Origin of the sequence: Martelella alba (assembly GCF_006516955.1) — a bacterium.
Lineage (GTDB): Bacteria > Pseudomonadota > Alphaproteobacteria > Rhizobiales > Rhizobiaceae > Martelella > Martelella alba.
Map to the genome: position 1 here is coordinate 284,573 of NZ_VHLG01000001.1, position 57,671 is coordinate 342,243.

At 58.3% G+C, this 57,671-nt stretch carries 50 protein-coding genes and 1 tRNA gene (2 of these 51 running past the window's edge); 24 read left to right on the forward strand and 27 right to left on the reverse strand.

All coding sequences use genetic code 11. From position 1 onward, the window contains the following. Both FJU08_RS01375 and FJU08_RS01380 read left to right on the forward strand, forming a co-directional pair. Positions 1-901, forward strand: partial view of a M15 family metallopeptidase gene (locus FJU08_RS01375; RefSeq protein WP_181409711.1) — the end only. 1,931 nt of this gene lie to the left of the window's left edge; 901 of the gene's 2,832 nt are visible here — the last part of the coding sequence; the start codon falls outside the window, past its left edge; it ends in the stop codon at positions 899-901. 14 nt (positions 902-915) lie between these two features. Next, positions 916-4,539 (forward strand): hypothetical protein, encoded by a 3,624-nt coding sequence (locus FJU08_RS01380; RefSeq protein WP_141147182.1) that lies wholly within the window; start codon positions 916-918, stop codon positions 4,537-4,539. Positions 4,540-4,541: 2 nt separating this feature from the next. On the opposite strand, the gene FJU08_RS01385 is transcribed toward FJU08_RS01380, so the two are convergent. After that, positions 4,542-4,817, reverse strand: a complete 276-nt coding sequence (locus FJU08_RS01385; protein ID WP_141147183.1) for a hypothetical protein — start codon at positions 4,815-4,817, stop codon at positions 4,542-4,544. Positions 4,818-4,972: 155 nt separating this feature from the next. Here FJU08_RS01385 and FJU08_RS01390 point away from each other — a divergent pair, with 155 nt between their 5' ends. The 10 genes from FJU08_RS01390 to FJU08_RS23290 all read left to right on the forward strand — a co-directional run bounded on the left by FJU08_RS01390 (position 4,973) and on the right by FJU08_RS23290 (position 11,120). Beyond that, a complete protein-coding gene (locus FJU08_RS01390; RefSeq protein WP_141147184.1) occupies positions 4,973-7,135 on the forward strand; it encodes a right-handed parallel beta-helix repeat-containing protein in 2,163 nt (720 codons plus the stop codon). A gap of 12 nt (positions 7,136-7,147) precedes the next feature. Continuing rightward, a complete protein-coding gene (locus tag FJU08_RS01395) occupies positions 7,148-7,828 on the forward strand; it encodes a glycoside hydrolase family 108 protein (RefSeq protein ID WP_235890536.1) in 681 nt (226 codons plus the stop codon). Continuing rightward, entirely contained in the window at positions 7,825-8,025 is a 201-nt protein-coding gene (locus FJU08_RS01400; RefSeq protein ID WP_235890537.1) for a hypothetical protein, read from the forward strand. The genes FJU08_RS01395 and FJU08_RS01400 overlap by 4 nt, the downstream gene beginning before the upstream one ends. Further along, positions 8,022-8,300 (forward strand): hypothetical protein, encoded by a 279-nt coding sequence (locus FJU08_RS01405; RefSeq protein WP_141147186.1) that lies wholly within the window; start codon positions 8,022-8,024, stop codon positions 8,298-8,300. Before FJU08_RS01400 ends, FJU08_RS01405 begins: the two co-directional genes overlap by 4 nt. Positions 8,301-8,401: 101 nt before the next feature. After that, entirely contained in the window at positions 8,402-8,701 is a 300-nt protein-coding gene (locus FJU08_RS01410; protein WP_141147187.1) for a hypothetical protein, read from the forward strand. Continuing rightward, entirely contained in the window at positions 8,698-9,006 is a 309-nt protein-coding gene (locus tag FJU08_RS01415) for a hypothetical protein (protein WP_141147188.1), read from the forward strand. The genes FJU08_RS01410 and FJU08_RS01415 overlap by 4 nt, the downstream gene beginning before the upstream one ends. 9 nt (positions 9,007-9,015) lie before the next feature. Next, positions 9,016-10,203, forward strand: coding sequence for a hypothetical protein (locus FJU08_RS01420; protein ID WP_141147189.1), 1,188 nt, complete (start codon positions 9,016-9,018; stop codon positions 10,201-10,203). Beyond that, entirely contained in the window at positions 10,200-10,547 is a 348-nt protein-coding gene (locus FJU08_RS01425) for a glycerate kinase (protein WP_141147190.1), read from the forward strand. The genes FJU08_RS01420 and FJU08_RS01425 overlap by 4 nt, the downstream gene beginning before the upstream one ends. Positions 10,548-10,555: 8 nt before the next feature. Continuing rightward, on the forward strand, positions 10,556-10,930 hold the full coding sequence (locus FJU08_RS01430) for a hypothetical protein (protein ID WP_141147191.1): 375 nt from the start codon (positions 10,556-10,558) through the stop codon (positions 10,928-10,930). 1 nt (position 10,931) lies between these two features. Continuing rightward, positions 10,932-11,120 (forward strand): primase-helicase zinc-binding domain-containing protein, encoded by a 189-nt coding sequence (locus FJU08_RS23290; protein WP_141147192.1) that lies wholly within the window; start codon positions 10,932-10,934, stop codon positions 11,118-11,120. Between the two features lie 171 nt (positions 11,121-11,291). On the opposite strand, the gene FJU08_RS23180 is transcribed toward FJU08_RS23290, so the two are convergent. The 6 genes from FJU08_RS23180 to FJU08_RS01460 form a co-directional block, all read right to left on the reverse strand. Further along, positions 11,292-11,423: a hypothetical protein gene (locus FJU08_RS23180; protein ID WP_268932101.1), complete on the reverse strand. Its 132-nt coding sequence runs from the start codon at positions 11,421-11,423 to the stop codon at positions 11,292-11,294. A 224-nt stretch (positions 11,424-11,647) separates the two neighbouring features. Next, a complete protein-coding gene (gene arsH / locus FJU08_RS01440) occupies positions 11,648-12,391 on the reverse strand; it encodes an arsenical resistance protein ArsH (RefSeq protein ID WP_141147193.1) in 744 nt (247 codons plus the stop codon). Continuing rightward, positions 12,348-12,779 (reverse strand): arsenate reductase (glutaredoxin), encoded by a 432-nt coding sequence (gene arsC / locus FJU08_RS01445; protein ID WP_181409712.1) that lies wholly within the window; start codon positions 12,777-12,779, stop codon positions 12,348-12,350. Before arsC ends, arsH begins: the two co-directional genes overlap by 44 nt. Further along, positions 12,776-13,846 carry an ACR3 family arsenite efflux transporter gene (gene arsB / locus FJU08_RS01450; protein ID WP_141147194.1) on the reverse strand — a complete coding sequence of 357 codons (1,071 nt, stop codon included), beginning with the start codon at positions 13,844-13,846 and terminating at the stop codon, positions 12,776-12,778. The genes arsC and arsB overlap by 4 nt, the downstream gene beginning before the upstream one ends. Continuing rightward, complete coding sequence (locus FJU08_RS01455; RefSeq protein ID WP_141147195.1) at positions 13,847-14,374, reverse strand: arsenate reductase ArsC; 528 nt, start codon at positions 14,372-14,374, stop codon at positions 13,847-13,849. After that, complete coding sequence (locus tag FJU08_RS01460; RefSeq protein WP_141147196.1) at positions 14,367-14,753, reverse strand: ArsR/SmtB family transcription factor; 387 nt, start codon at positions 14,751-14,753, stop codon at positions 14,367-14,369. The genes FJU08_RS01455 and FJU08_RS01460 overlap by 8 nt, the downstream gene beginning before the upstream one ends. A 150-nt stretch (positions 14,754-14,903) precedes the next feature. Between FJU08_RS01460 and FJU08_RS01465 the strand changes: the two genes are divergently transcribed. Continuing rightward, positions 14,904-15,473: a glycoside hydrolase family 108 protein gene (locus tag FJU08_RS01465; RefSeq protein ID WP_181409713.1), complete on the forward strand. Its 570-nt coding sequence runs from the start codon at positions 14,904-14,906 to the stop codon at positions 15,471-15,473. A 160-nt stretch (positions 15,474-15,633) separates the two neighbouring features. Then, positions 15,634-17,100, forward strand: a complete 1,467-nt coding sequence (locus tag FJU08_RS01470; RefSeq protein WP_235890538.1) for an MFS transporter — start codon at positions 15,634-15,636, stop codon at positions 17,098-17,100. 53 nt (positions 17,101-17,153) lie between these two features. Here FJU08_RS01470 and FJU08_RS01475 read toward each other — a convergent pair whose 3' ends face one another. From FJU08_RS01475 to FJU08_RS01490, 4 genes are read right to left on the reverse strand one after another with little or no spacing between them, the layout of a single operon-like run. Then, positions 17,154-17,762, reverse strand: coding sequence for an IMPACT family protein (locus tag FJU08_RS01475; RefSeq protein ID WP_141147199.1), 609 nt, complete (start codon positions 17,760-17,762; stop codon positions 17,154-17,156). A gap of 50 nt (positions 17,763-17,812) precedes the next feature. Beyond that, complete coding sequence (locus FJU08_RS01480; RefSeq protein WP_235890539.1) at positions 17,813-18,235, reverse strand: DUF2177 family protein; 423 nt, start codon at positions 18,233-18,235, stop codon at positions 17,813-17,815. A 2-nt stretch (positions 18,236-18,237) separates the two neighbouring features. Next, the gene (locus FJU08_RS01485) at positions 18,238-18,918 is read right to left on the reverse strand and encodes a ChrR family anti-sigma-E factor (RefSeq protein ID WP_141147200.1); all 681 of its coding nucleotides are present in this window, start codon (positions 18,916-18,918) and stop codon (positions 18,238-18,240) included. After that, positions 18,915-19,472 carry a sigma-70 family RNA polymerase sigma factor gene (locus FJU08_RS01490; protein ID WP_235890540.1) on the reverse strand — a complete coding sequence of 186 codons (558 nt, stop codon included), beginning with the start codon at positions 19,470-19,472 and terminating at the stop codon, positions 18,915-18,917. Before FJU08_RS01490 ends, FJU08_RS01485 begins: the two co-directional genes overlap by 4 nt. Before the next feature lie 238 nt (positions 19,473-19,710). Here FJU08_RS01490 and FJU08_RS01495 point away from each other — a divergent pair, with 238 nt between their 5' ends. The 3 genes from FJU08_RS01495 to FJU08_RS01505 are packed head-to-tail and all read left to right on the forward strand — an operon-like array spanning position 19,711 to position 23,067. After that, on the forward strand, positions 19,711-21,066 hold the full coding sequence (locus FJU08_RS01495) for an NAD(P)/FAD-dependent oxidoreductase (RefSeq protein WP_141147201.1): 1,356 nt from the start codon (positions 19,711-19,713) through the stop codon (positions 21,064-21,066). Next, complete coding sequence (locus FJU08_RS01500; protein ID WP_141147202.1) at positions 21,063-21,962, forward strand: DUF1365 domain-containing protein; 900 nt, start codon at positions 21,063-21,065, stop codon at positions 21,960-21,962. Before FJU08_RS01495 ends, FJU08_RS01500 begins: the two co-directional genes overlap by 4 nt. Next, positions 21,856-23,067 (forward strand): SAM-dependent methyltransferase, encoded by a 1,212-nt coding sequence (locus FJU08_RS01505; RefSeq protein WP_141147203.1) that lies wholly within the window; start codon positions 21,856-21,858, stop codon positions 23,065-23,067. Before FJU08_RS01500 ends, FJU08_RS01505 begins: the two co-directional genes overlap by 107 nt. Before the next feature lie 6 nt (positions 23,068-23,073). Here FJU08_RS01505 and FJU08_RS01510 read toward each other — a convergent pair whose 3' ends face one another. The 12 genes from FJU08_RS01510 to FJU08_RS01565 all read right to left on the reverse strand — a co-directional run bounded on the left by FJU08_RS01510 (position 23,074) and on the right by FJU08_RS01565 (position 35,647). Next, on the reverse strand, positions 23,074-23,877 hold the full coding sequence (locus tag FJU08_RS01510; protein ID WP_141147204.1) for a DUF1295 domain-containing protein: 804 nt from the start codon (positions 23,875-23,877) through the stop codon (positions 23,074-23,076). 78 nt (positions 23,878-23,955) lie between these two features. Continuing rightward, positions 23,956-24,807: an ABC transporter permease gene (locus FJU08_RS01515; protein WP_141147205.1), complete on the reverse strand. Its 852-nt coding sequence runs from the start codon at positions 24,805-24,807 to the stop codon at positions 23,956-23,958. An 11-nt stretch (positions 24,808-24,818) separates the two neighbouring features. Continuing rightward, on the reverse strand, positions 24,819-26,069 hold the full coding sequence (locus tag FJU08_RS01520) for an ABC transporter permease (protein WP_235890541.1): 1,251 nt from the start codon (positions 26,067-26,069) through the stop codon (positions 24,819-24,821). 145 nt (positions 26,070-26,214) lie between these two features. Beyond that, positions 26,215-27,297, reverse strand: coding sequence for an extracellular solute-binding protein (locus FJU08_RS01525; protein WP_141147206.1), 1,083 nt, complete (start codon positions 27,295-27,297; stop codon positions 26,215-26,217). A 73-nt stretch (positions 27,298-27,370) separates the two neighbouring features. Continuing rightward, positions 27,371-28,465 (reverse strand): ABC transporter ATP-binding protein, encoded by a 1,095-nt coding sequence (locus FJU08_RS01530; RefSeq protein ID WP_141147207.1) that lies wholly within the window; start codon positions 28,463-28,465, stop codon positions 27,371-27,373. 553 nt (positions 28,466-29,018) lie between these two features. Then, positions 29,019-29,504 (reverse strand): YbaK/EbsC family protein, encoded by a 486-nt coding sequence (locus tag FJU08_RS01535; protein WP_141147208.1) that lies wholly within the window; start codon positions 29,502-29,504, stop codon positions 29,019-29,021. Further along, positions 29,501-30,328: an MBL fold metallo-hydrolase gene (locus FJU08_RS01540; RefSeq protein WP_141147209.1), complete on the reverse strand. Its 828-nt coding sequence runs from the start codon at positions 30,326-30,328 to the stop codon at positions 29,501-29,503. The genes FJU08_RS01535 and FJU08_RS01540 overlap by 4 nt, the downstream gene beginning before the upstream one ends. Positions 30,329-30,331: 3 nt before the next feature. Beyond that, positions 30,332-31,114 (reverse strand): TatD family hydrolase, encoded by a 783-nt coding sequence (locus FJU08_RS01545; RefSeq protein WP_141147210.1) that lies wholly within the window; start codon positions 31,112-31,114, stop codon positions 30,332-30,334. Position 31,115: 1 nt separating this feature from the next. Continuing rightward, entirely contained in the window at positions 31,116-32,672 is a 1,557-nt protein-coding gene (metG, locus tag FJU08_RS01550) for a methionine--tRNA ligase (protein WP_141147211.1), read from the reverse strand. Positions 32,673-32,861: 189 nt separating this feature from the next. Next, positions 32,862-33,887 carry a DNA polymerase III subunit delta' gene (locus FJU08_RS01555; protein ID WP_141147212.1) on the reverse strand — a complete coding sequence of 342 codons (1,026 nt, stop codon included), beginning with the start codon at positions 33,885-33,887 and terminating at the stop codon, positions 32,862-32,864. Then, a complete protein-coding gene (gene tmk, locus FJU08_RS01560) occupies positions 33,880-34,524 on the reverse strand; it encodes a dTMP kinase (protein WP_141147213.1) in 645 nt (214 codons plus the stop codon). Before tmk ends, FJU08_RS01555 begins: the two co-directional genes overlap by 8 nt. A gap of 118 nt (positions 34,525-34,642) precedes the next feature. After that, a complete protein-coding gene (locus tag FJU08_RS01565; protein ID WP_141147214.1) occupies positions 34,643-35,647 on the reverse strand; it encodes a septal ring lytic transglycosylase RlpA family protein in 1,005 nt (334 codons plus the stop codon). A gap of 284 nt (positions 35,648-35,931) precedes the next feature. Between FJU08_RS01565 and FJU08_RS01570 the strand changes: the two genes are divergently transcribed. Further along, positions 35,932-36,021, forward strand: a tRNA-Ser gene (locus FJU08_RS01570). A gap of 265 nt (positions 36,022-36,286) precedes the next feature. On the opposite strand, the gene FJU08_RS01575 is transcribed toward FJU08_RS01570, so the two are convergent. From FJU08_RS01575 to FJU08_RS01585, 3 genes are all read right to left on the reverse strand, one after another. Next, complete coding sequence (locus FJU08_RS01575) at positions 36,287-37,222, reverse strand: isoaspartyl peptidase/L-asparaginase family protein (RefSeq protein ID WP_141147215.1); 936 nt, start codon at positions 37,220-37,222, stop codon at positions 36,287-36,289. Between the two features lie 51 nt (positions 37,223-37,273). Further along, positions 37,274-37,975, reverse strand: coding sequence for a creatininase family protein (locus tag FJU08_RS01580; RefSeq protein ID WP_141147216.1), 702 nt, complete (start codon positions 37,973-37,975; stop codon positions 37,274-37,276). An 89-nt stretch (positions 37,976-38,064) separates the two neighbouring features. After that, a complete protein-coding gene (locus FJU08_RS01585) occupies positions 38,065-39,066 on the reverse strand; it encodes a GntR family transcriptional regulator (protein ID WP_141147217.1) in 1,002 nt (333 codons plus the stop codon). A gap of 191 nt (positions 39,067-39,257) precedes the next feature. On the opposite strand from FJU08_RS01585, the gene FJU08_RS01590 reads away from it, so the two are divergent. From FJU08_RS01590 to FJU08_RS01615, 6 genes are all read left to right on the forward strand, one after another. Continuing rightward, positions 39,258-40,844 carry an ABC transporter substrate-binding protein gene (locus FJU08_RS01590; RefSeq protein ID WP_141147218.1) on the forward strand — a complete coding sequence of 529 codons (1,587 nt, stop codon included), beginning with the start codon at positions 39,258-39,260 and terminating at the stop codon, positions 40,842-40,844. A 104-nt stretch (positions 40,845-40,948) separates the two neighbouring features. After that, positions 40,949-41,887, forward strand: a complete 939-nt coding sequence (locus FJU08_RS01595) for an ABC transporter permease (RefSeq protein WP_141147219.1) — start codon at positions 40,949-40,951, stop codon at positions 41,885-41,887. Next, complete coding sequence (locus FJU08_RS01600; RefSeq protein ID WP_141147220.1) at positions 41,884-42,729, forward strand: ABC transporter permease; 846 nt, start codon at positions 41,884-41,886, stop codon at positions 42,727-42,729. The genes FJU08_RS01595 and FJU08_RS01600 overlap by 4 nt, the downstream gene beginning before the upstream one ends. Further along, positions 42,726-43,724 carry an ABC transporter ATP-binding protein gene (locus FJU08_RS01605; RefSeq protein ID WP_141147221.1) on the forward strand — a complete coding sequence of 333 codons (999 nt, stop codon included), beginning with the start codon at positions 42,726-42,728 and terminating at the stop codon, positions 43,722-43,724. Before FJU08_RS01600 ends, FJU08_RS01605 begins: the two co-directional genes overlap by 4 nt. Continuing rightward, entirely contained in the window at positions 43,721-44,707 is a 987-nt protein-coding gene (locus tag FJU08_RS01610) for an ABC transporter ATP-binding protein (protein ID WP_141147222.1), read from the forward strand. The genes FJU08_RS01605 and FJU08_RS01610 overlap by 4 nt, the downstream gene beginning before the upstream one ends. A gap of 362 nt (positions 44,708-45,069) precedes the next feature. Then, on the forward strand, positions 45,070-45,771 hold the full coding sequence (locus FJU08_RS01615) for an outer membrane protein (protein WP_210245169.1): 702 nt from the start codon (positions 45,070-45,072) through the stop codon (positions 45,769-45,771). Between the two features lie 617 nt (positions 45,772-46,388). Here the strand turns inward: FJU08_RS01615 and FJU08_RS01620 are convergent. Next, positions 46,389-57,671 carry the 3' portion of an autotransporter outer membrane beta-barrel domain-containing protein gene (locus tag FJU08_RS01620; protein ID WP_141147224.1) on the reverse strand. The gene runs 2,640 nt beyond the window's last position, so only the last 11,283 of its 13,923 coding nucleotides appear in the window; its start codon lies off the right edge, out of view — the gene reads right to left on this strand; its stop codon occupies positions 46,389-46,391.

Below are 57,671 nucleotides of genomic sequence, written 5' to 3' on the forward strand. Positions count from 1 at the left end.
TGCGGTAATGCAGCAAATGGATTTTCTTGCCAATTCGGACGGGCTGCTATCCGTCAAGCAAACTTTCGGCGCGCCGATGATGGAGGATCTTCAGGTGTGGCAAAGCAAGATGCGCTATGCAACACAGGCTGAAGCGCAGGACTGGCTCAAACAGCATGCAGATCCTCAATGGCAGGAACGGGTCAAGCCACTGGTTTCCAGCGGCGAAGCCAAGGCGCGCGAGGTGCCATTTCAAGATATTGTTTCCGAGCTGGATCCGAACTGGATCGCCGATATCGGCGCGCCGATCGACGATGCCAGCAAGCGGGCAATGCAGAACGACTACACGATGCTTGTCGGCCAGTTTTATTCGCGGATCGGCGATATCGACGCGGCGCAGAAACAGGCTATTGAGGCAATGAAAACCGTGTGGGGGCGTACCGACGCGCTTGGTGGACGTGGAGGAAGGCTCATGGCTTATCCGCCTGAAAAATTCTACCCCGCTGTCGCCAGCAACCAGCGATACCTGAAGACTGAAATGCAGGATCTGGCGAAGGCGGCTGGTGTCGAGATAGATCAGCTTTCGCTGGTTTCCGATGCAAAGACGGAAGCTGCAGCAGATCGGCATGAAGCGCCAGGCTATCTGATTTCGATCGTGGATCCGCAAACCGGTTTTGATGAACTCCTGACGGATGATGCCGGCAGGCCCTTGCGGCATTTCTTTGATCCTGAGGCGGCACGCAAAGATGCCATGGCCAAGGCCGAACAGGACCGCTCTGACGCAAACGGCATGGCGCCGATGACACCGGCAGAACGGAAGGCGGCACGGCAACAGGGCGGAACGGCAGCGCCTCTTGAAATCAATATTCCGGACAATAAGCCGAAACCCAGTTTTGGCCGTTCCCGCTCTCCGGGCCACTAAACAGGACAGAACATATGCCGCAGGTTCCAGACGAATATATTCCCGCGCGGCCGACGCTTTCAGCCGGTCCCGCGATGCCGGATGAAACACCATCACTTGTGCAAACAATCGGTGCAGCCGGAACCATCGCTAACTGGCCGTATCGTGGCTGGCGTTATGTTCAGAACCGGGCCGAAGGGCTTTATGACCCGAACTATAATCCGTTCGATGATATTCGCGGCACGAAATATGAGAGCGATCCCGGCCGGTTTGCCTATGCACGCAACGCTGACGAAACACAGGCCATCAAACAGGAGTGGGATCAGGACGAACATGCGCGTTCCGTTCTCGCCCGTTCCGGCTGGACCGGAACTGTGGCAACGCTTGGAATGGGGTTGGTCGATCCGACGATCTTTGTTCCGATCCTGCCGATTTTCCGCGGTGCGGCTGCAGGGGCGTCCACATTGCGGATCGCCGCCGATGTTGGCCTTACGGCAGGCGCGACCGCAGCGCTTGGCGAGGCTGTGATGAATGCCACGACGCCGGACTATTCGGCGCAAGAAATGGCAATGAATATCGGCTCGGCGACAATTCTCGGCGGCTTGCTCGGCGCCGGCGCCGGGGCGTTGATTAACCGCAGCGAGCGATCGGCTATAGCTGCCAAGCTCACGGCAGACCGTGAGGCATTCGGGGCCGACGTGGCTGGATCTGCGCCGCAGCCGCAGGGCGCAGGCGCGGCCGCTTCCGATACAAGGCAGCTGGATATGCGAACAGTTCCGGGTCTCGATAAGCTGCCCGATCCGACCGCAAAGATTTCGCCATCCCGGCGTGTCCTTACCTCGCCGTTTGTTTCGGCCAGGCGTGCAACAGCAGACCTGGTGGAGACGCCCTATATCTTTGACGAAAATGTTGCGGGCATTGCGACGACGCAGGGACCGGCGCTGGATCGAAGCGTCAAGATCGCGGTTTCCAAGGCGCGTGTTGGCATGAGCCGCATGTTTGAAGATGCCTATAGCCGTTATCGCTATGGTGAAAGCGTGCCAAACACGATCATGCGGACGAAGGACAAGGTCTCGGATCTGATGCGTCCGCCGGAAAACGGCAAGCTCACATTTGAGGCCTTCAAGGCCGAGGTATCGAATGCCATGATCAATGGCGACAAATCGGCTATTCCGGAAGCGCAGGAGGCGGCGCAGTGGCTGCGCAGCAACGTATTCGACCCCTGGAAAGAGCGTGCGGCAAAGGCAGGATTGCTGCCGGAAGACGTTGGCGTTGCGACTGCCGACAGCTACTTCATGCGCATCTGGAACAAAGACCGACTTATTGCCAGACGGCCAGAAGCCGTGCGGATCTTCTCGGACTGGCTTGCGGGCGAGGAAGCGAAAAAGGCAAAGCTACAGGCGCAGATTACCGATGATGCGGGATTGCTCGAGACCTATAGCGAGACGGTGGACAAGCTTCAGCGTGATCTGGCAACGGCGCAACGCAAGCTGCAAAAGGCTGGTGTTCAGGCTGGTGAGGCAACCAGTATCAACAGTTTCGCTTTCCGCAGATCCGGCCAGATGCGCGAAACCCTGCCGGATGCAGGATCCCGCATAAAATCAATCAAGAGCAATGCACGCGGCGGCGCTGTCTTCGAAAGCAGGGTCAGAAATCGTGGCAACGTGCTGGGTGACCGCATGAGCGGGCTTTCAGCCGAGATCGATGATCTGACGCGCCGCCTGAATGAGGCTGTAACAAGACGGGACAATCTCCGGAGCCGTATCGAGGATACTGTCAGCCAGTGGGATGGCAAAAGCACGGCTGAGGCAAAAGCCGCATTGAAGGCAAGAGCTTCAGCCGAAGCCGAGCGGACAGCAAAGATCGACGCAGGTGAATTCAAGGGAACGCCAAAACGCATGACCTCGGCCGACAGTGCGGTCGATCTTGCCGTCAAGCGCATCCTAAGCGGAGAACGCATTCTCGATCGGCAGGAGCTTGATGCGCTCGCAAATGAGATCGTCGATCGTATCGTCGGCGGTCCTGATGGCCGGCTGCCTTATGATGCGCACAAGGGAAGCGGCGGCACGGTTCCTGGAACCAATGCGCGCGGCCCGCTGGCGGCGCGAAATTTCATGATCCCTGATAACCTTGTACGCGATTTCCTTGAGCAGGATGCACATCACGTTGGCGACCGCTATCTGAACACGATGGTGCCGGATGTGCTGCTGACAGAGCGCTTCGGTGATGCCGACATGACGGAGGTTTTCAAGCGGCTGAATGAGGAAGCGGCAGCGCTTGAAAAGGCCGCGCCCGACGAAAAGGCACGGCGCGCGATCGGCCGAAAGAAAGACAGTGTCGAGGCCGATATCGCAGCAATGCGCGACCGTATTCGGCATACCTATGGCTATACGAGTGACCCGCGCTCTCGCCTTATCGGACGCGTTGCGGCGACGGCCGCACGCTATGATGTGATCACCAATCTTGGCGGCGCCGCGCTTTCAGCGCTTTCCGATATGGCGGGGCTGCAATGGCGCTATGGCTTTACCGGCGCTTTCCGCCACGCCTGGCTTCCATTCATCAAGGCTATGGGAAGCAGGGAAACCAGAGCAGGCGTGCTGAAATATCGTGAGCAGCTGCAGACACTCGGCATTGCCGCAGAAACATATCTGGCGACCCGGATGCGCAGCGCCTATGACGTGCTTGATATCTACCGGCCAACAACGCGGTTTGAGCGCGGAATGGAGTTTGCGGCGGATAAATTCGGCATCGCCAACGGGCTAACGATCTGGACTGATTTCGGCAAGTGGGCTGCGGGCATGATTTCATCCGGTGAAACCCTGCGCGCGGCCGAGGCGCTCGCCAACGGAAAGGCATCTGGCCGTCAGATCCGGGATCTCGCGGAAGGCGGTATCGATGCGGTGATGGCTGACAGGATTTTGCAGGCTGCCCAGGCGCCCGGCGGCATGGATGAAATCGGCGGAATACGGTTGCCGAACACCGGAAACTGGGCGGATAGAAAGGCAGCGGAAGCCTTTGAGGGAATTGTTGCTCGTGATGTTGATATTATGATCATCACGCCAGGTGCTGAAAAGCCGCTGATGATGAGCAAGCCGATCGCTGCCTTGGTGCTTCAATATAAGACATTCGTGACGGCTGCGAATGAGCGTCTGCTTGTGCGAAGCCTGCAGGCCCGCGATATGCAGGCTTTGCAGGGTGTCGTTTCCGCGATCGGCCTCGGGATCTTGTCTGACATGGCTTATCGCTGGATCACCGGACGCGAAGCACCAGAGAATACGGCCGACTGGATCAAGGCAGGTGTGACAAAGAGCGGCATTCTCGGCTGGTATCAGGAAGGCAATGCGGTGCTCGAAAAATGGACTGGAGGCACAGCCGATGCGTTTCGCCTGATTGGCGCCGGTCAGCCTGACACCCGCTATATCAGCCGTTCACCAGGTGCGGCGCTGATGGGTCCCGTCTATGGCAAGATGGAAACAGCCGTGACCAGGCTGTCAAAACTCGCGGCAAAAGGGCTTGGTGAAGATGTGGAATGGACTGCCGGCGATACACGCCAGATGCGCCGGCTACTACCATTCCAGAACCTTTTCTATATTCGCAAGCTTCTCGACAGCCTTGAAGGCGGCTTCAATCAGGCAATTGGCGTGGAGCCGGCGAAGTAAATTTATGGCTTTCTTGTATATCCGCGCTCATTCAGGCAACCATCGAATATAAGGTTTATGAGCCTGTCGTTATAACCTGAAACGTTCACGCTCCGGTCGATAGCGGCCTGCGCTGCTTTTCCATCGCAAATCGCGCGATCCTTGTTAAATGCAGCCATGGTAGTTTCGTTGGCATCGACGCGAAGGCCATCACTATCACGATACCAATATCCCGCAGGCGCTGTCGTTGTTGAGCATCCTGCAAGAGCAATGCAGATGGAAAATAGCAATCGCTTCATGATTTCCCCTCAGGCACATCAAATTTGTGAGATCATACATAATCACTGTTCCAACAACTAGAAAACCCTATCGCATTCTCACGGCACCAGCATATTGCGGTTGACGCCACGCCGCTCATGAAAAACTGACCCTGGAGCAAAAACCGGGGTTTTGAATGAGCACTGTCCTGCCAATCGAGGAGGATCCTCGTTACGAGATCTATACCGCCAGCAGCGGGCAGGTATCCTTCGCCATTCCCTTCCCTTTTCAGGCGGAAGAAGATGTTTCGGTTTCCTCATATGCGACTGGCGAATGGATCTCGATCGACAGCGGCTTTACTATAACCGGCGCCGGCGCTGCAGCTGGCGGAACAGTGACTTTCGATGCTGGCCGCACATCCGGTGAGAAAATCCTTGTGGCTGGATCGGCAGTAATCGAACGGCTGGCCTCGATTGTCAGGGATGGAAAGTTCGCATCAAAGCTTATCGACGATGATCTCGATCGCCTCACGATCATTGCCCAGGAGCTGGCGCGTGATCTAGATCTGGCAATCAAGGTTGAGCCTGGCGGCCAAGGCCTCACGCTCGATCCAGCGCTGGAAGACGGCCAGACGCTGATGAAAATGGGCGACAGGCTGATCCCCGGACCTGATGCTGCACAGATCGCATCCGCTGAAGGTTACGCTGATGAGGCCAATAAGGCCGCTCAGCTAGCGAAACTGTTTGAAGGGATCTGGTTTGATGACCCCGCAGCACTGCTGGCAGACACCCGCCTGTCCTATACGGAAGGCGATGAAAACACGATTGTCGTGGATGTTGGCGACATTGTCGGACTGCGAAACAGTATCTACAGTTACGTCGTCGTAGCGGCAGATGCGGTGCTGCATAGCGGATACCATATTGCCACCACAGGCGGCGTAAGGCTTCGCGTTGAGAAGACCAAAAATGGTTATGAAGTTGATGCATTCGGCCCGCCGCGTGATGGAGTATCATCTGACTGGAATTACATCCGGGCAGCAGTGAATGCATGTTCGGCTGATGGCGGCGGAACAGTGCAACTGAGTGACGGGCTCTACATGCTTGAGCCCGGTGTGATCGATGTTTATTCGAACGTCAAGATTGCCGGTAATGGCAAAAATCGCACAACACTGAAGGCTCTTGCTGGCACTTACACGGTTGCGCCATTCGTCGGCAATACCATTGATAAGTTTACCCTGGCAGACCTCACCATTGATATGGGCGATGCATCCTATGAGTCGACCTATCCAACTGTTTCACTGGTGTCTTCGACCGAGTGTGTGATTGCTGACTGCCTCTTTGAGAACTGCACGCCCTACACCGTGCTGATGCAAGGCGTTAATCGCTGTGAGGTGAAAGACAGTACTTTCCGCGCAGCAACAGCGCGAACTGCCAATTCTGAAGGTGTCATCATCCAGTCTTCGGCCGGGCAGGAAAGCCGAAATAATCGCATCATCAATAGCAGGTTTCTCAATATCGGCATTAATGTCAACCAGTACTACGGCGCAATTCTGGGCAATCAGTTTGACGGCTGGGCCTACGGCGGAGGCATCACGCTGGAAAATTCGGAGTATTCTGGCGCCGTTACCGTGGAACACAACACACTAACGTCGTCTGGTGTTGAGCTTGATGAGGCTGGTATTGCCTGCATCGGCATCGAAGTTTGGGGAAATTATCACCAGGTTCTCGGAAACCATATCGCATTCGCGGCTGGACCTGGAATTATGTTTGGTGGTCAGTACACCCTCGTTGCGAACAACACGATCGATAGTTGCTGCCAGTATTTCATTGATGGTGTTCAGGATGCCGGGCTGATTTTCAACGGCGGTATTGTTGCGCGTTACATCGATGAAGACACATGTGCCTCCTATTCCAAGATAATCGGGAACCATATGTTCGATCGTCAAGGGACTAAGACGCAGGGCTATGGATACCTCGAAGAAAGCTCTAACCTTAACTACATCGCCTATCATGATAACACCTGTCTGGGGAACCGCATTGCGCCGGTATACTTTCAGGCTGGCCGTTCCGATCGCTCTCTGCCGAAGATCTTTGGAAACAGCACATGGGAGCCTGGAACGCTTGCAGCAGGGGCTTCAACGGGACTTTCGTTTAGCGTCCCAGGTGCACGGCTTGGCGACATTGTCACGGTTGACTTCAGCCTCGATGCCCTCGGCGTATTGCTGAGTGGTTACGTGCAGTCAACGGACACCGTTACGGTCTATGCCTTCAACCAACAGACTGACAGCCGGACACTTGGTTCAGGCACTGTGTCTGTCACCGTGCAGAAAACCCCACAAAGCTACACCGCCGACTATTAAGGGAGATCAATGATGACCCAATTTTCTGCATGCCTTGCCTTGGTGCTCTCGGAGGAAGGCGGCTATGTGAACCACCCTTCCGACCCCGGCGGTGCGACGATGAAAGGCGTGATCCAGACCGTCTACAACACCTATCGCCGCTCCAGAAAGCTTGCGGCCCGTGATGTGCGGCAAATCACCGATAATGAGCTGCAGGCGATCTATCGCAGTCGCTATTGGGATCTGGTGAAGGCCGACCAGCTGCCGTTCGGTGTTGACCTGGTCGTGTTTGATGCGGCTGTGAATTCCGGACCCGGCCAGTCAATGAAATGGCTGCAGCGCGGGCTGAATGCGCTCAAGGCCTCTGAGGTGCCGCTGAAGGATGACGGGCTGATTGGCCCTGCCACGCTGGAAGCACTCTCCAGCTGTAGTGACCATGCCGCTTTGATCAACGACGTCTGCGATCGCCGGCTTGCGATGCTGCGGAAGCTGAAAACCTATCCGACCTTTGGCAAGGGCTGGCGCGCCCGTGTCGGCCGGATGCGCGCGAATGGTCTTGTCATGGCGGCAGACCCAGCTTCAGCACCTTCCAAGCCTGAAGCCGCAGCATCTGAAACGGATGCCGCAGCAGACCCAGAACCGGCCGCCGCTGGCGGTTTTGGCGCAGTCATTGCGGCATTCATCAAGGCAATCTTCGCCAGGAGGACGGCATGAATATGGGTATCAATGGCGCTGTTGCGCGGATCTTGTTGCGCTACGTCGCCGGTGCGCTGACCACCTGGGGACTTGGCGATCAGCTTTCGCATGATCCGGATCTCGTCAATGTCACCGCAACCTTTATTGGCGTGGTGGCCGCTTCAGGCACCGAGATTTTCTACCGCCTTGCCAAGGCGAAAGGCTGGAAGCTGTGATCGCCTGGCTGAAAGCGGGCCTCCCCGCGCTCGCTGGCGGCCTTGTAGGCGTCGCGCTGATGGTGGTGATCGGTGAACTGATCTTTCTGCCGAAAGCGCGTGAGACGGGCAAGGCGGCCGAAAGAGCCGCCATTGCGCAGCAGGCGCTTGAAGAATGGAACCAGAGGACGAAGGACGATGCGAAAATTCAGGCCATGTCTGCTTACGATCTTTGCGTTTCTTACCTTGGCCGGGTGCCAGAGTGCGACGGGCTGCGCACCGTTCGTGAAGAATAATCTTTCGGCCGCTGCCACGGTGGCGCTGATCAAGGTCGACCGGCCAGCTGCCGATCGCGTCATTGGCAACGATCTCGCCGGGGAAAAGAAAGGATGCTGGGATGGTAACGAAAACACTGACCGCTGATGGCGAAACCAATTTCGGGATCGAGGCGGCCTGCGACAAGGGCTATCGCGTGCTCTCCTATTCCGGCTCGCTCGGCGGCGGCACGCTGCGCATCTACACCAAGCTGCAGGATGACGACGCCGTTGCCGTGCCGGTGGCTGACGCCAAGCTTTCGGCCGCGAATGTCGATGACAATGGCGACGTGATCCAGCAGGTGGTGTTCATCTCGGTAGGGAATGTGCTTGTTACGCTTTCCGGCTCCACCTCGCCGAATGCCGTGGTGAGCGTGGCATGACAACCTCGCTCGGCAAGCTGCGCGCAACATCGCTTTCTGGCGGCACGCCCGGCGCCGGACTGCTGGCGCTTTCTCCCTGGCGGCGCTGCAATGCTGGGTCGGAATGGTGGCTGGATGATGAGTATCTGGCCGAGATGACTGATGGCAACAGCTACTCGCCGTTGCTGATCGCAAACCACAATACCGCACGGTATGCGCTCTATGAGACAGACGCTGAGTTTCGCGAATACCGGATCGAGATCAACGGCAAAATGACCGCACCAGTCCTGCTTGCTGACCACAATAACGACATTTACGCGATCTGAAGGGCCGATATGGAAGACGTCACAAACACTGAAATCTCCCCGATCACGCGGCTAGGGGCAAAGCTCAATCTCGACAGCGATGTGTTGCCTCGCATCATCACGGCCGATGTGCCAGGGTTCACCTGGCTGAATGACATACGGCAGCTGTCGATCGAGGGGCCGGAGAGCGGGTTGCTTGGCTCCGAAACAAACCCGCAGAATTATTCCAATACGGCAGCGACTTTTACAAACCTCGCAACGACAATCGGTGACCTCGACCATGGCCTTCGTATTGCATCAACTGGCGCGACATACAACCGTGGAACCTTAAATTCAGCCGTTGCCCGCCTTGCTGGTGATACGATCTTCGGTCATTGCCTTATTGTGCAAGGCACAAGCGCCACTGCCGCTTTGACGTTCCGTAACAAGACAACGCTGAACGCATCTACAGCACAACTCACTTTTTCGACTGGCGTTGTAACTGCACCAACAACCTATGCAGGGACGATCACCAATACGTTTGCGAGGGAGCTTGGCGGAGGACTTTGGTGGCTCGGTGCCTGCTGGACAATGGCAGCGGATGCTGCTGACGGTTTTGAGCTTGGCGCTGGTCCATACAGTGCCACAACAGGGGAGTATGTTGATCTTTGGGCCATGCAGGCTGAGCTTAGTACTCGGCCGTCGGGCATTATCCCAAACATCACCACAAGCGCAGGCGTCCGCGCTGAAGATCAGTGCCTGCTCAACGACAAGGATATCGCTCTGTTCAACCGTGACCAGTGGACGATGGTTCTGGACTTTGTGCCGTATAAAACTGAAACTGGTGTATATACGCGTGCAATAGATATTGTTGGGTCTACTCAATACAACTCTAACAGGTTCAGCCTGACCAGAAATGGCGCAAATGGACGTTGGTTGGCTGAAGTATTTATTGATGGAGCCTCCCAAGGTAATGTCGCCGCTTTAGATGCAACGTATGCCTTTGCTCAAAGGGCTCGTGTAGCCGTCAGTAAGACGCCAACAGAGCTAAAAATCTGCGGTAATGGGGGTACAGTTTACACCAATAGCGCAATTACTGGATTTCCTGCATTCTACACTGGAAGAATTGGTTCTGCTGTTTCCGGCGGTGCCTATATCAACCTCCTTTGCAACGAATTCGCTATCTATGATGGGGCCGCGACCGACGCGGCGCTCCAAACTTTGAGCGCAACATCATGAACGACGTATTTCTGAAATTCACCGATGAAACGGCCGCACTCGCTGCACTTGCAGTAGAGGATATCGTCCCGGATGCTGAAAGCGAAAAGCTCCCGACCATGGGGGCACTCGCCAATAGCACGGCTTTTGTTCTTCACGTTTGCGGTCAGGGCACCGGTACCGTCTATGAGCCTACTGGTGAAACCATCACCGCCACGGACGCGGAAACCGGCGAAGATCTGAGCTATGCCGAGATGGCAGCTGTGTCCGGCTATCACATCAACATGCGCTTTAACGGTGATGTGCCGGCGAGCCTTGCAGCTTTCGACATTGCACCGGCAACACCGGCCGAACGTTTCGCATAGGTGATATCATGACCGCAACGAACGGATGGATCGACAAGAAGTTGAGTGTTGGGAACATCATCACGATCCTGGTCGTGCTGTTCGGTGTGGTTGCTGCCTGGTTCGATCAGGAGGCAAAGACGGAACAGAGCCGCCATGACATTGCCGAGATCAAGCAGAGCCTGAAAGACCTCAACGACAAAGCAGCAACAAAGGTAGAGATGCAGGCTGTGGCCGGCCGCGTTACAAGGGTCGAAGCCTATCGCGACGACACGATCGACCGGCTTGCCAGGATCGAAGAAGGCATGAAATCACAATCCAGATCCATCGAGACCCAAGCGAAATCCATCGACACGCAAAACATCCTCATTGAACGCGTGCTGAAGGCTGTCGAGAACAACTGACATGCAAAACCCGCCCATAACGCGAGCCTCCCCCTGCCCCGTCTGCCATGGCCGAGGAAAGCTGCACTGGCACCCTTATTGGGACAATGGATATACTGTTTGCGAAGCCTGTCTTGGCACTGGACAAGCTTCATCAAACAGTGACAATCGGCGCATCATATCAAACAACGTTAACCATGTAAGTGATTGATTTTAAACGATATGTCATTGCCTTTTAATCAGTAGGTCCAGGGTTCGAACCCCTGCGCGCTCACCATTTTATTTAATTAAATCAGCTACTTGCAGATTTCGTGTGACTTATTTGTGACCAAATTTGTGACTTTGTGACTTCAAAAAGTCACACGATGTCACACGGTGTTTTTCATTCGTTCTCATCGTGTTTTTCTGCTGCATCGAAAACAGCGTTTGCAATCGCGATTCCTTGATCGACGCTGCCATCATCAACGCCATCCATGCCCTGCTCAATTACCTCGATAGCGACGTCATCCAGCATTTTATGAACTGGCGCAGTCAGGTCATCTTCCTCAAATTCCAGGCATAGCACTGTGGATTGGGCGACTTGCCTGACCCGGTTCGGCTTTGCACCATCCCCGGGATCGGTCCTAGGGCGACAAACGCCGTTTTGACGTCTGCGCCACACCGGTCGACCTCGGCCGCAACAGTTCGAATTCAGAATGCAAGCGGCGGCAAGTCATGCCGCCGCACAAAAAGATCAGATCAAACGGAATTGAGTTTCACCCGTTCTTCCAGCTTTGCCGCCTCCTCCTTGCGTTCGCTGTAGCGATCCGTCAGGTAATGGGCCGTATCGCGCGTCAGCAGGGTGAATTTCACCAGTTCCTCGCAAACATCGACCACACGGTCGTAGTAGGAAGAAGGTTTCATCCGGCCATCGGCATCAAATTCCGTATAGGCCTTCGGGACACTGCTCTGATTGGGGATCGTGATCATCCGCATCCAGCGCCCCAGGAGCCGCAACGTATTGACGGCGTTGAAGCTTTGCGAGCCGCCCGACACCTGCATAACGGCCAGTGTCTTGCCCTGTGTCGGACGGATGGCACCGATTGCAAGCGGGATCCAGTCGATCTGCGCCTTCATGATGCCGGTGATGGCGCCGTGCCGCTCGGGGCTGACCCAGACCTGCCCCTCCGACCATTCCGACAGGCCTCGAAGTTCCTGAACCTTAGGATGGCTCGCAGGCGCATCGTCGGGCAACGGCATGCCGGACGGATCGAAAAAACGCACCTCGGCGCCGAAATATTCAAGCAGCCGACCCGCCTCCTCGGCCAGTAACCGGGAATAGGACACCTGCCGCAGCGAACCGTAAAGGATGAGGATGCGGGGCGGATGTGTTGAAAAGGCGGGACGAAGTGCATCAGGATCGGGACGTTCGAGCACATTTATCTCGGCTGCAGGCAAATCAACCAATCCGCTGCCCCTTCTCGTCCAGAACCTTTTCACCATCCTCCTTGGAGAAAGCAGTGGTCAGACCTTCCTGCGGCAGAATTTCGAGGACCACCTCCGAGGGCCGTGACAAACGCGTGCCAAGCGGTGTGATGACAAATGGCCGATTGATGAGAATGGGGTGTTCCATCATGGCATCAATCAGCTGATCATCGCTGAGCCCGGCATCATCAAGGCCAAGCTCGGCATAGGGGGTCCCCTTCTGACGGAGCGTGGCACGCACGGTCAGTCCGGCATCGGCGATCATCTTTTCAAGCGCCTCGCGGCTTGGCGGGTTCTTGAGATATTCGATCACGGTCGGCTCGATGCCGGCATGCCGGATCAGCGCAAGTGTATTGCGGGAAGTACCGCAGGCGGGGTTGTGATAGATGGTGACGTCCATGGTCATGCCTTTTCGCTGGCGGATAAAGTGGAAATTGTTCGGGTGACAGCGGGACCGCGCTCGTACCAGCCCTTCGAGCGGTTCACGATCCAGACGACCGAAAGCATGACCGGAACCTCAATCAGAACGCCGACCACTGTTGCCAGCGCCGCACCCGAATTGAAACCGAAAAGGCTGATCGCCGCCGCAACGGCCAGCTCGAAGAAGTTGGAAGCGCCAATCAGCGCCGACGGCCCTGCCACACAATGCTGCTCGCCACTCAGCCTGTTAAGCAGATAGGCAAGGCCGGAATTGAAATAGACCTGAATCAGAATAGGCACGGCCAGAAGCGCAATCACGGCAGGCTGGGCGATGATCTGCTCACCCTGAAAGCCGAACAAGAGCACCAGCGTCGCCAGCAGCGCGACCAGAGAAACCGGCTGGATCTTCTGCAGCAGGGCGTTGAGCCGCGCGGCATCGCCGTCGGTGATCAGGACATGCCGGATAATCTGAGAAATGATGACCGGAATGACGATATAGAGAACCACCGACAGCACCAGCGTATCCCACGGCACTGTAATCGCCGAAAGGCCGAGCAGAAGCGCGACGATCGGCGCGAAGGCGACCACCATGATCGTATCATTCAGCGCCACCTGCGACAGCGTGAAATGCGGCTCGCCCCTGGTCAGGTTCGACCAAACGAAGACCATGGCCGTGCAGGGTGCTGCGGCCAGAATGATCAGGCCGGCAATATAGGAATCAATCTGGTCTGCGGGCAGCAAGGGCCGGAAAAGCCAGCCGATAAACAGCCAGCCGAGCAGCGCCATCGAAAAGGGCTTGATGGCCCAGTTGACCAGCAACGTCACGCCAATGCCGCGCCAGTGGCGACCAACCTGACCGAGGGCGGAAAAATCGATTTTCAGCAGCATCGGAATGATCATCAGCCAGATCAGGACAGCAACCGGAAGATTGACCTGCGCAAGCTCCAACCCGCCGACGGCGTGGAACACGGCCGGAAACAAATGCCCGAGAGCAACCCCGACGACGATACAAAGGGCCACCCACAGGGTGAGGTAACGTTCAAACAGAGACATTTACGCCCCCTTTCCAGCAAGCTCAGTGGCGCCATCCATGCCGCCGATCTGCTTCAATTTGCTTTCCAGAGCCATCGCCTCGATGGTCTCCAAAGGTAGGTTCGTAAATGCCAATATCCGGCTCTTGAGAAACTGTGCCGCCTGGTGGAATGCCAACTCTTTTTGAGCTTGCGTCCCTTCAAAGGCCGCAGGATCTTCGATCCCCCAATGGGCACGCTTGGCAGTACCCCGTGCGATCGGACAGGCCTCACCTGCAGCGCTGTCGCAAAGCGTGATAATAAAATCGAAATGCAGCGCCCCGGACGTTGAGAACTCATCCCAGCTCTTCGAGCGAAAGCCTTCGCTGCGATATCCAAGTTCCTTCAGCGTTTTAAGCGCGAGCGGATGAACCTCACCCTTGGGATGACTGCCCGCCGACCAGGCTCTGAAACGGCCGTTTGCTTCAGAATTGAGAATGGATTCTGCCATGATAGACCGTGCAGAATTGCCCGTGCATAAAAACAGTACATTAAAGACTTTCTCAGTCATGTTCGTCCCTTTCAGAACCACTAGCTTGAGACTTTGGCGGGCATGACCGGCATTCCATTGCCAGATCGGCGATCAAGGGTGCACACAGACCTTCATTTCCGCCGCAGCAATCCTGCAACAAATGTAAGACAATACGGCGAAAGGCTTCGAGATCGACCCGGTAGAAAATTGACCGCCCCTGCCGCTCTGCCACCAGCAGGCCGGCATTCGTCATGGTCGCCAGATGAGCCGACATCGTGTTCTGCGGAACCCCCAACTGACGCGCCAGATCCCCAGCGGGGACGCCTTCCGGTTCACGCGCGATCAGATAGCGAAAGCAGCCAAGCCGGGTATTCTGAGCCAGGGCAGCAAGAGCTGTGATTACATCTTTATCATCCATATATCCAGAATAATGGATATATCAAGAAAGTCAATGCCAGTTTCAACCACCACGGCAAGGACTGGCTTCACCTCAACGGCGGACATAGTTTTGCCGAAACAGTCAACTAGATTGACATCGATATCTCAAACGCCCGGAAAAGGAAACATCATGGACGCGTTCGCGGCCTGTCTTCAGGCCACGCTTCGGGAAGAAGGCGGCTATAGCGACGATCCGAAAGACCCGGGCGGTGCGACCATGCACGGCATCACCCAAGAGACCTATGATCGCTATCGCAGCGAAGAGGGATTGCCGGTCTGTAACGTCAAGACTATCGGCGCTGACGAGGTTGGAGCTATCTATCGCCATGGCTATTGGGATCCCATCGGCGGCAGCCAGCTGCCGCCCGGCATTGACCTTGCGGTCTTTGATGCGGCTGTGAATTCGGGACCGCAACGGGCTGTTTCCTGGCTGCAGCAGGCCCTGAACCAGCAACGCTCACCCGCGCTTCAGCTTGCCATTGATGGCGTGTTCGGCCAACAGACCGGGCAGGCACTTGAACAGGTCAAGGACATCGGCGCGGTCATTGATGCCATCTGCACGCAACGCCTCGCCTTTCTCAAAACCCTGCCCGGCTGGCTGCATTTCGGAACCGGCTGGAGCAATCGCATCCGGCGCATTCATGATGAAGCCCGCAGCCGGGCCCTGCCGGAAGAATCAGCCGCGCCATATACTGCCTGACCCCGTGCAACCGGTTACAGCCGGAAACCAGCACTGAATTCAGCATGCTATTCTGCAACCGTGCCGGGCGCGCTACCTTTGCTTGTCATCAAAATCATACATGCATTTCCTATGCATAACCTGCGCTTCAAAGCCATGTGTTTTGCCGGGAGAAATCATTGTGGACATAAAGGCCGATACAACCGAAAGCTTTCAGCTCAAGACGGTACAGTCCTATCTGGATGAATGCCCCTATTGGCATGATGGCACGGTGGCGCCGGGCCCGAAAATGACGGCCATGCAATGGCGGATATGGACGCTGTCGATCGCCGGCAAGTTCTTTGAGGGACTGGTGGTCTTCATGACCGGCGTGGCGCTGCCGCTCATCGCAAAGGAATTCGGCCTTGATGCCAGCCAGCATGGTCTGGTCGGCTCTGCCTCACTGTTCGGGATCTTGATCGGTGCCAGCGCACTTGGCGGCCTCTCCGATCATTTCGGCCGCAAGCGGATATTCATTGCTGAACTGGGGCTCTTCATCGCCTTTCTGGTGCTGATCTGCTTCACGCCCAATTTCACCTGGCTGATCATCTGTCTTTTCGGCATGGGGCTGGCACTCGGTTGCGATTACCCGACCGCGCATCTGATCATCTCGGAAAGCACGCCTTCCGGTTCGCGCGGCGGATTGGTCCTGTCGGCCTTTGGCTTTCAGGCGGTTGGCGCGATTGCCGGCACTGTTCTCGGCTTCATCATCCTGACACTCGATCCTGCCATCAGCGCCTGGCGGCTCATGTATGCAGCCGCCATCATTCCGGCGCTGGCGGTCTTCGCCGCGCGGTTTTTCATTCCCGAAAGCCCGCACTGGCTCGCGGCTGCCGGACGGCACGCTGCGGCTGAAACCGAGCTTCAAAAGCTGCTGAGACGCAGGCCGCCCTACCCCAAAACGATCTTCCTCTCCAAAGCCAAAGAAAAACAGGCAGACCATGGAGAGAAGACGGGCTATCGCGCCCTCTTTGCCAGGGGCAATCGGCGGGCGCTGATCCTGGCGTCAGTGCCCTGGTTCCTGCAGGATCTCGGCACTTACGGTATCGGCATCTTCACGCCGACCATTCTGGCGGCCACTGTCGGCCATGAACGTCAGCATGCCGCAAATATTTCCGATCTCATCCACAATGATCTCATCGCCTCGAAGGGCGCGGCGCTGCTTGATCTGCTACTCCTCGTCGGTATCGTCTTCGCCGTTCTTCTGGCCGATCGGCTGGGCCGGATCGGCCTTCAGGTTTTCGGCTTTATCGGCTGCGCTGCCGGTCTTTTCATTGCCGCACAATCCAGCGCCTATAGCGGCCTCACCCAGACAGCGATGATTTTCACCGGCTTCATGCTGTTCAATTTCATGACCAATATCGGTCCGAATGCACAGACCTATCTTCTGGCCGGTGAAGTTTTCCCGACGGCCATACGCGGTCGCGGCGCAGGTTTTGCCGCCTCCTTCGCCAAGATCGGCGCCTGTCTTACGGCCTTTCTGTTTCCCATCCTGCTCGCCGATCTCGGCACCAGCATTCTGCTTTACGGGCTGGTCGCGACCTCGCTTGTCGGCGCGCTCGTCACCTGGTTCTTCCGCATCGAAACACGGGGGCCAAGCCTTCACTGATCATACAGGCCCGATGCGCAAAGCTAGGAATCCAGCGCATCAGGCGATACTGCCTAATCCGACGATGCCGCGTCGGGCAGAACCAGTTTCGAACGGCCATTGGTGCATTCAATCACCATGGCGGCAATTCTGGCGGCCTCATCCTCGGCGATCTCAAGCTCCATCAAAACGCCGTCCACACCAAACTTGCGGTCATGGACCGCGACAGAGGCTTCTGCGGCGAAGCGCGCATCGAGCAAGGCAATATCGCTGAAACCGAGATGCAGGCTTGCTGAAACGGTCGGAATGATTTCCGCCTTTTCGGCACGCCGCAGACATTCCGCCGCAGTCCCGCCATAAGCCCGGATCAGCCCGCCTGCGCCCAGTTTGATACCGCCAAACCAGCGCGAGACGATAACGATGACCCCGTCAACCGCCTGACCTTCAATCGCCTGGAGGATCGGCTTGCCGGCCGTTCCGCCCGGCTCTCCATCATCAAAAAAGCGATATGTCGCGCCGATGCGGAAAGCCCAGCAATTATGGCTGGCATCAGCAAAGCTGTTTTCAGCAAGGAAATGTCGCGCCTCATCCTCGCCGGAAACTGGCGCAGCAATGGCGGCGAACCGGCTTTTGCGGATGTCCTGTTCGAAGGTAAAGCTTGTTTTCAGTGCATATAGAGGCATGGGAGAACCGGCTGATATCAGCACGGTTTCACCCTCTGCAGCCGTGAATGTCAAGCAAGGCGTGGCGAAAGCTTGCAGGCTGCGAAGGTCGCGACCGCACTGGCAAACCCGGTCGCAACCATCCCCCAGACCATGTCGACGGCAACCACGGCCCAGCTCCATCCGGCTAACGTTGCCATATTGGTCAGATCGTAAGTGCCATAGGCAAAAAGCCCAAACGCTGCGCCACGCAGCGCTGCACTGCGTCCCGACCCGGCATCGACACCCGGCCGCAGGGCGAAAAAATAAACGCCTATCATGTAGAGCCCATAAAAGGCGAATGCGGCACTCCATTGCGGCTCTTCCAGCAAAAGAGCGCCAATCTCGGCCTTATAGAATGGAAAGGCGACCGTTCCGAGCCAGATGAAATCCAGGACCGAAAAGACGATCACGAGAACGGAAAAGCCGATCAGATGCCGTTTCATCGCCATCATCTCTAAATTCCGAGCAGTGGCTGAAGCAGGCGCACCAGCCTGCTTTTGAACCTCAAGGGAGCATCAGTGACCGCGAGGCAAATACATTCGCGTTCCGGCGTCGCAACGGGTTGATGTTCGCTATCGCTGTCTTCTTCCTCAAGATCGCCGGGACCGAAATAGTCGCCCTGGGAGGTAAAAGCACCGGAAAGGACCAGCGTCAGTTCGCGACCGGCATGGCCGTGTTCGGGAACCGGCTTGCCGGCCGGAATACGCAACAGCCGCGCCGAAGCACCGCCCTCGCCCGTTGCGATGGGATAATGGAAGGCACCAAGCCCAAGCGGACGCCATTTCACCGCCGTCAGGCTACCACCGAGATAGGACCGCAACGGCTCGGGTATGGCGCGATCCGCCTCGTTCAGCCGATCGGCAGAAAATGGCGTCGCTTTCGTCGCCGGCCGAGGATCTTTATATTGCAACCGGTCGCGAAATTCAGCCCAGCTATCGTCCTGCGCCGATGGCGCGCAAACCATCGAGGCAAGCATCTCGCCGCCAACACCCTCCATTGCGGCAAGCCGCTTACGGCACGACGGACACAGCGCCAGATGTGTGGCAACCGCAATGCTGAAACCTTCGGCCAGTGCGCCCGAGGCGTATTCAAGCAGCAGATCGTCGCTGATATGATGCATGATGTTATGCTTCATGATACTTCTCCAAGCGATTGACGAAGCTTGGTAAAAGCTGATCTTATACGGGATTTTACCGTACCGAGCGGCAAGCCAAGACGCTCAGCTATGCCGCTATGCGGTATCTCCTCGAAAAACGACATCCGCAGCAATTCCGCCTGATCATCAGGAAGGTCTCCCAGCGCGTTGCGCAGCCGCTCGGCGCTTTCATCAGCCTCAAAACCGGCATCGGGGCTCAACGGTTCATCCGGTATGAAGGCAGGATCGGTGGGATCAAAAGCGGGCCGGTTGGCCTTTCTGATATGGTCGACACGCACATTTCTGGCGATCGTGAAAATCCAGCCTGCGGCAGTTCCGCGGGCCGGATCGAACTGGTCCGCCTTGCGCCAGACAGTCATCATGGTTTCCTGCATCAATTCCTCGGCAAGCGAAGCATCTGTGGCGCGCCGCATCATATAGGAACGGATCCGCGGACCATAAAAGCGGAACAGTACCTCGAAGCTGGCGACATCGCGTGTCGCGGCCACATGAACCAGAACCCTGCCAAAATCTTCCGCTGCACTATCCTGCACGTGGTTAGGGTCCCTTGCTTCAGCCTTTTGTCTCGGCATCGCCTTGCGCGGCACGGTTCGCCTTGGCGCGCCGATCCGGGCTTTGGTGGATGCTTTCATGTTTCGAGCAGCGGTTTGCATATCCGCTACTACGCTCCCGGTCTTCGATTGGATCAGAATTCAAATAATTTTTTCTAAAATTCGATCCAACCCCGCCGGCGCTGCGTATTGGTGCTTGGAAAAGAGAGGGTATCTGCATATGCAATTCGGGTCTCACCTTCATACGACCGGGCAAAAGATCGCCGTAATCGGCGCAGGCATATCGGGCCTGTCAGCCGCATGGCTGGCAGCCAAACAGAATGATGTGACCCTGTTTGAGGCCGATAGCCGCCCCGGCGGCCACGCCAACACTGTCGATGTGTCCTTTGGCAGCAAGAAGGTCGCGGTCGACACTGGATTTATCGTTTTCAACGAACGGAATTACCCGAATTTGACAGCGCTCTTCAGCCATCTTGACGTTACCACAGAGCCTTCGGACATGTCGTTCTCGGCATCTCTGAACGATGGTGCCTTCGAATATGCCGGAAGCAATATTGCAACGATGTTCGCGCAGAAATCCAACCTTCTGCGTTTTTCCTTCTGGCGCATGCTTTACGACATTTTCCGCTTCTACCGTGATGCGCCGGAGGCTGCCCGCCGCGCCGAGCTGGAAAATCTAACGCTCGGGAATTACCTCGACGCAAGAGGCTATTCGCGCCGCTTTGTTGAAGACCATATCCTGCCCATGGGCGCTGCGATCTGGTCGACCACGCCGAAAAACATGCGTGCCTATCCCTTGATCGCCTTCACGCGTTTCTTTGAAAGCCACGGCCTGCTCGCTATCTCCGATCGTCCGGCGTGGCGCACCGTTGCCGGTGGCAGCCGCAGCTATATCCGCCGCATGCTGGATGATTTTTCCGGCACGCTCCGGCTCTCGACACCTGTGACAAAAGTTGAGCGGCGCGGACGCAAGGTGCGCGTCTCGACAACACGTGGCGAAACCGAGATCTTCGATACTGTCATTATCGCCACGCACGGCAATCAGGCGCTCAACATGCTCGCCGACCCCACAAGCAGTGAATATGCCTTGCTGTCGGCCTTCAGATATACGCAGAATGACGCGGTCCTTCACAGCGACGAGGCATTGATGCCAAAACGGCGTAAAGTTTGGTCCAGCTGGAACTATATCGACACTGGCGGCGATAGCACGCACCGGCTTTGCGTCACTTACTGGATGAATCAGCTTCAGACTATCGATCCGGCCTTTCCGCTGTTCGTGACGCTTAATCCGGGACGACCTATCGCCGCAGACCGCATCCATGCGCGTTTCAGCTACTCACATCCGCTGTTCGACCGCGCCGCAGTCGCTGCCCAGCGCGAACTCTGGACCATTCAGGGCAATGGCAATGTCTGGTTTGCCGGGGCGCATTTCGGCAGTGGTTTCCACGAAGACGGCCTGCAGTCCGGCCTTGCCGCCGCCGAGGCTGCAACCGGCATCCTGCGCCCCTGGTCGGTCGAAAGCGAATCCGGTCGCATTTTCCTCAGTCCCCGGGAACCATTGATGGCAGCAGAATGATCGAACACTCGGCAATCTATCGTGGCGAAGTAGTCCATATACGCCATCGTCCAAAGGCGCACAGGTTTCGCTATCGCGTGTTCTCACTGCTCGTCGATCTCGATGAATTGCCCGAGCTTTCCAACAGGCTCCGGCTCTTTTCGCATAACCGGTTTTCGCTTTTCAGTATTCATGATCGCGACCATGGAAAGCTGGATGGCTCAAACCTCAGACACTGGGCAGAAGCGCATCTTAAACGGGCCGGCATCGATCTGGGCGGCGGTCGCATTGCAATGCTGTGCTATCCGCGGATTCTCGGACATGTCTTCAATCCGCTGACCGTGTTCTACTGCTATGGTGAAACCGGCAGCCTGATCGCTATCCTCTATGAAGTCTGCAATACATTTCACGAGCGCTTCACCTATGTCATTCCCGTTACTGCCGGTGACGAGACGGTGCGTCAGTCAATCCGCAAGCAATTCTATGTCTCCCCCTTCATCCCCATGGACTGCGACTATCACTTCGGCCTTACCCGCCCCGGCGCGGCAATCGCCGTCAGAATCAACGAAACGGATGATGAAGGCCCTCTGCTCTATGCCGCCTTTCAGGGCAAACGCAGGAATGTCACGGATCGGGAACTTTTGCGCGCCATGCTTGCCTATCCGCTGATGTCTGCGAAAATAGTGGCCAGCATTCATTTCGAAGCCCTGCGTCTGCTCACCAAGGGGCTTGGCATATTTCGTCATGAACCGGCGCCAGCCAAGGTCCAGCATGTGATCGCCGGCGAGCGGCGACAGGAGAGAGGAAACCATGTCGAGCGTGACTGTGTATCAAACCGGAAAACTGAAATTCTGGCAGCGGATGATCCTGACGATCGCTGGACGGATCACACACGGCAGTTTGACGCTCCGCTTTGACAATGACAGCGTTGCAACGATCGAGGGGGCGAATGATGGCCCCGAGGCGACGCTCGTGCTGCATAATCTGCGCCCGCTGATGCGGCTTGCGACTTCCGGTGATCTTGGCTTTGCCCGGTCTTTCATGGATGGCGACTGGGAAAGCCCGGATCTCGCCGCCTTTCTGGCCCTGGCTGTCATGAATGAGACCGCGCTGGAAAATGCGCTGAAGGCTCACCCGCTCTTTGCCCGGATTGAGGCACTGCGCCACCGACTGCGCGGCAACACCAGAAAGGGCAGCCGGCGCAATATTGCCTATCACTACGACCTCGGCAACAACTTCTATGCCGCCTGGCTGGACCAGACCATGACCTATTCAAGCGCGCTCTATGGCGGTCGAGAGATCTCACTCTGCGAGGCGCAAACCGCCAAATATGACCGTATCATCTCGCGTCTGCAGATCGGGCCTGAGGACCGTGTACTGGAAATCGGTTGCGGCTGGGGCGGTTTTGCCGAATATGCAGCCGCACGGACCGGCTGTCACATTACCGGCCTTACGCTTTCGCAAGAGCAGGCGAGCTTCGCTCGCGAACGGTTGGAGCGCAAAGGGCTGTCGGCAAAAACCGATATCCGGCTGGAAGATTATCGCGACTGCAACGGATCCTTCGACAAGATCGTATCAATCGAAATGTTCGAGGCCGTCGGCGAGGAACACTGGCCGACCTTCTTCGAAACCGTGAACCAGCGCCTGAAACCCGGCGGCGCGGCAGTGATCCAGTCGATCACCATCGAGCATCACCGCTTCGCCCACTATCGCGACAATGCCGATTTCATTCAGGCCTATATTTTCCCCGGCGGCATGCTGCCATCCTTCGAGACCTTTCGCGCAGGCGCCGAACGCGCCGGCCTCACGGTCAAGGACCTGTTTGCCTTCGGCAAGGATTACGCCAAAACATTGCTGGAATGGGAAAACCGGTTTCTCGCCGAATGGGAGAAGATCGCCCCGCTTGGCTTCGATGAGCGCTTCAAGCGGATGTGGCGCTATTATCTGAACTACTGCGCGACGGGATTTTCCGCCGGCAGCATTGATGTCGCCCAGTTTCATCTGCAGAAATCAGCGGTCTGAATGCGCTCAGCCAACCGGTCGGCGCGGCCCGGGAAAGAAGGCATTGACGCGCTTTTGATAGCGGCGATAGGCATCGCCGCGCGAGCGCAGCATATGCGCTTCAAGATGCGGAATCCCTGAGACGGAATTGAGTAGCCAATACATCATCACCGGCGCCAGCAAGGCGATAAGGCTCATGCCGGAGAACCCATGTCCGGAGACTGCGATCAGTGGCCAGCTGCACCACCAGAGCCATTCAAAGAAATAATTGGGATGCCGGCAGTAGCGCCACAGACCGACCTCGCAAACACGCTTCTCCCCAGGCTCCTTCTCGCCCTTGCGAAACATCTGGAGCTGGAAGTCGGCAACCCCCTCTCCGCTAATGGCGACAAGCGCCACAATGATGGCCAAACCATCCCAGAACCCCGGAAACCGCGCCGTATTGCTGGCTGCGGCATAGATAGAGAGCAGCAGAATAAAGGACGCGACGGCCTGGATTTGCAGAAACCACCAGAGCCTGACAGCAGCGGCCGTGCCCCAGCCTTGCAGAAGCGCGCGATAGCGCGGATCATCACTGACATGCGCGCTCCGTGCAGCGATATGAACAGAGAGGCGCAACGCCCAGATGAAGACCAGCGCGAAGGCCAGCATACTGCGTCCCGACGAAAAACCCGTGCCGCAGGCGACCACGAAGAGGCCGCCAAGTCCTGTTGCTGCCGACCAGATCGCATCGATCCAGCCGCTATTGCCGGTTTTGCGCTGTACCAGCCAGGCAAAGCTCATCGCCAGTACCAGCCAGACAAATGCGCCGATCAAGATAGTGACAGACATGTATTCTCCCGCCTGCGATTTTACGTATTGCACTTGATACGCAGAGCGGGAGCAACTGGATTGTATGAAACGGGAAAATCAGCCCGGAGTCAGGCCACGTTGACGTTCCGAGCGGCGGCGAATCAGTTCCAGCACAGTCAAAAGCGCAATCGAAAGCGCGACCAGGATTGAGGCAACAGCCAGAATGGTCGGCGAAATCTGCTCACGCAGACCAGTAAACATCTGCCACGGCAGCGTTTTCTGCGAAGCAGAGCCGACGAAGAGCACCACGACGACCTCATCGAAAGAGGTGATGAAGGCAAAGAGAGCGCCCGAAACCACGCCGGGCAGGATCAATGGCATCTGCACCTTGAAGAAGGTGATCAGCGGGTTGGCACCCAGCGATGCGGCGGCCCGCTCAAGCGAACGGTCGAAGCCGACGAGTGTCGCCGTCACCGTGATGATGACGAAGGGTGTACCCAGCACCGCATGCGCCAGAACCACGCCCCAATAGGTACCCTGAATGCCGATGCGGGAATAGAAGAAATACATGCCTGCGGCAGAAATGATCAGCGGCACGATCATTGGAGAAATCAGAATTGCCATAATCGCGCCACGCGCCGGAACATGCGCGCGCGACAGGCCAACGGCGGCCAGCGTGCCAAAGGTCGTTGCCACGATTGTTGCCGCCGGTGCAATCAGCACCGAATTCTTCAGCGCCGACTGCCAGTCCCGATTGGTGAAGAAGTCCACATAATGTTTCAACGAGTAGCCGGACGGATCCAGCTCCAGCATTTTCGGCGTGAATGTGAAGAAATTCTCGGCATTGAAACTCAGCGGAATGATCACGATGATCGGAAAGATCAGGAAAAAGAAGATCAGCCCGCAAATGATCAGATAGCTGTAATGCCAGATCCGCTCGATGGGCGATGCATAGGGTGGCAGTTCCATGATGTCCCTCCTCAGCCCAGCTTCACATTATCGATGCCAACGACACGGTCGTAGAGCACAAACATGAACATCACCACGACCAGAAGCAGCGTGCCGAGAGCGGCTGCCAGCCCCCAGTTCAGCGAACTGGAAATGTGATAGGCGATACGGTTTGAAATGAAGATGCCCGATGTGCCGCCCACCAGTTCCGGCGTGATGTAATAACCGATGGCAAGAATGAAGACGAGCACCGCACCCGCACCGATTCCAGGCAGCGATTGCGGAAAATAGACGCGCCAGAACGCTGTCCAGCTGGTGGCGCCAAGACTGCGCGCCGCACGGACATAGGTTGGCGAGATCGTCTTCATCACCGAATAGAGCGGCAGGATCATAAACGGCAGCAGAATATGCGTCATGGCAATGATGGTGCCGGTCGCGTTGTTCATCATCACCAGCCGGTTGCTGTCCGACACCAGCCCGGCCCAGACCAGAAGGTCATTGATGACGCCCTGCTGCTGCAGCAGTACTTTCCATGCCGACGTCCGCACCAGAAGCGACGTCCAGAACGGCAGCAAGACCAAAATCATCAGCAGATTGGCGCGCCTGAGCGGCAAATGCGACAACAGAAAGGAAACGGGATAGCCAAGCAGAAGGCAGGAAACGGTAATGACGAGGCTGAGGATCAATGTCCGGACGAAAAGGAACAGATAGATCCGTTCATTTTCCGGCTTCATCTTGATACCATCAGTGGTGAGCTCTGCATCGACGGCATTGAGGAAATAGCCGGATGTGTAACGTGGCGAATAGAGTTTGAGAATTTTCCAGGTTTCCGGCTCGCCCCAGGCCTTATCGGCAGCGATGAACTGAGCCTTGTAATCCCCTTCATCCATTTTCTTGACCGCCCGCCCCGTCTTGCGAAACAGGCTCGACATGCCCGACTGTTCGTAGTTCAGCCGCGACCCGAGGCGGGTATAGGTCTTCTCCTTCACTGCAACGACCATGTCGTCATGAAAGGCGGCATAGACGGCATCGTCAGGCAAAGGGCTCGAATCCGGATCCCATTTGGCCAGTTCGACGACGGTCTTGGGCAGCGTGTCGGCAACAATTCCGTTCTCGACGGAGCGGAACAGCATATCGACGATCGGCGCAACGAAGCCGACCAGAACAAAGGCCAGAAGCGGCGCGATCAACAGCAGGTTTCGCATTTTCTCCTGCCGGAGCGCGCGTCGCAACGCCGCCTTGAGCGGCTTGCCATCCGTTGTCAGAAGCTGTTCCTGTGCCAAATTCAAAATACCCCGTCAGATTTGCTCAATGGAGGTTCCCCGCGGCCGAAAACACCGTCGCGGGAAACCGCTTCATTGAACAATGATAAATTAGTCCATAATTTCAATAAATTAAATGCGCCACATGAAGCGGCGCATTAAGAAATTACTGTGCCAGCCAAGCCTGGAATTTCTGTTCCACATCGTCCTGATTGTCAGCCCACCATTCGATGTTGTTGACCAGGTAGTTGCCCATATTGTCCGGATTGGTCGGCATGTAGGGCTTCATCTCGGCGGTCACGAGCGGCTGCGAAGACGCACGGGCCGGACCATAGGCAATATACTTTGCCTGATCGGCAAGGCGCTGCGTATCGGTTGCGAAGTTGATGTACTGCTTGACCGCAGCTTCCTTCTCTTCCGAAAGGCCAGCGGGAACGATCCAGCCGTCATAGTCGAAGACCTGCCAGTCCCACAGCATCTTGACGGGCTGCTTGTCCTCGACAATCACACTGTAGAGGCGGCCATTATAGGTCGAGCCCATGACGATCTCGCCGTCGGCCAGAAGCTGCGGCGTTTCAGCACCGGCCGACCACCAGATCACATCATCCTTGATGGTGCCGAGCTTCTTGAGAGCCCTGTCGATGCCTTCCGGCGTTGACATAACGTCGTACAGGTCTTCCTTGGCAACACCGTCGCAGATCAAAGCCCATTCGATATTCTTCTTCGGACGCTTTTCCAGAGCGCGCTTGCCCGGGAAGGTCGTTGTATCGAAGATATCACAAAGGCTGGTTGGCTCCTTGCCGTTCCACTCCGCCACATCGGTGCGGTAACCGAAGGTGGTGGAGAAAACGATCTGCGGAATGAAGCAGTCATTGATGACAGCATCGCCGAAATCGACCGTTGCAGTGGTGCCATCCGGCGCAGCTGCGGCCCAGTCGTTCAGGTCGATTTCCTGAGCAAGGCCTTCGTCACAGAGACGCTGGCTGTCAGGACCTTCAACGTCTACCAGATCCCAGGTGACGTTGCCGGCCTCGCTCATGGCGCGCAGTTTGGCAACCGCCTCATTGGAAGATTCATCATTGATGATGTTCACATCGGGATGTTCGGCCATATAGGGCTGGTGATAGGCCTTGTCCTGCGACGCCGAATAGGCCCCGCCCCACGAAACGATGGTCAGGTCTTCGGCGGATGCGGCACCAGCCAGTGCAACCGTCGCAACCGAGGTCAGAATAATCCTGCGGAATGTCATTTCAAGTTCCCCTTCGTTGATGAAAATTCTGGCTGCACAGGCGCAGCCCGCCCCGGCCCCGAAAGGCCGGGCGTTATGCGGCGTAGTCGAGAGCCTTGCAGTCACGCGCGGCAAATCCGACTATTTGCATATCTCCGACGGCAAGCGTCCGGCGCTCGCCGCGATTTCTGACTTTGACGACAAATTCGTCATTGCCGCACACATTCATGCGCACGCGAATATGATCGCCGAGATAGATGAGTTCCTCGATCCGGCCGGTGATCTTGTTCTCGGCTCCCTCGTCCGGCACAAGCTCAACGCGCTCAGGACGCAGTGAAATCGTGGTGCGGTCGCCAACATTTTCAACATTGACCCGGTCGGCAATCAGAATCGTGCCGTCATCAAGCTCGACAGAACATTCCTGTCCGCGAACCTCCTTGACCGTACCACTCAGCTTGTTGTTTTCGCCGATAAACTGGGCGACGAAAGAGTTGCGCGGTGTTTCATACAGGAGATCCGGCGCGGATAATTGCTGGATAATGCCATCATTGAACACGGCGACCCTGTCCGACATGGTCAGCGCTTCGGTCTGATCATGGGTCACATAGACAAAGGTGACGCCGAGATTGTCGTGGATGTGCTTGATTTCATACTGCATCTGCTCGCGCAGCTGCTTGTCCAGCGCGCCAAGCGGCTCATCCATCAAGACAAGCTCAGGATCGAAAACCAGTGCCCGCGCCACCGCAACGCGCTGTTGCTGACCACCGGAAAGCTGGGCCGGGCGACGGTTGCCGAAACGGCCAAGCTGAACCATTTCAAGCGCCCGCTTCACCTTCTCTTCCTGTTCCGCCTTGCCTACCTTGCGCAGCTGCAGCGGAAAGGCCAGATTCTCGGCCACGCTCATATGCGGAAAAAGCGCATAATTTTGAAACACCATGCCAATACCGCGCTTGTGCGGCGGCACATTGTTGATCGGCTTGCTGTTCAGATAGATCTCGCCGGATGTCGCCGGCTCGAACCCCGCCAGCATCATGAGGCAGGTTGTCTTGCCCGATCCCGACGGACCGAGCATGGTCAGGAATTCCCCCGGGGGAATATCCAGATTGAGCTTTTTTACGACGAGAGTCTCGCCATCGTAACTTTTTTGTACGCTATCATATTTAACCGCTGCGCCCCGGTTTTCAGCCATGTCTTCCCCGTTATTTTTGGTTTGTGACGACGCGTCGCTGTCTTAACTCTTCAGTCGCCGTCCTCCAGACGGAATTGCATAATTACAACCAAATTCGCCGAATTCGTGCGTTCTGCGAGCAACAAATCAGGATTCGTTCCAAATTCAAAGGCTCAATTCGAAAAAAGATCGAAAATTAATCACATTTCCACATTGACTATTTTGCGAGCATAATACCACTACCGGCAGTGGTTCAAGCTCTTATCCGCCCCTGGATAGCCACTGCGGACCCAAGTTTACGCCATATGATGGATGGTGCAGCCAAGTAAATGCGCTTGAGCGCCCATTAACGACACGCCGATAGCTGATTGCGTCAAAGAACGGGTCAATCGAAACAGTTACTTAAGCCAGCATCAACCCGTTGACAATCAAGGGATGTGACCAAATCCGGGCCACGACCTGACGGCGCTTCAGATTTTGTCCGCGACGGCCCATGACCTGCGCCTGGCAAATGTCACCGGACGCCAATCCGGCGTCAAAGCCTTAGACCAAAGTGGGGCAAAGTTATCGTGTTTCAGCGCACGGTCAGGCGCTGCGCAGCCACGGCTTCGGCCAATGCGTCTGGTGCGACCGAAAAAATACTGTCCGGCCGGCCAGCAGCGCACCACACGACATCATGAATGAAAAGCGCCTCATCCATATAGACAGGGAGTGGCACAAGGTGCCCGATCGGCGCAACGCCGCCAATGGCAAAACCGGTCTCCGCCCTCACCCGCTTGGCATCGGCGCAATCAAGCGACAGGCCGTACACTGACTGCAGATGTGCAAGATCGGCATTATGCGCGCCGGACACCAGGATCAGTACCAAGCCGCCTGAGTTTTTATCATTGAAGATCAGTGATTTGACGATTTGTCCGACGGCACATCCGGCCGCGTTTGCGGCATCTTCAGCCGTTCGGGTGGACTGATCCATGGTAAGAATGGTGATATCGAGCCGCTTTTCGGCCGCCTCGTCACGGACCCGGTCAATGCTCGCACGCTTTCCGCCTGCATCACTCATAAACAGACCTCCCCCAGGTCGAATTCGATCACCATCTGATCATAGGCTGGCTCAACATGCGCAGGCGTTTCGGCAAGCACGCGTGCATAGTCCAGCGGAATATGCATATGCGTCAGCACGGCCCGCCTGGCACCAAAGCGCGCAACCCAGTCGAGCGCCTGCTCCAGCGACAGATGACTTGGATGGCGCCGATATTGCAGCGCATCAATGATGATGACATCAAGCCCGGCCAGTTTCGCGATTGTGTCCGCCGGAAAGTCGCTGACATCCGTACAATAGGCAATATCACCGAGGCGGTAGCCAAGCGAAATGATGTCGCCGTGCTGCTGGCGATGGGCAAAAAAGCGCATCGGTCCGCCATCGCCCTCGATCACGATCGGCCGATCGAGATCTTCAATGATATGCGGATCGGCGATCGGCGGATACTCGCTGCCTTCCGGCGTTTGCAGGCAATAGCCGAAGCCCGCGACGATGCGCTCCATCGTCATCGGCTCGGCATAGATCGGAATACGCCTGTGCTGGGCGTGGAAATATCCGCGAATATCATCAATGCCGTGAATATGATCGGCATGACCATGGGTATAAAGCACGGCATCAATGGCACCGACACCGGCACGCACCATCTGTTCACGGAAATCAGGCCCCGTGTCGATCACCACCGTTGTCTTGCCGCCATCCGGGCCGATCTGCTCAACCAGAAGCGCTGCGCGCGTGCGCCGGTTCTTCGGATTTTGCGGATCACAATCGCCCCAGTCACCGGTAATACGCGGTACACCCGGCGAGGAAGAACAGCCCAGAATGGTGAAACGGCGGCGATATTTCACGTATCAGACCCGCGTCATCTTCGAAAAGCAGCGGAATGCGTTTTCTGTCGTAATCGCCGCTATGCCGGCCTCGTCAAGCCCTTTGACCTCGCCCAGAACTCGGGCAGTGTTGACCACATAGGAGGGCTCATTGCGCTTGCCGCGATAAGGTGTTGGCGCCAGATAGGGCGCATCGGTTTCAACCAGCAGCCGGTCAAGCGGAATATCAGCGGCGATATCGCGAATATCCTGCGAATTCCGAAAGGTCAGAATGCCGGAGAAGGATACATAGCCACCGAGTGCGACACCGGTTTCAGCCAATGCCCGGCCGGCCGAAAAGCAATGGAGAATGAAGGGAAACGCCCCGTTCTTCTCCGTTTCCTCCGTCAGGATCGCAGCCATATCCGCATCGGCGTCGCGGCTGTGAATCACCAGCGGCAGGCCCGTCTGACGCGCAGCCTCGATATGGCGATGAAGCCCGATTTTCTGCGCCTCGGCCTTGTCGGCGTCGTAGTGGTAGTCCAGCCCCGCCTCGCCGATAGCAACCACTTTGGGATGCCCGGCGAGGCGGATCAGGTCTGCCGCATCAACATCAAGTTCCTCATCGGCATTGCTGGGATGGGTGCCGACGGAACAAAAAACACTTTCGTACTTTTCTGCAATTTCAAGTATTTGCGGAAATTTATTAACGCGAGTTGAGATCGTTACCATCTGCTTGACACCGGCAGCGTGAGCCCGCGCGACAAGCGCGTCACGCTCTTCGGCAAAATCGGGGAAATCCAGATGGCAGTGACTATCGATCAACATTTCAGGCATTGTCCTTAGGTGCGACATAGCGCGGAAAGACCGGGGCGGGTTTTTCCAGCGGCGTGCCGGGTTTCAGGCGGCCGGCCTCGCCCAGATGGGCAAAATCGCGCGCGTCAGCAGGTGCGGCAACGAGATCCAGCAGCTTGGCCGAAGAATCCGGCATAAAGGGCTGCAGCAGGATCGCCACCTGACGGACGACTTCCGCGGTAACATAAAGCACGGTTGCCATACGGTCGGGATCGGTCTTGCGCAGCGCCCAGGGCTCCTGGCTGGCAAAATAGCGGTCCCCTTCGGAGACGACGGCGATGATGGCGGCCGTTGCCTTGTGAATGGCCTGCGCGTTCATGTCCGCACGCACCGTCTCGATAACGCCGTCGGCCATGGCCAGCATGGCCTTGTCCTCATCGGTGAACGGACCGGGTGCGGGCACCTGACCATCACAGTTCTTGACGATCATCGACAGCGAGCGGCTGGCAAGATTGCCAATGCCATTGGCGAGATCGGCATTGATGCGATTGCCAATGCCTTCGGCGCTATAGGAGCCATCCTGCCCGAAGGAAACCTCACGCAGCAGGAAATAGCGGAGCGGATCAAGCCCGAAATGCTCGACCAGTTCCTTCGGTCCGACGACGTTGCCGAGCGACTTCGACATTTTCTCGCCCTTGTTGAGCAGGAAGCCGTGCGCATAGACGCGCTTCGGCAGCGGCAGCCCCGCAGACATCAGGAAGGCAGGCCAGTAAACGGCGTGAAACCGAATGATATCCTTGCCGATCACATGAAGATCCGCCGGCCAATATTTCGCCCGCGGCCCATTCTGGTCCTCAAGGTAGCCGGTCGCGGTGATATAGTTGGTCAGGGCATCAACCCAGACATACATCACATGCCGATCATCATCGGGTACCTTCACGCCCCAGTCAAAAGTGGTGCGCGAAATCGAAAGATCATGCAGCCCTGACTTCACGAAGGAAATGATTTCGTTGCGGCGCTCCGCAGGTCCGATGAAATCAGGCTGATCCTCATAAAGCTTCAGCAAACGGTCCTGGAAGGTCGAAAGACGGAAGAAATAGCTTTCCTCCTCGACCCATTCGACCGGCGTTCCTTGCGGCCCGTAGCGCACACCATCACTGCGAAGCTCGGTTTCATCTTCCTGATAATAGGCTTCATCGCGAACCGAATACCAGCCGGAATAGCTATCCTTGTAGATATCACCGGCAGCAGCCATGCGCCGCCAGATCTCCTGCGAAGCCTTGTGATGACGCTCCTGCGTGGTCCGGATGAAATCATCATTGGAGGCATTGAGAAGCTTGCCCATGTCCTGAAAGGCCGCCGTATTGCGATCCGCCAGCTCCTGAACCGGAATATCTTCCTTTTTCGCGGTCTGCTGCATTTTCTGACCGTGTTCATCCGTGCCGGTCAAAAAGAACACATCGCGGTCATCAAGGCGCTGGAAGCGCGCCATGGCGTCCGTAGCAATCAGCTCGTAAGCATGACCGATATGCGGCACGCCATTGGGATAGGAAATCGCAGTCGTAATGTAATAAGGCTTCTTTTCGGTCATTCCCGCGGTTCCGATGCGCAAAGCCCGTGTTCCCCGAAAGCGATGCAGCGCTTGCGGGCTTCGGGCGAGTGGTGTTTCATTCAGGCTCCTGTCCTTAACGGACGGCCGTTTTGTCTCGAGCGGTCTTAACCCCAGACCACGGCGGCTTCAAGTCCAACCACACCGCAAAACGCCAATCAACCGACAGTGTCAGACCAGATCACGGATCGCACCGACAAGATCGATCATCAGCTGCTTCTGATCGAGATTGAAGGCCCGTGCCTGACGGATCTCCGCCGTCGCATCAACGGAGAAGGCTGCGATCGCCTCGGCGCGGCGCAGATTGCCATCAAGCGCGGCTTCACGTGCCCTGGCCTGCAGATCTTCCTCAAGATAGGAGAGGAAAAACGCAGCAATCGCCTCATTCTCACGCCTGGAAAGCGTGTCAGCCAGGCGATGGGTCAACAGCCGCGCCGCGCCATCATCGCCCGTCAGCACCTCGTGATAGCCAGCGATGATATCGCGGCCGCCATAGTTGATCAGCTTCAGCGCCTGACCGACACTGCCAGCGGCAAGCTGGGCGATCTCGTCGCGTTCATCCGCCGGAACGGCAATTCCCAGATGGGCGAGTGCTGCCATCAGATCATCCGTTGCAAGCGGGCGAAGCCGCAAGGGAAGACAGCGCGACCGAATGGTCGGAAGCAACCGGCCGGGCGCATGGGATAGAAGCATAAACAATGCGTTACGTGGCGGTTCTTCAAGTATTTTCAGAATGGCATTGGCCGCATTCCGGTTCAGATCGTCGGCCGCATCGACGATAACAATGCGCCAGTTTCCGGTACCGGATGTCTGCGCGAAGAAATGCCCTGCCCGGCGCACCTCGTCCACGGTGATCGCCGACTTCACCTTTCCGGTCTTGGCATCGACGGGCCGGCGGAGATGCAGGAGATCATGCGATGCACCGGATATGATCTGCCGAGTGACCGGCGATGCCAGATCTGGATCACCGAGCGTCAGCGGTGCGTCCTTGGCCACAGGATGATGCAGGATGTGGTTGGCGAAGCGAAACGCAAGACTTGCCTTGCCGATGCCCTCCGCGCCCTCAATCAGGATCGCGTGATGGTTCTTGCCGCTCTGATAGGCTTCCGCCAGATAGGCTTCTGCCGCCTTATGCCCAAAGAGCTTTGTATTTTCGGCCGGCGCCACAGCACCGTCCAGCACCTCACCCTCAGCCATGCGAACCCCCACCAAGCAAGGGCTCAATCGCACGCCAGATCGCGGCTTCCACCTGATCTGCATCGCCGGAGGCATCAATGACCACGCAGCGATCAGGCTCGGCTGCGGCAATAGCGAGATAGGCCTGACGCCGTGCTTCGTGCACCGCCAGATCTTCCTTCTCAAAGCGATCGACCGTGCCGCCAGCTCTGACCTGGGCCCGCGACAGCCCGGTCGCCGCATCAAGATCCAGGATCAGCGTACAGTCCGGCCGAACATTGGCGATGGCGATGCGCTCGATATTGGCAACGAATTCCGGTTCCAGACCGCCCGTCGCACCTTGATAGACGCGGGAGGAGTCGAAAAACCGGTCGCAGAGGACCATGGCTCCGCGCTCAAGCCCCGGGCGGATAACGTCTTCAACATGGTCATTGCGGGCGGCGGCGAACAGCATCACTTCCATTGCAACGCCGAACGGTTCCGCGGCACCAGACAGAAGAACATGGCGAACGGCCTCGCCGCCAACAGAACCACCAGGCTCCCGGGTGACCACGACATCATGCCTCATGGCAATCAGCCGATCACGCAGACGTCGGATCTGCGTCGACTTGCCGACCCCCTCGCCGCCTTCGAATGTGATGAACAATCCGCGCTTCAATGAAACCTCTCAGCAAAAACCTGTCCGAGCTTTAGAGCAAATTCCGGTCTTGCAAAAGGTCGCCGGTCAAAATCGCGCCTGCAGCCGGGCCCAAACCCGGCCTGCGACACGATCAGACTTATTTTTTCATCGGAATGGGAACCGTTGCAGGGATCACAACGTTCTTGGACATGACGGCAAAGGCATCCTCCGCCTGAACCTGCTGCGCGCTGCCAACCGGCTTTGTCGAATCGGCAAGGGCGAGTTGCTGTGACTGCGATGTCGCGGGCGCCAGCATACCGGGATCGCGTGTGGGAAGCGGAACAACGCTGGGGATAACAACCTGCGATACGGTGACCTGACCGACGGGCGCAGCAAGTGTCGGCTTCAGAACCTCTTCAGCCGCAGCCGAGGCGCTGGCCGATGTTTTTTCGGGCTCGGCGAAAGCAACAGCAGCCGAAGGCGCCGCAGGCGCAGACGCAGCTGGCGTCTCTGCCTTGGCGATCGCGGCATCGTCACCAAAGCGCTTGGGATCAACAATATGCTGATCCGTCTTGCCCTTTTTGAAGGAGGCCAGAAGAAATTTCATGTCATCCGGTTTTTCAGGCGCCGGGCCGACATAGTCGACGCGAACCTTGGCAACACCCGCTCCGGTCATATCCAGCATCTGCGCCGTCTTGTGCGACACATCAATGATGCGGTCATCAACGAAAGGTCCGCGATCATTGACACGGACGATAACAGAATAACCGTTGGAAAGATTGGTCACGCGAGCGTAACTTGGCAGCGGCATGGTGGTGTGAGCGGCGGAAAGATGATCGGCATCAAAGGTTTCACCATTGGCTGTCAGCGAACCGTCGAGTGAGCCGCCATACCAGGATGCCAGTCCCACCTTGCTGTAATTCGGGTTTGCGGCAGGCGTGTACCACTTCCCGTTGATCATATAAGGCTTTCCGACCTTCTGATAGCTTCGGATGCCGGCATTGCCGTCGGCGTCATCATCGGCCTTGGCGACTTCCTTCTTGCTACCCATCTCCAGAGACTTTGCCGTCTCGGTGATGCTGTTGCAGCCAGCAAGGAGAACGCTCAGCGCAATCAGAGCCACGGGGGCGACAAGCCCCCCAGAGAAACGGAAATCGTCCATGCAGTACTTTCTTGACTACCAACACGCTTGCTGGCGTGCTTAACCTCACGACATCATACGGACGTGCAATGCGCCGTAAACGCAATACCATGTCAGCCTAGAACGTGACCGATTTATGGCATGCTTAATTTGTCGTAGGATAATACGCGAATTAGGTGCATCGTCAATAATATTCAACTTTCTTGAATTTCATCATTTATTGGCCAGCCGGAGCATGACAGCCATTGACCGAAACAAGTGCCCGATGATAAAGCCGCCTTCCAGGTGCTTCAGGCACTACGGCTGGATGGGTGGCCGAGCGGTTTAAGGCACCGGTCTTGAAAACCGGCGTGCAGGAGACTGTACCGTGGGTTCGAATCCCACCCCATCCGCCACACACCAAGCTTACGCAATCGTATTTTTCCATAGACATCAATGCGCTATAGATTTCTGCATCTCTAGCACCGTCGCATTCCTCATTTTGCTCCACGCTTGCTGGAGGGAGTGTGTCCGGCTGCTCATGCGACGAAGATCGATCTTCCACTTGCTGCGTCGCGTGCCGGCGCAGTTTTCAGCGCCGGCCCTTTCGCTTTAAATCCGTAGCAACGAATCCCCCCTCGCCTGCGCTGAAATGCAGGCATGAGGAACCGATCGTGCCAGTCAGTCACTGTCACCATAAATTCCAATCACCGGCTGCGCTCCGGCACATTGCGAGGCGCGGTACATGCCGGCTGAGTTGAAGACCAGAACCGGACTGCCTGTCTTGCCAACAGCAATAACGCCGCCGCTTTCGGCCTCCAGCTTTTCAAGTTCGACCAGCACCTTGCGCTGCGCCGCCTCCATCAGGGTCACGCCGCCATACTCCATCATGGCTGCAATATCGCGGGCAACAGTCAAACGAATGAACAGTTCACCATGCCCCGTCGCCGAAACCGCGCAGGATGCATTACTGGCATAGGTTCCCGCGCCAATCACCGGGCTGTCGCCGATCCGACCCGGAGCCTTGTTGGTCATGCCGCCGGTCGAGGTCGCAGCCGCCAGGTTGCCGTTGCAATCACGGGCAACGGCGCCAACCGTGCCGAACTTGTTGTCATTGTGATCGAGAGAAATCACCTTCATCGCCCGCGCCTTTTCCAGTTGCTGGCGGCGATATTCGGTTTCGAAATAATCCTGCGATACACACGGCAAGCCATTGGCCCGGGCGAAGCGCGACGCACCTTCGCCACAGAAGGCCACATGCGGCGATTGTTCCAGGATCAGCCGCGCAAGGGTGATGGGACTGGCAACATCAGCCACCGAGAAGACCGCACCAACGGCCATGTCATGGCCGCGCATAATGGCAGCATCGAGTTCAAAGCTTCCGTCCGCCGTCAGCACTGCACCGCGCCCCGCGTTGAAAAGCGGATTATCTTCAAGCGCGACAACGCTGGCCTGAACGGCATCCTCGGCCGGGCCGCCAGCCTCAAGCACTGTCCGCCCGGCCGCAAGAGCGACCTCAAGCCCCTGCCGATAGGCGGCCTCCTTTTCCGGCGTCATCCTATCCTTCAGGATTGTGCCAGCACCGCCATGCAATGCGATCGCCCAATCAATTGACATCGTTCTCAAGCCCTTCAAAATTTTGCAAGATAGCAGTCCGGGGTTGCGCGCTCAGCGCCATGGCCCCTGGAGCAGACCACGCGTTTCTTCAACACCGACCTGCCAGATCGCCAGCATGTCTTCGTCAGGCTTCTCGTAATAGCCGCCAAAGTTGCCATCACCAATCAGCGCCTTCACACCTTCCGGCGCATTGATGCGCATGGTTGCGAAGTCCACGAGCGGTTTTTGCTGGCTCGGCTGGACAACACCGGCAAGACGCGTCCAGGGAAAGTTTTCCATCCACGACGCATGAGAGGCAAGCGGATCAATCTCGTGAACCTTGGCAAGCGTCTTTGGCGCGTTCCACCAATTGTGAAACTTTATCGCCACTTCGGGATTACGCCCCATCCACTGCAGGGCGAAATTCGCCGCCGGCTGATTGCCACCATGGCCATTGACGATCAGGATGCGGCGGAAGCCATGGGTCTTGAGGCTGTCAAAAACGTCGCCAAGCACGGCAAGATAGGTTTCGATGCCAAGGCAAACCGTGCCTGGATAAGCCATGAAAGAAGGCGTAATGCCATAAGGCAGAACCGGAAAGACGGGAACGCCGAGCGGTTCTGCGGATTCCACAGCCATGTTTTCTGCAAGGATGGAATCGGTCGACAGAGACAGAAAGGCATGCTGTTCGGTGCAGCCGAGCGGCAGAACAGCCAGATCGTCCTTTTTCAGATAGTCCTCCACCATCGACCAGTTCATATCGCTTATTTTCATTTTTTCCTCTTGTCCTGCATTCTCGCGGCGACCGGGTTCTGTCCGCGTGAACAGCAATCCCCAATCTGCCGATGGTGGTGTTTCCCGGTTCAGGGCTCCACTACGGTTTTGCTCCCGCCAGTTGCACCAACAGGCACGGGCTCGCCCGAGACCAATGGCAACAATACACGGTCCACGTCGGCGGGATCTGGAACGTGGCGGTATTCGAACATGGACGTACCCTGCGGCGCCTTTTCCGCCGTATCCTCCGTGCCGGTCGCATAGACAACGACATCGCTGGCAGCCAGAAGCTCCGGCACCCGCGGATCATCAAAATTCACGGCGACAACCTTGCCGACATGGGCGGCAAAACGGCGCATGGCAGATTGGAAAATCGGCAGGAAATCCGGGAATTGCGACAGTACCAGCAGCCGGGCCGTCGGCGAAATCGAGGCCAGCGCCATGCGTGTCGTTTCCGAGGGGATGAAGCGGATTGAAATGATTTTCGCCGTCGGCATCAGTGCCGCCAACTCCCTGCGCCGATTGGTGAAAGTAACCACATAATCAGCACTTGCAGCATGGGCACGCTTCTGCGCATCGCCATTCAGCGCGCGAATAGTGACGGGTTCAACGACAACCGCACCACCCAGCTGATCAAAGATCGCCTTGGCATAGCTGAGCGTGGCATCGGGAAAAAGTCCGGCCATGACAATGTGAAGCTTGGTTCCGGTCTTGCTGCGATAGGCAAGCCGCGCCTTCAAAAGAGCGGTCAGATCAGCGTCACCGACCCCCAGTTTTTCCGCCTGGGCGATGATGGCATCAATCTGACGATGCAGCGCCTCGATATCAGGGTGCTGGGCGGCACGCGCCTTGGAGCTGTCAGCTATGAAAGTCCCGGCGCCAGGCCGCGTCTCGATCAGGCCCTCTTCCTTCAGCTCGCGATAGACCTGGCTGACCGTCATCACGGCCACGCCAGCGGCTGTGGCCATTTCACGGACAGAAGGCAAGGCATCACCTGCCACCAATTCACCAAAGGCGATGGCAAATTCGATCGCCCCCTTCAGCTGCTGACGGACAGACATCGGTAGAGATCGATCGACCCGGAAATCCATTCAACCCTCGTAACTGTTATAGTTTTTTATTACACATTGCAGAGATGACTTCAATTCATTCCACGTTAAACCTGCGATTTCGCGACATGCTTGTCAGAATCTTTATGTTGACAACATTCCCCCTCGGTGAAATCGTTATAGGTAAATATATCGGTTTGTGGCCGCTATAGATCAACCAAAAGGGGATCCAGATGAAACATATCCTGCATGCCGCCCTTCTCGGCACGTCTCTATTCGCTCTGACTGCGCTGACACCGGCCTATGCCATCGAGCGCGGCGGCGTCATGACCTATGGCCGTTATGCAGACAGCATGTTCCCCGACCCGGTTTACAACCAGGGCAATGTCGATATCTGGGTTATCTCCAACCTTTACGACACTTTGATCCTGCCATCGGATGACGGCAAGAGCCTCAAGCCCGGCCTGGCGACAGACTGGAAGATTTCCGATGACGGACTGACAGTAACACTGACCCTGCGCCAGGGTGCTGAATTTTCCGACGGAACACCGATCACCGCCGAGGACGTACGCTGGTCGCTGGAACGTGCCGCCAATCCGGAACACGGCATCTGGAACTTCCTGCTTGGAGCCGTCGATTCGGTAGAGGCGGCTGACGATCAGACGATTGTCCTGCATCTGAAGCAGCCCGATCCAGCCATTCTGGCAGCCCTGACCGTATTCAACACCTCCATTCTTCCCGAAAAACAGTATGAGGCCTCTGCCGGCGATACCGATGAGGACAAGGCCAAGGATTTCGTCACCCACATGGTCGGCTCCGGCCCCTTTGTTCTGCAATCGTGGGATCACGGCTCCGACATGAAGCTGGTGAAGAACCCGAATTACTGGGCCAAGGGTGAAGATGGCGAGGCGCTTCCCTATCTCGACGGGATTGATTTTGAAATCATCCCCGATGATGCCACCCGTATCCTCAAATTGCAGTCGGGTGAACTTGATGGTGCCGAGCTTATTCCGCTGACCCGTGTGAAAGAGCTGCAGACGGACGCCAATGTCGACATGAAGCTGTTCCCGTCGACCCAGGTTGAATATGTCACCATGAATGTCCGTCCGGAACTTGATGGCGCAGCCAATCCGCTGTCGAATCTCAAGGTCCGTCAGGCGCTCAACCTCGCCACCAACAAGCAGGCTCTGATCCAGATCGTCACCCAGGGCGTCGGAACGCCGATGACCTCCTATATGTCAACAGCAACGCCTCTGCATTCCGGCGATACGCCGCTTTATCCTTACGACCTCGCCAAGGCCAAGCAGTTGCTTCAGGAGGCAGGTTTCCCCGATGGTTTCGAGACCAGCATTCTCGTTCTTGCCGGAAGCCAGAATGAAATCAGCATCGCAACTGCCCTGCAGCAGATGTGGTCGCAGCTTGGTGTCAAGCTGAAGATCAATCAGGTCGATGCCGGCACGCGCGACAGCCAGTATCGCGGCGGCACCTTCACCATGCGCATTTCCGGATGGACCGACGATATCGCCGATCCGAACGAGATCACCTCCTATTTTGTCTACCCGCCGACCATTGGCGCCCTGCACACCGGCTGGAGTGACGACAAGGCGACCACGCTGTTCGAGGCATCACAGAAGGAGCTTGATACAGCGAAGCGTGCCGACGAATACAAGCAGATCCAGGACATTTTCAACACGACAGGCCCGACCCTGCCGCTCTACGAGACGCCTTATCCGGTTGCCCTTGCCCCCGACGTCCACGGCTTTGTCCAGATCCCGCTCGGCAACAACCTGTTCCGCGCCGCCTGGAAGGGTGCTGAATAATCCATAACGGCGCGCCGCTCTTGCAGGCGGCGCGCCTGCCCGTTTCGCTTACGGGTGCTTACCAGTCCAGGCTCGGCCGCCACCTCCAAATCCAGGATCAGTTCTTGAATTCGCTCAGCTTCGTCATCAGGCGCATCCTTCAGATGATACCGACGCTCATCTTCATTCTGATCGTCACCTTCATCCTTGTGCGCCTCCTGCCGGGAGACCCGGCGACCGTCCTTCTGGGGGATCGCGGCCGCGATGCCGATATTGCCCGGATCAACGCTCAACTCGGCCTCGACCAGCCGCTGGTCATCCAGTTTTTTCACTTCGCCGGCAATATCCTGACCGGCCATCTCGGCGCGTCCATCGCGCTGAAACGGCCGGTCGCAGCCCTTCTGGCGGAGCGCCTGCCGGTAACGCTGATGCTGACCGCCATGGCAGCCATCATTGCGCTCTGTCTTTCCGTGCCGCTCGCCTTTGTTGCAGCGCTTCGGCCGAACCGCCTGACCGATATGATCGTGCGCGGCGGCTTTCAGATCGGCCTGTCCATGCCGGTCTTCTATATCGGCCTGTTGCTGTTGATCGTCTTCGGCGCCAAACTCGCCTGGTTTCCCGTTGGCGGCTTTGGCAAGGGCTTTTTCAGCCATATCTACCATCTGCTGCTTCCCGCCGTCACACTGGCGCTCAGCCTCTCGGCCGTGCTGATGCGCAATCTTCGAGCGGCAATTCTCAACATCATTGACGCCGAATATATCGATTTTGCCCGCGCCAAAGGGCTTTATCCGCGCCTGATCCTCACGCGCCATGTCCTGCGCTCCGCCCTGATTTCGACCGTGACCCTGTTCGGACTGCAGGTCGGCGTCCTGCTTGGCGGCGCCGTCATTACCGAAACAGTCTTTGCCATTCCCGGCGCCGGCCGGCTGATGATCGACAGCATTTATGCGCGCGACTATCCCGTCATTCAGGGGCTCACCATCTCGCTTGCCGTGATCGTTTCGCTGATCTTTCTGGCAACCGACCTTCTGCAGGCCTGGCTTGACCCGAGGATCATAAAATGAGCGCGACCACCGCAAAATCTAGCCGCTGGACAAAGCCCAGCTGGCTTTCTCCGGCCCTGATCGGCGGCGGCTTCATTCTTGGCTTCAGCCTGATGATCGCGTTTTTTCCCTCGCTCATCACCCGCATCGACCCCAATAGCTTCGATTATGGCGCCATCCTCGCGCCGCCAAGCCTGAGCCACCCTTTCGGCACAGACAGTTTCGGCCGTGACATGCTTTCCCGTGTTGCTCATGCCTATGCCATCGACATGCAAATTGCCGTTTTCGCCACCATCGTGCCCGCTATTGTCGGCACGCTGATCGGTGCCATTGTCGGCTATATCGGCGGCCCGGTCGAAGCCGTTTTCGGGCGCATTGTCGATGCCACAATCACCTTCCCTTTTCTGGTGCTGGTAATTGCAATTGTTTCCGTTCTCGGTCCCGGTCTTTTGAACATGTATATTGCCGTCGGCATTATCGACTGGGTTTTCTATGGCCGGCTGACCGTCGGCGAAATCAAGGTACAGAAGCGGCTTGATTACGCCGAGGCTGGCCGGGTCATGGGATATCGACCTGCCCGCATCATCTTCCGCCACCTCCTGCCCAATGCCATGACACCGGCTCTGGTCTACTGGATGACCGATATGGCGCTTTGCATTCTGCTCGGTTCCAGCCTCGGCTATCTCGGTCTCGGCGCCCAGCCGCCAGCGGCTGAATGGGGTGTGCTGATTGCCGACGGCAAGAACTTCATGACGACAGCCTGGTGGATTTCCGTTTTCCCCGGCATCGCCATTGTCGTCACCGGCCTCGGATTTTCACTTGTCGGTGACGGACTGACCGAACTGTTGAGGACAAAGCGATGAATGCGCAGTCCAGCATTTTGAGCATACGGCATCTGACCACGCGTTTTCCCGTTGGCGGAGCCATGGTCGAGGCCGTCGATAACGTCAACCTCGATGTCAGAGAAGGCGAAATTCTCGGACTGGTCGGCGAGAGCGGCTCCGGCAAGAGCGTCACGCTGCGCTCCATGGTTCGCCTGCTGCGCGAGCCCGCGACCATTGAGGGTCAAGTCATATGGCAGGGCCGTGATCTGATGACAATGTCGCAACGCGATCTCAGACGCGTGCGTGGCGGCGAAATTTCGATGATTTTTCAAGAGCCGATGACGGCATTGAACCCGATCCTGCCGATCCGCGTCCAGATTGAGGAAAACCTCGCCGCGCATACGGATATGACAGCCAAGCAGCGCTATGCCCGCGCCCTTGAGCTTCTCGATATAGTCGGCATTCCAGCGGCGAAAAACCGGCTGGAAGAATTCCCGCATCAGTTTTCCGGCGGCATGCGCCAGCGGGCGATGATAGCCATTGCGCTCGCCGCTTCGCCAAAGCTTCTGCTCGCCGACGAGCCGACAACAGCGCTCGATGTCACCATTCAGGATCAGATTTTGAAGTTGATCCTGGATCTGCGCGATAGCTTTTCCATGAGTGTCGTTCTGGTCACCCATGATCTTGGCGTTGTCGCCAGTACCTGTGACCGCGTCGCCGTGATGTATGCCGGACGCATTGTCGAAAGCGCAGATGTCGCCAGCATCTTTTCCGAACCGCATCATGCCTATACCTACGGTCTCATCGGCTCCGTTCCGCGCAGCGGACAGGAGCGCAAGCCGCTGCTCTCCATCGAGGGAACACCGCCAAGCCTTGCAGATATGCCCGCGGGCTGCGCCTTCAACCCACGCTGCAGCTTTGCGACCGAGCGCTGCCGCAAGGAGCGGCCGTTGCTGGTCGAAAGCGATGGCGCGCATATGGCCGCCTGCTTTCACCAGGATCGTGTCATCGCGGAAAAGGAGGCCCTTCAATGACCTCACCCAGCTTTTCCATTCTTGCGCTGAGCAAGGAATTTTCAGCCGGACGTTCTGTTTTCGCCCGGCTGCGCGGTCAGCCACCGCGAACCGTTCATGCCCTCAATGGCATTGACCTGGAGGTCAGGCGTGGCGAAACACTTGGTATCGTCGGCGAATCCGGCTGCGGAAAATCGACGCTTGCGCGCTGCCTTGTTCGTCTGCTTGAACCTGAAGAAGGCAAGGTCCTGTTCAAGGGGCATGATATTGCCGAACTGAAGGGCACGAAGCTGCGTGACTTCAACCGCCAGGTCCAGATGATCTTTCAGGACCCCTATAGCTCGCTCAACCCGCGCATGACCGTCCGCCAGATGCTGCGCGAAGCCTTGAGCGTACATAAAATGCGCCCGCCGGAAGCGATCGATGCACGTATCGCCGAACTTCTGGAGCTGGTTCGCCTGCCCCAGGATGCAGCCGATCGTTTTCCCCGGGCGTTTTCCGGTGGCCAACGCCAGCGTATCGGCATTGCCCGGGCGCTGTCGGTTGAGCCGGAAGTGCTGATCGCCGATGAGCTGGTCTCCGCACTTGACGTCTCGGTTCAGGCGCAGGTGATCAATCTGCTCTTGAAGCTGCAGGAAGAATTGAACCTCACTGTCATCTTCGTTGCCCATGATCTCAGACTTGTCCGTCACATTTCCCACCGCGTGGCGGTCATGTATCTCGGCCGCATCGTTGAGGTGGCCCCGACCGAAACACTGTTCTCAGCGCCGCAGCACCCCTATACAAATGCCTTGCTGAAGGCCGTTCCCGAAGTCGACCCCGCGCGTCGGCAGCGGAATGCATCAACACGTGGCGAATTGCCTGACCCGTTCCACATTCCTGCCGGCTGCCCGTTCAACACGCGCTGCCCCCATGCATTCGATCGCTGCCGTACCGCAATGCCGCTGCTCTCCCATCGAGGCCAAGACCATCTGGCGGCCTGTCATCTGCATGATCTGGGGTGAGGTCAGCTTAGGGCCTGCGCGCGCCTTTCGCCGCGCGCAACCGATCGGAAGAAGGCCTTTTGCCCCCCGAAATGGCTCACATTATAACCTCGATTGACATTCGAAACTCGACTCGGCGCCTGGCGAACTATGTCATTGTTTTTATGACATAGATAATTCGACCCGAATGACGTTTCCATGTAACATGCCGCTGCCGGGAACAGTACGTCACACTGGCAGCATGCACCGAAGGCCGTCTCACTGCCGTTTCCATTTGACCGGCCGTAAGTCGCAAGATACATAACCACTAGGGTGAGATGCTTGCTTTCAATGCATCATCGCCAAGCCACTTTAAATCCACGACAAGGTTCAGGAAAGTCATGATGAAAGCTGCTCGAAAGATATCGTTTGCTCTGGCAATTGCAGCGTTTCTTTCATCCGGGACCCTCTCAATGGCGCAGGAGTTGCCTGATTCTCTCAAGCCGATTGGCAATTTGAGTGGTCCGTACAGCCTGCTGATTCCAAACTATGACAACGCGCCGTCGATGTCATCGTGGCAGGGTTTCTATATCAAGCCGAATATCGGTTACGGCACGATGACGTTCGATAATTCCCTGCTGAAAGATGACGACGGCTTCACGCTCGGTGTCTCGGCTGGGTATGATTTCCTGCAAGGCCACCTGTTGTTTGGCCCGAGAGTAGACGTGAACTACGATTTCTTCAGCGGTGGTTCGTCCAGCAATGGCGGCCCCTACAGTTACAAGGCTTTCACGGATGTCGATGGCTCTGTTGGCGGCCGGATCGGCTATATCTGGAAGCGGACGCTGATCTATGGGACGGGCGGCTATGCCTTTGCCAATACCCACGTAAAGAACGAAACACTGGCCGTTTCCGACGCCAAAATCATGTCGGGCTGGACGGCCGGCGGCGGCGTTGAATATCTCTGGAGCAATACGAATGGCCTTCGCCTGGAATATAGGAGGGTCGAGTTCCCCTCCGAAAACTTCGACGTGCTCCCATCAGGCAACAACAGCGTTAATGCCAGCATGAACAAGATATCGGTCAGCTTCGTTCGCCGGTTCTGAAAGCGCACCATTCAGCAGGTACAGTCTCTGGCTTTTGGCAGGCCATCCCGGGCGCAATTCCGGGAGCGCGCACCATTGTCCCATGCCATCAGCAGTCAGGAGACATTGAAACACCGACTTTGCGATCAAAGGCGGCATCTGGATCTGCGTATTTATCAAGGACAAGGTCATTTAGACCAAAGCGCTGGGATCAATAGATAAGCGTCATTCCTCGACACGCGATCCTGATGGCGCCAGACTGTTGACAAAGTCATTAGCTTGTCCGTTTTTGGGGGATACCCCCCTTCTGCCGTCATCCCCGTGTTTGTCACGGGGATCCTTACTCTTAAAGATTTGAATAAGCCCAACCTTTCGCCGCGCGAAGATTGCGGCGGAGGCGGCCAGCCTGCCTGCCCCCAACCGGGCGAGCGAAAAAGCCGTCTGGCGCGATTATGCCGAAATCGATCTGTGCGAAAATCGCGAAGAAGCGGCTGCAACAGCCGGTGACTATACCCCCGAATATTTGAGCGTACAGGCGGAAGATCTCGACCGGTGGCACTGACAGACTGGTCTGAAAGCCAAGAGGCCGCCCTTGCGGGCGGCCTCACGAACTTAAGCCTCACGGATGATGCAACGGTTCAGAAGCGGAAGCCGAGATTGACCATGCCGGCATTGCTGGAGGTCTGATCGCTCCATTGCCCCTGATAGCTGAAGGTCAGCTTGGCGCCATTGGCCGCAGTGGCGAATGTAATCCCGACATCCAGCTGCCCGGTAACGCGACCGATCTGACTGTAGTTCTGAAACACCCCGTCAGAAGCACTCGCCCCGGCAAATGTGGCATTGATCGCCAGATTGTCCCTGTTGGCGAAGCTGACGCCGCCACGCAGATAGGCCTGCATCCTGAGCCCTTCGGAGACGATCGTATCAACGCCCATCTCCAGGCTTGGCGTGGCGGAAACAACCCACTGGTCGGTATCTTTCAGTTCCAGCCCGAAACTGCTGCCTGTCTCCGACGCATCGCTCGAATGGAGATAGCTGGCATCAAAATGAAGACCGGGCTGAAGATAGAAGCCATCGCCGAAAGGCTGCGCGCGATAGTTCGTGCCAAGCCTGAGATTGGCCTGACCGACACGCTGGCTGGCATGGGCCGTACCGCCATAAACGCTCGCGCCGCCCGGCAGGGTACCGGCAATATCGATCTGACGTGTTGTATCGTAAAGCGCCGTCTCGCCGCTCAAAACACCGAAGAACGCGAACGGCCCCTGATATTTTGTCAGCGAAACGCCGCCCATGCCCCGTGTTCCGTCGGCATAGAAACGGTCACCGCTGGTCATGTCAAAGCCCTCATAGGCACCGCCGAAACCGAGATAGAGTTCGTTGTCGGTGATCGGCACACGCACGCCCGTATAGAAGCCATTACTCTTGGAGCGGTAGCTTCGATACTCATCCGAGGCATAGCCCTTCAGCGTGTTGGTGGTACCACTCAGCCAGTAGCAGGCACGGCTGTCGCCAAGGCGAAAGGCCATGTTGTCGAAACCGCAATCGGTCAGCGACTGGGCGAACCGGTAACCGGCATAAAGCGCATCCGCCTGCGTTGCCGCATAATCTTCAGAGCTGAGGTTATCAATGGCCGAGACAACATCCGATTCCGTCGGCAGATTGGCAATCAACGCAAACATCGGCCCCATATCGACGGACCCCGCTCCCGCGAGAACCCGATTGACCTGCGCCGCCGTCAGCGTCTGATTACGGTTCATGCCCGGCATGCGGAATTCGGCATGCGGCACAAGGCTGAGCGACCCGCCATCAACACCGTTGGTGACGCCGATAGCGTAGCTCATCACCGCAGTACCCACCACCGTCGTACCGTTATCGGCGACAGTGCCGCCAGCATCGATCAGCGTCAGTGGTGCCAGCCGGTCAAGCTGGTTCAGCACCGGAACAATGGTACCGGCAAGCGTTGCATCGCCACTGACCGTGATCAGGTCGCTGTCGCCCCCGGCTTCAGCATCCTGACGGAAAAATACATCCGCCGTATAGGTAGCCGTGCTGCCAAACAGAAGTGAACCGGTAACGGAGGTGGTCTGGCTGACATTCTGCGTCACGGAGAAATCTGACGCCAGGGTTGAGGCACCAAGCGTGGTGCCGGACAGCGTGGCCGTGCCGCCAAGATAGAGATTGCCGTCAATCTGCAACAGGCCATCAGCGCCGAGATTGACCGTATCCTGGGCATAGAAATTGCCGCCCTGCAAAACCGTCATCTCATTGGTACCGCCGCCAAGATTGATGTTGCCGACGGCAGAGCCTGCAAGGCTCACCTGATCGGACCCGCTGCCGCCATTGATGATCTGGCCATTGGCGGAGACGAGGAAGCTTGAGGCAGAGAGCGACAGGCTGTTGATGCTGCCGCCGTCAATCACGATGGCAGCCACACTGTCAACGGAACCGGTCCCTCCGGAAATCACGCCATCAAGCGCGAGAGTGATGACGCCAGCCCCCGTCCCGCCCTGGGACTGCGCAAAGACGCCGATACCGCCCTCGCCCGTTGCCAGGATATTGCCGGAAAGATCGAGCGTGACATCGCCGCCACTGCCATCGCCACCTGCAGTGCCTCGGTAAAGTGTATCCACCACGCCGCCGCCGCCGCCGATCGACTGCGCCAGAACGCCAACCGAGCCGGAACCGGTGACGACAACAGATCCCGTATTGGTGAAGCTGATGTCGCCGCCGTCACCGCCATTATCGGAAGACAGGGTAAGATCGATATCGGAGGCTGAAAGATCCGTGACGACAAGACCACCGCCGCCACCGATACTCTGAAGCACAAAGCCATTGGACAAGGTGCCTGTCGTGCCAGTATCGCCGGTGTTGACAAGCGTAATCGCACCGCCATCACCCGTCGAACCATCGCTGGCACCGAGCGTGATCGTCGCCTGATCAAGTCCGGTGAGATAGGTTACACCGCCGCCAGCACCGATGGACTGAATGATCTGGGCACTGGCGTAATCGCCCGACGTCGTTACTGTGCCGGAAAGCGCCAGTGAAACATCGCCACCATTGTTGTTGAACGAGGGATCAGCCCCCAGCGTAACACTGGCGCTGCGCAGGCCGGCGCCCTCCGCCCCGCTACCGCCCGTGACGATGGCCAGGCCACCGCCGCCGCCGATCGACTGGGTAAGACCGCCCGCGGAAAGATCGCCAAGTGTCACAAGGTTGCCATTGCGCGAAATCGCCACGTCACCGCCGGAAGCATCATCGGTGTCGATGGCGCCCAGAAGCACGCTCAGGCTGACTGAACTGCTGCCCCCTGTTGCAAGCGTCGTCACCGAGGTTCCGCCGCCACCGCCGATTGACTGGGCGACCATGCCGAAGGAACGCCCGCCCGTGGTAGACAGATCGCCGGTCTGGGTCTGTTTGACATCAACACCGGCATTGCCATCGACGTCATTGCCGCCGAGAGCGATTTCGTTGGTGACCGAGACGTCGGGATCGGCAGTCGCGTCGCTGGTTGTGCCATCCGCCGATGTTGTAAAGTCGAGAAAGGTCTCGACATTGCCGCCGCCGCCATTGATGGACTGCGCCAGCATGGCCTGACTGCCCTCGCCGGTGACGATGATCGCGCCTGTATTATTGATGGTCACAAGCCCTGCTGTGCCGTCACTGCCGAGGCGCGCGCCAATCAGCGTCGAAATTATATAGTCGGCTGCCATATTCGCGGGCGTCGAAATGGACAGTCCGGCATTGCCGCCGCCGCCGCCGACCGACTGGGCGAAGATGCCGTAGCTGTTGGCGCCGCTGACCACAATGGTGCCGCTATTGTCAACCGTCACATCACCGCCATCGGCCCCGTCGCCGCCTGCACCGCCGACCGTGATCTTGTCGAAGCTTTCGCTTCGGGCCTGGGCCTGGAGATCCGTAAGCGACAGGGCAACGGCCATTCCGCCATTACCGCCGCCACCGCCAACCGACTGCGCCAGGATGCCATAGGCCTCATCGCCAAGAACTGCGATCGTCGCGGTATTTTTCACAGTGACGGGACCAGAAGCATTACCGCTTCCCCCGGCGCCGCCAATATTCAGCGCCAGTGTCGGATTGTCCTCGGTCCCGCTTGTAAAGCTGGCTGAACCGGTCATGGAAGAGCCGCCATTGCCGCCACCCCCGCCGATCGACTGGGCGACGATAGCATGGGCGCCATCGCCTGACGTGACAATGCTGCCGTCATTGACAACATTGACTGCACTGCTGGTACCACCGGTACCCCCCGAACCGCCTATGCCGAGCTGCAGGCCGTAAAGATCATTGCTGCGGCCACTGCCGGAACCAAGGATCGCGGATTCAACAGAACTGCCCGTACCGCCGCCGCCACCGATCGACTGGGCAAAGATGCCGAAGGAGCCGTCTCCTGTCGTGAGAATGCTGCTTCCAGCCAGATTTTGCACATCGACCGTGCCGCCGACACCGCCGGTGCCGCCATCGCCGCCAATCAGAAGCGCATCGCGCGTGGCATTTTCAGCACTGTTGCCGGCAACCCGGCTGCGCACCAGCCCGCCATCACCACCGCCGCCGCCAACGGCCTGGGCCAAGATGCCGACGGCCTTGTCACCCGTCGTGGCGATGACACTGCTGTTTGAGACAGCGACATTGCCGGAATCCGCCCCCGTACCGCCATCGCCGCCGAGCGAGAGCGTTGCTGTGGAGTCGATTGCCCCACCCGCATTGACAATGGTGTTGTCGACCGCGCTGCCGCTACCGCCGCCGCCGCCGACCGACTGGGCAAAGATGCCATGCGAACTGTCGCCAAGCGTGATGATGGCACCGCTGTTTGCGACAGAAACATCGTCCGATGTCATACCGTCACCACCGTCGCCGCCAATATTCATGGAAATCGTCGTGCCCGTATCCGTGCCACCCTTGAAGGATGTCAAGCTATCGAGCGTCGAGGTCGCCGACTTCAGATAGCTCGCCGTGCCGCCGGCACCGCCAAGCGATTGGGCCAGGATACCGATTGAACGGTCACCTGTCGTCGAGAGCTGGGCGGAACTGGTCACCGTCACGACACCGGAGGTGCCGCCGGTTCCGCCATCGCCGCCGATATTGATCGAAATCGTCGTGCCCTGCCCTTCGCTGCCGGAAACACCACCGGCCGTGCCGCCGCCACCGCCGACCGACTGGGCGAAAATGGCGTTCGATCCATCGCCACTGGTGATGACGAAGCCTGCAGCATCGATCGTTACGGCGCCCGCCGAACCGCCCTGCCCACCTTCACGGCCGACGCTGATAGAAACGCTGTTGGACGGCGTCTTTGTGGTTTCGCCGTCATCTCCGGTTGAGGTGCTGCTGGCAGATGTGATTGAGACCGAGCTGGATGAGGAGTTGCCGCCGCCATTGCCGATTGACTGGGCGAAAAGACCATTGGCACTGTCGCCAGCTGTGACCACGGAGCCATTGCTGCTCAGCGCAACATCGCCTGCCGAACCGCCGGTACCGCCGATACGCCCGATCGTGATGCCAATCTGGCCATCATCGCCACTGACAGAGACCATGTCATAGCCGACATTGCCGCCGCCGCCGCCGATCGACTGGGCGAAGATACCGTGGGAGCTGTTACCTTCGGTCTGAACATTACCGGTATTATCGATGGTGACATCGCCGCCGGTACCGCCATCGCCCGTGCCGCCGCCGATGGCGAGGCCGAACCCTTGCTGGTTGGAGGCCTCCCCGGCCTCGTAAATCGTGCCGCCATTGAAGGCCGCATTACCGCCGCCGCCGCCGACCGACTGGGCAAAAACGCCGATACTGCTGTCGGCCTGCGTCAGCACGTCGCCGAAATGGGTGACATCAACCGTACCGCCATTGCCGGCATTGCCACCAGAACCGCCAACCGCAATGACCACCGATTTGGTCGTCTTGGTGGCTGCGCTGTCGGACGATCCTGTCGCAGCATCACCGGCGTCAATCTTCGAGGTGATCTGGGAGACGACGGAGCTGTCGACACCGTCATTGACCGTTTCCTTGCGATCGCTGGCAGAACCGCTGTCGCTACCCGATCCGGTGGTTTTGCTGACGCCGAGGATCGCGTTGATGCCGGCATCGCCGCCGCCGCCGCCAATACTGCTGGCCTCAATACCATGGGAACCGATGCCATCGGTGACGATCGTGCCGGCCGATGCCACAGCCGTGCCACGCGCGATCGTGACATTGCCAGCATCACCGCCCGAACCGCCCGAGCCGCCGATACCGATGCCGATCGGGCTCGAATCCTTGGTACCGACCGCAGAAACATTGATACCGCCGGTACCGCCGCCGCCGCCGATCGACTGCGCCAGTATCCCCCGCGCGCTATAACCATCGGTCGAAATATCGCCGCTGGAGATCACCGACACATCGCCGGCATCGGCACCATCACCACCATAGCCGCCAAGGCCTGCGACGATGCTGAGATCAGTCGCACCGCCGGTATTGTTGGAACTCTCGAAATTGACCTGACCGGTCACGTTCAATGCACCATTGCCGCCGCCACCGCCGATCGACTGCGCCAGAATGCCGTGCTTGAAGCTGCCCTCAACCGCAATCGTGCCCAGTTGGTCAACCGCGACATCACCGGCGACATTGCCTGCGCCGCCAAAGCCGCCAACGCCAAAGGTGATGGAGGGGATTTTGCCATCCTTGTTGATGGCGATGCCCCCTGAAACATTCAACCCGCCATTGCCGCCGCCGCCGCCGATCGACTGCGCCAGGACCCCCGCCGAACCCTGCGTATCAGGCAGGTTTTCGTCACTGTCGAACAGACCGAGATTGACGAGCAGATCCTTGAAACCGAATGTATCGGCCTGCGTCTTGATCGTATCGACAATTGTATCGCCGACGACATCACGCAGCTTGCTTTCAACACTTGCCTCGCTTGGTTCGTCAACATCGCTCGGATCGGTCGTCACGATAATGTCGGCATGGGCCGTGACGGAAACATCGTCGCCCGTCCCGGCATTGCCGCCCATCCCCCCGACGCCGACAATCAGCGATGTATCGGAAACCAGACCGCCGGAGACATTCACGCCGCCATCACCGCCGCCGCCGCCGATCGATTGCGCGAGAATGCCCGAAGCAGCCGAACCATTGGCAATGATGGTGCTGCCATCGGCGACATCGACGTCAACCGTTCCGGCATTGCCGCCTGTTCCGCCGAAGCCGCCAACGCCAATCAGCACGCCATAGGACTTGCTGCTGTCAGTCTGTCCCGCGCCGGGTTTGGAACTGACCGAAACGCCACCGGAAACATTGAGCCCGCCATCACCGCCGCCGCCGCCGATGGACTGTGCAACGATTCCGCTGGCGCTGCCGCTTTGGTTGATCGTGGTGCTGCCATCGCCGTTCAGCGTGCGCGGCAAGGCTGTCAGATTGCCACTATAGGAGACCGCGACGGCATCGGCATCCCCGCCGCCACCGCCAAAGCCGCCGACACCGGCCGCAACGGAGAAAATCGTGGCTGAACCCGAGGGCTTGGTCAGCGAAAGCGAGCCAGCGATATTGGTCCCGCCGACACCGCCGCCGCCGCCGAGCGACTGTGCCAGCAGACCGTTGGAACCGTCACCCAGCGTGTTCACCGTTCCGGTGACATCCAGCGTCACCGTGCCGCCATCGCCGCCATCGCCGCCAAAACCACCAACGCCAAGGGCAACCGCCGCACCCGACTTGCCGGTAAGGCTGACGGCTGCCGCGGTATTGAGGCCACCGGCTCCGCCGCCGCCGCCCACCGACTGCGCCAGCACCGCCGTACTGTTGTCACCAACCGTCGTCACCGAGCCATCAGTGCTGACAACCACCGTACTGGTAACGGCACCACCATTGCCGCCGCCGCCGCCGAAACCGCCAAGACCGAGCGCGGCCGAACCGCCATTATTCTGCGACAGGTCCACCGCCGCCGAGATATTGGCACCGCCATTACCGCCGCCGCCGCCGATCGACTGGGTGAGGATCGCCACGCTATCATCGCCGAGCGTCAACACCGTTCCAGTCACGCTCGATGCAGTCAGCAGGCCCGCATCGGCCGCTGTGCCGCCAAATCCGCCAACGCCGAGCGAAACGGCCGCACTGCTCTGCCGGGAGATCGACAGACCGCCGGACACATTCAGCGCGCCATTGCCGCCGCCGCCCGCCAGGCTCTGGGTCAGAATACCGGTCGAGGCATCGCCGGATGTCTTAATATCGCCGATAACGGTCTGGAGAACAGAACCGGACGCACCGCCATCACCGCCGAAACCACCGATACCGAACCCGACCGAGCCTGCAAATTCAGGCGCAATCGAAACACTTCCGGCGATATTGACGCCGCCATTGCCGCCGCCGCCGCCAATCGACTGCGCGACAAGCGCTGAGGAACGGTCGCCGGAGGTGTTCGCGGTGCCGGTATAGGTGCTGGTAACATCACTGGCCGTACCGCCATCGCCACCAAAGCCGCCTATGCCAATGGCCGCCGTGCCTGTGCCATTGCCGGAAATCGCCAGCGCACCGGAAACATTCAGCCCGCCATTGCCGCCGCCGCCGCCAATGGACTGAACCAGAACACCGGCAGCGTCGCTGCCTGCCGTGGTCACATCACCAGTGACCGTGCCGCTTGCGGTGCCAGCATCGCCGCCGCCACCGCCAAAACCGCCGACGCCAATCCCCACAGCACCGCTGTTCTGGCTGGAAAGGCTAACTGCACCGGAAACATTGACACCGCCATTGCCGCCGCCACCGGCCAGCGACTGGACAAGCACACCGCCCGAACGGTCCCCAAGCGTGATGACATCGCTGGTCAGCGTTCCAAGCGCTGCGGCAGAATCACCGCCATCACCGCCAAAGCCGCCAATCCCGAGCGTTGCAGCACCTGAACCGTTGCTGGCAGCACTGATGCCTGCGGCAACATCAAGCCCGCCATTGCCGCCACCGCCGCCGATGGACTGAACCGTAAAGCCGGTCGAATCGCTGCCAGCTGTGGTCACATCGCCAGTGACCGTGCCGCTTGCCGTGCCGGCATCGCCGCCGCCACCGCCGAAGCCGCCAACGCCAACACCCACAGCACCGCTGTTCTGCCCGGAAAGGCTGACTGCACCGGAAACATTGACACCGCCATTGCCGCCGCCACCGGCCAGCGACTGGACAAGCACACCGCCTGAGCGATCCCCAAGCGTGATGACATCGCCGGTGAGCGTTCCAAGCGCTGCGTCAGAATCACCGCCATCACCGCCAAAGCCGCCAATCCCGAGCGTTGCGGCACCTGAACCGCCACTGGCGGCACTGATGCCTGCGGCAACATCAAGCCCGCCATTGCCGCCACCGCCGCCGATGGACTGAACCGTAAAGCCGGTCGAATCCGTACCGAGCGTTACGATATCGCCGGTCATTTCGCCGGTTGCCGTACCGCCATTGCCGCCAGAACCACCCGTGCCGCCGATGCCAACGCTGACCGCTCCCGAGCCTGAACCCGCCAGGCTGACCGCGCCGGAAACATTCATTCCGCCATTACCGCCGCCGCCACCGAGCGACTGAACCAAAAATCCGCCGGAGCGATCCCCGGCCGTGGCGAGATCGCCGGTCAGGCTGCCAAATGCTGCTGCGGCATTGCCGCCCGCACCACCTGAACCGCCAATGCCGATCGAAACCGCACCGGAGCCCGTACCAGCGGCACTCAGGGCGCCGGATACGCTCAGCGCGCCGTTGCCCCCGCCGCCGCCAAGCGACTGCACGGCCATGGCCAGGGAATCATCGCCCGTTGTAACGATGTCACCGTTCATCCGGCTGGTTGCCGTGCTGCCATCGCCGCCATCGCCGCCCGAACCGCCAATGCCAACCGAAATCGCACCACCGCTCGTGCCGCTCAGGTTCAGCGCGGCTGCGACATCGACCCCGCCATTTCCACCGCCACCGCCTGCCGATTGGACCAGAACGCCGCCGGCATTATCGCCTTGCGTGATGACATTGCCCGTGATCGTGCTGTCTGCCGCCGCGCCATTGCCGCCGCCGCCGCCCGAGCCGCCAAGGCCAACAGAGACACCGCCGGAGCCCGTACCTGCTGCTGTAACCGTTGCGGAGACATTGATGCCACCATTGCCGCCACCGCCGCCAAGTGACTGAACCACCACGGCTGCCGAACCATCGCCCAGTGTGGTGACGTCGCCGGTCAGAACAGAAGTCGCCGTGCCCGCATCGCCGCCATCACCACCGGCGCCGCCGATACCAACAGAAGCACCTGCAGAACCGGTGCCAGCAACGGCTATTGCCGCTGAAACATTCATGCCACCATTGCCGCCGCCGCCACCGAGCGACTGAACCAGAAGGCCCGCCGAATTGCTGCCCGTCGTCGTCAGATTGCCGGTGACAGTGCTGAGCACGGCCCCGCCAACGCCGCCCGTGCCACCTGTGCCGCCAATACCGACGCCAATTGCGCCCGATCCTGTTCCCGCGCCAGCACCGGCGACCGTGACATTGAAACTGCCATTGCCGCCGCCGCCGCCGACCGACTGTGCAACCACGGCCGTAGAATCATCACCGCCCGTCAGAACATCATTTTCGACCGTAAGGTTGACCGTGCCGCCATCGCCACCGCCAGCGCCCGAGCCTCCGAGACCGACAGAAACGGCCCCCGCGCCTGTCCCGGCCGCAGCAATGGTCGGGGAGACGTTGAAACCGCCATTGCCGCCGCCGCCGCCAATCGACTGCGCCAGAATGCCGGTGGAACCTTCGCCCTGTGTCTCGATATTGGCCGTCGTTTTCGCGGTCACAGCACCGCCATCGCCGCCGCCCGCACCAGAACCGCCAAGCCCGACGGAAACCGAACCGGCCCCTGTTCCGGCAAGCGCCACGCTGGTGCTCACATCAAAGCCGCCATTGCCGCCGCCGCCGCCGATGGACTGGGCGACAAAGGCCGAAGAGGCAAAACCGCTGGTCAGGATGGTGCCGTTGGACGTGGCATTGACCGCACCCGCATCACCGCCGCCTGCGCCATCACCGCCAAGCCCAACGGAAACCGCACCCGATCCCGTACCCGCACCGGACAGGCTGCCGGAAACATTGAAGCCGCCATTGCCGCCACCGCCACCAAGCGACTGGATGACCACACCCGCCGAACGGTCACCCGATGTCTGGACATTGCCATTGCTTGTCAGCGTCACATCGCCACCATCGGCGCCAACGCCACCCGAACCGCCGAGCCCGACGCTGACAGCGCCGCTGCCTGTTCCAGCGCCCGCAATCGCGGCGGAGACGTCAAATCCGCCATTGCCACCGCCGCCGCCGACTGACTGGGCCAGCACAGCCGTTGCATCCGTGCCTTCAGTCGTGACATTGCCGGAAAGCGTGGCATCAACCGTGCCACCTGCGCCACCGCTCGATCCGTCGCCGCCAATGCCGACCGAGACGGAGCCTGAACCAACGCCTGCACCGGCAACACTGCCTGCAACCGAGAAGCCGCCATTGCCGCCGCCGCCGCCAAGCGACTGGATGACTACACCCGACGAACGGTTGCCCTTTGTGACAACGTCGCCGCCAATATCGGCCGCAACGCTGCCACCATCGCCGCCAGCGCCGCCAGTACCGCCAAGTCCGACCGTGACCGTACCGGATCCGGTTCCGGCAACAGCACCACCCGCAGTGACGGAAAAGCCGCCATCGCCGCCGCCGCCACCGACCGACTGGATGAGAATGGCTTCGGCGTCATCATTTTCGGTCAGGACGGCAACATTGACCGTCGCATCGACTGCACCGCCATCGCCGCCGCCCGATGCCGAGCCGCCAACGCCGACATTTACCGCACCTGCGCCAACGCCGCCCCCCGCGGCACCTGCCGCAACAGTGTAGCCGCCATTACCGCCGCCACCGCCAATCGACTGGGCGACGACGCCGCTGGAAAACTGTCCCGTCGTGCGGATCTGAGTGCCTTCTGC

Bases quoted from the DNA above. Each gene is read 5' to 3' on its own strand.
- FJU08_RS01380 (WP_141147182.1), top strand. From the start codon at position 916: ATGCCGCAGGTTCCAGACGAATATATTCCCGCGCGGCCGACGCTTTCA.
- FJU08_RS01400 (WP_235890537.1), top strand. From the start codon at position 7,825: ATGAATATGGGTATCAATGGCGCTGTTGCGCGGATCTTGTTGCGCTAC.
- FJU08_RS01575 (WP_141147215.1), bottom strand. From the start codon at position 37,222: ATGTCAATTGATTGGGCGATCGCATTGCATGGCGGTGCTGGCACAATC.
- FJU08_RS01460 (WP_141147196.1), bottom strand. From the start codon at position 14,753: ATGGATGATAAAGATGTAATCACAGCTCTTGCTGCCCTGGCTCAGAAT.
- FJU08_RS01555 (WP_141147212.1), bottom strand. From the start codon at position 33,887: ATGGCTGAGGGTGAGGTGCTGGACGGTGCTGTGGCGCCGGCCGAAAAT.
- FJU08_RS01385 (WP_141147183.1), bottom strand. From the start codon at position 4,817: ATGAAGCGATTGCTATTTTCCATCTGCATTGCTCTTGCAGGATGCTCA.
- metG (WP_141147211.1), bottom strand. From the start codon at position 32,672: ATGACCGAAAAGAAGCCTTATTACATTACGACTGCGATTTCCTATCCC.
- FJU08_RS01590 (WP_141147218.1), top strand. From the start codon at position 39,258: ATGAAACATATCCTGCATGCCGCCCTTCTCGGCACGTCTCTATTCGCT.
- FJU08_RS01515 (WP_141147205.1), bottom strand. From the start codon at position 24,807: ATGGAACTGCCACCCTATGCATCGCCCATCGAGCGGATCTGGCATTAC.
- FJU08_RS01455 (WP_141147195.1), bottom strand. From the start codon at position 14,374: ATGACTGAGAAAGTCTTTAATGTACTGTTTTTATGCACGGGCAATTCT.
- FJU08_RS01410 (WP_141147187.1), top strand. From the start codon at position 8,402: ATGGTAACGAAAACACTGACCGCTGATGGCGAAACCAATTTCGGGATC.
- FJU08_RS01615 (WP_210245169.1), top strand. From the start codon at position 45,070: ATGAAAGCTGCTCGAAAGATATCGTTTGCTCTGGCAATTGCAGCGTTT.
- FJU08_RS01535 (WP_141147208.1), bottom strand. From the start codon at position 29,504: ATGAGTGATGCAGGCGGAAAGCGTGCGAGCATTGACCGGGTCCGTGAC.
- arsB (WP_141147194.1), bottom strand. From the start codon at position 13,846: ATGTCTCTGTTTGAACGTTACCTCACCCTGTGGGTGGCCCTTTGTATC.
- FJU08_RS01585 (WP_141147217.1), bottom strand. From the start codon at position 39,066: ATGGATTTCCGGGTCGATCGATCTCTACCGATGTCTGTCCGTCAGCAG.
- FJU08_RS01580 (WP_141147216.1), bottom strand. From the start codon at position 37,975: ATGAAAATAAGCGATATGAACTGGTCGATGGTGGAGGACTATCTGAAA.
- arsH (WP_141147193.1), bottom strand. From the start codon at position 12,391: ATGGTGAAAAGGTTCTGGACGAGAAGGGGCAGCGGATTGGTTGATTTG.
- FJU08_RS01465 (WP_181409713.1), top strand. From the start codon at position 14,904: ATGGACGCGTTCGCGGCCTGTCTTCAGGCCACGCTTCGGGAAGAAGGC.
- FJU08_RS01425 (WP_141147190.1), top strand. From the start codon at position 10,200: ATGAACGACGTATTTCTGAAATTCACCGATGAAACGGCCGCACTCGCT.
- FJU08_RS01415 (WP_141147188.1), top strand. From the start codon at position 8,698: ATGACAACCTCGCTCGGCAAGCTGCGCGCAACATCGCTTTCTGGCGGC.
- FJU08_RS01510 (WP_141147204.1), bottom strand. From the start codon at position 23,877: ATGTCTGTCACTATCTTGATCGGCGCATTTGTCTGGCTGGTACTGGCG.
- FJU08_RS01505 (WP_141147203.1), top strand. From the start codon at position 21,856: ATGTCGAGCGTGACTGTGTATCAAACCGGAAAACTGAAATTCTGGCAG.
- FJU08_RS01530 (WP_141147207.1), bottom strand. From the start codon at position 28,465: ATGGCTGAAAACCGGGGCGCAGCGGTTAAATATGATAGCGTACAAAAA.
- FJU08_RS01610 (WP_141147222.1), top strand. From the start codon at position 43,721: ATGACCTCACCCAGCTTTTCCATTCTTGCGCTGAGCAAGGAATTTTCA.
- FJU08_RS01475 (WP_141147199.1), bottom strand. From the start codon at position 17,762: ATGCCTCTATATGCACTGAAAACAAGCTTTACCTTCGAACAGGACATC.
- FJU08_RS01495 (WP_141147201.1), top strand. From the start codon at position 19,711: ATGCAATTCGGGTCTCACCTTCATACGACCGGGCAAAAGATCGCCGTA.
- FJU08_RS01605 (WP_141147221.1), top strand. From the start codon at position 42,726: ATGAATGCGCAGTCCAGCATTTTGAGCATACGGCATCTGACCACGCGT.
- arsC (WP_181409712.1), bottom strand. From the start codon at position 12,779: ATGACCATGGACGTCACCATCTATCACAACCCCGCCTGCGGTACTTCC.
- FJU08_RS01525 (WP_141147206.1), bottom strand. From the start codon at position 27,297: ATGACATTCCGCAGGATTATTCTGACCTCGGTTGCGACGGTTGCACTG.
- FJU08_RS01500 (WP_141147202.1), top strand. From the start codon at position 21,063: ATGATCGAACACTCGGCAATCTATCGTGGCGAAGTAGTCCATATACGC.
- FJU08_RS01485 (WP_141147200.1), bottom strand. From the start codon at position 18,918: ATGAAGCATAACATCATGCATCATATCAGCGACGATCTGCTGCTTGAA.
- FJU08_RS01395 (WP_235890536.1), top strand. From the start codon at position 7,148: ATGACCCAATTTTCTGCATGCCTTGCCTTGGTGCTCTCGGAGGAAGGC.
- FJU08_RS01390 (WP_141147184.1), top strand. From the start codon at position 4,973: ATGAGCACTGTCCTGCCAATCGAGGAGGATCCTCGTTACGAGATCTAT.
- FJU08_RS01545 (WP_141147210.1), bottom strand. From the start codon at position 31,114: ATGTTGATCGATAGTCACTGCCATCTGGATTTCCCCGATTTTGCCGAA.
- FJU08_RS01420 (WP_141147189.1), top strand. From the start codon at position 9,016: ATGGAAGACGTCACAAACACTGAAATCTCCCCGATCACGCGGCTAGGG.
- FJU08_RS01565 (WP_141147214.1), bottom strand. From the start codon at position 35,647: ATGGACGATTTCCGTTTCTCTGGGGGGCTTGTCGCCCCCGTGGCTCTG.
- FJU08_RS01600 (WP_141147220.1), top strand. From the start codon at position 41,884: ATGAGCGCGACCACCGCAAAATCTAGCCGCTGGACAAAGCCCAGCTGG.
- FJU08_RS01430 (WP_141147191.1), top strand. From the start codon at position 10,556: ATGACCGCAACGAACGGATGGATCGACAAGAAGTTGAGTGTTGGGAAC.
- FJU08_RS01480 (WP_235890539.1), bottom strand. From the start codon at position 18,235: ATGATGGCGATGAAACGGCATCTGATCGGCTTTTCCGTTCTCGTGATC.
- FJU08_RS23290 (WP_141147192.1), top strand. From the start codon at position 10,932: ATGCAAAACCCGCCCATAACGCGAGCCTCCCCCTGCCCCGTCTGCCAT.
- FJU08_RS23180 (WP_268932101.1), bottom strand. From the start codon at position 11,423: ATGCTGGATGACGTCGCTATCGAGGTAATTGAGCAGGGCATGGATGGC.